Source organism: Micrococcus sp. HMSC067E09 (genome assembly GCF_001812555.1).
Lineage (GTDB): Bacteria > Actinomycetota > Actinomycetes > Actinomycetales > Micrococcaceae > Micrococcus > Micrococcus lylae.
On sequence record NZ_KV809446.1, the window covers coordinates 1 to 47,519 of the forward strand.

The window sequence follows — 47,519 nt, forward strand, 5'->3', positions numbered from 1 at the left end:
CCCGTCTACACCCTCGATTGTGAAGAGCCGCTTATCGGATGACTATCAGTGTTGGGCTGTCCCTCGAACACGTCACGGCTGTGGTGCTGGAGCGCAAATTCGAGTCAGAAGTGAATGAATGCGATCCAGTTAAGGATAAGGGGCTCGCTCGGATCGCCTGGGCTGATTGCGCTCGGTAGCCTTGTTCTTCTGGTGAAGCGCCCTGGGTTTTGTTCCGTAGTCCGGATGCAACGGGCGCTACGTCTTGGTCGTGAGTGTAGGCCGCCTCGACCTCCGCAGGAGTGCGGTAGCCGAGTCCCTAGTGGAGGCGGGCCGGGTTCTACCACTGGCCCCAGCCCACCGTGGCCAGTTCGACCGCCTCAACGGATTCCCCGATCCACTTGGCATGGACGAGCTCGGCCTTCTAGAGGCCGTTCACGGTCTCGGCCAGGGCATTGTCGTAGGAGTCGCCCACGGGGCCCACCGAAGCGTTCACCCCGGCGGTGATCAGCTCGTCCAAGTGCGCCAAGCTGACGTACTGGGCGGCCCTGCTACTGTGGTGGGCAAGGGCCGGCCGGCCATGGCTGGCCCCTCTTGCTCAACAGCGCGTGCTCAAGGGCGTGGAGTGGCAGGCCCGCGGTGTGCAGGCTGGCCGAGACCGCCCATCCCACGATGCGCTGGGAGTAGACATCGGTGATGAACGCGACGTAGCAGACCCCGGCGATCGTGCGCACGTAGGTGATGTTAGCGGCCCACAGCCCGTTTGGGTGTTCCGCAGTGAAGCGGCGTTCGATAAGATCCGGCTGGGTTTCGGGCGCCTCGGCAGGACGCGTGGCGGCGGGCTTGCGGCCACGACGAATTTTATACAGACCGACGGCAAATATGAGCCGCGCGGTCTGGCCACGGCCGATCTCCCACTCGACCCGGGCCATCGCCTGGTGCATCTTCCTGACCCTGTAGGCGGAGTAGTTCTCCGCGTGGATTCGCTCGAGTTCCTCGATGAGGAGCGTGGCCCTGCAGAGGCCCTCCCCGACGGAGCGGCCGACCTCGTCCGAGTCTCCGTCCTCGCCCGCAGCACCGTCTCTGCCCGCGCGCCCGGCCCGCGTGCGCACGGGGCGGCCCAACGCGTTCGAGGCCGCCGGGAGCGAGTACCACGCGGTGCGCCCGTCCTACCCGGAGGCGTGGGTGGACTGGGTGCTGGAGGCCCTGCCTGCCCGCCCGGACGTGGTGGAGATCGGGGTCGGCACGGGCCTGTTCACCGCGCAGCTGGCCGAGCGTCGGCCGGCGTCCATGCGCGTCGTGCTCGCCCGGGACGTGGCGGACCGCGCCCGGCGCATCCGCGCCCTGCCGGGCACCGGGGAGGCGACGGGCCTGGCGGAGGCGAGTGCCGGCGTCGTGGTGAAGGCCCATGCCTGGCACTGGCTGGACGTGCCGGCGGCGAGCGCCGAGGCGGCGCGTGTGCTGCGGCCGGGCGGAAGGCTGGCGGCCGTGTGGAACCAGCTGGACACCACCGTGCCGTGGGTCCACCGGCTCACGCGCATCATGCACGCCGGGGACGTGCACGCCGCCGCCCCGGAGCAGCGCCGGTTCGCCGCCCCGTTCGGCGTCGAGGAGCACGCGCGCTGGAGCTGGTCCATGGAGCTGACGCCGGCGCAGCTGCACGGGCTGATGGCGTCGCGGTCCTACTGGCTGCGGGCGGGGGAGAGGACGCGGGAGAGGATGACCGCGAACCTGGACTGGTACCTGCACGAGCACCTCGGCCATGCTGAGGACGCGGTGCTGACGGTGCCGTACCTGACCGTGGCGTGGCGGGCCCGGCGACCGCGGCGCCGCTGAGGCAGGCTGGGCGCAGGGCCGCTGCGACGGCCGGAGCCGCTGAGGCGGAGACCGTGAGACGAGGAGGACGGACATGGCACGGGTGCGGGTGATCGGTGCGGGCGTGATCGGACTGAGCTGCGCGGTGCGCCTGTTCGAGGCCGGGCACGAGGTGACCGTGCTGACGGAGCAGGACCCGCAGCAGACGACCTCCCGGGTGGCCGGCGCCCTCTGGTACCCGTACCTGGCCGCGCCCGTGGACCGGGTGACCGCCTGGGGCGTGCAGACGCTGCGCGAGCTGGTCCGGCTGTCCGAGGCCGAGCCCGAGTCCGGCGTGCACCTCGTGGACGGCACGGAGGTCGGCGTGGGGGAGCTGCCGGACCCTGCGTGGGCGGCGGACGTGCTGGACTTCCGTCGCGTGGCCGGGCGGGACGGCGAGCCCGGGGGAGGCTGGGCCTTCGCCGCGCCCCTGGCGGACATGAGCGTCTACCTGGGCTGGCTGGTGCGGAGGGTCGAGGCACTCGGCGGGCGGATCGAACGGCGGCGGCTGGAAGCCGTCCCGGACGACGGCGTGCCCACCCTGGTGGCCGCCGGGCTGGGCGCGCGCGAGCTGCTGCCGGATCCGAGCATGTCCACCGCCCGTGGGCAGATCCTGCTGCTGCGGCAGTTCGGGCTGACCCGCTGGGCGCTGGACCAGACCGGCGAGCAGCCGGTCTACGTGTTTCCGCGGGAGAGGGACATCGTGGTGGGCGGCACCTCGGATCCGGCGGACACCCGGATCGACCCGGACCCGTCGATCGGGGCGGCCGTCCTGGACCGCGCCGTGAAGCTGGTGCCGGAGCTGGCCGGGGCGCAGGTCCGAGAGCACCGGGTGGGACTGCGGCCGGTGCGCCCGGCGGTGCGGCTGGCGGCCGAGACGCTGGGGGCCACGCCGGTGGTGCACTGCTACGGCCACGGTGGCGCCGGCGTCACCCTGTCCTGGGGTTGCGCGGACGAGGCGGCGGCCCTGCTCGAAGCGTCCCTCTGAGGCCCTGACCCGCCTCCCGTTCCACGAGCGAAAGTGCCTCAGGGGCGGGCGCCGACCTCCGCCGGGACGGTCCGCTGGATGCCGGCGCGCGAGGCCTGCCAGCCCAGCAGCGCCGCGCAGCCGAGCGAGAACACCGCGGAGACCAGCGCGGTCACCGGGTCGCCGGCGGTGGACGGGTCCACGTAGGAGTCGGTCACGGTGCCGATCAGCGTGCCGACGGCGATCACCACCACGTTGTTCACCACGTGCAGGGCGATCGCCGCCTCGAGCCCGCCGGTGCGCCACGTCAGCCAGACGGCGGCCGCGGCGAACGCGCCCAGGTCCAGCAGGATCCAGACGTCGAGGGACCCGTGCGCGAGGGCGAAGATCGCCGTGGAGACGAGACCGCCGACGATCCAGCCGACGATCGGGTGGCGGAACCAGGAGCCCACGGAGGCCAGCACCCAGCCGCGGAACAGGTACTCCTCGCCGGCGGCCTGGAACGGGGTGAGCACGAACGCCATCACGAGCATCCACCCCCAGTCCTCGGAGCGCGGCAGGGCCACCGCCCCGGTCAGCGCCCAGGCACCCACCACGTAGACGAGGTAGATCGGCAGCAGCACCAGCGTGCAGCGCAGCATCCAGGCCCAGCGCACCCGTCCGGTCACCGAGTGCAGGAACCGGGCCGCCACCGGATGGCCCCAGCGCACTGCGAGCAGGGCCACCGGGATCAGCGCGGCGAGCATCAGGTTGTTGATCGCCATGATCGGCGCGGACTCGAAGGCGGCGTCGTAGACCGCATCCGGGGCGTCGAGCACGTCCGGGCCGGCCGAGGCGAACAGCGCGGGGAGCATGGCGAGGGTGCCCACCACCATCACCACGATCGTCAGGCCCAGGGCGATGCCGGACGAGCCCAGCGGATGCCACCAGCGGTGCCGTGGCGTGCGCAGCACCTGGGAGTAGTCGGCGCCGATCAGCGGCAGGTCCAGGGGCTTCGCCGGCACCGGCATCGGCGGGAACGGAGGAGCGGCCGGAGGAGCCCCGCCCGGCCCGGACCCGCCCTGCGGGGCGACGCCGTACGGCGCCTGCTGCGGAGGCATGCCCTGCGGCGGCACCCCGGAGGGCGCCTGCTCGGGGGAGGCCGGCCGGCGCGGCGGCTCGTCCGGGAAGAGGGCGGGGTTGTACGGCGGCTGACTCATGCGGACGACGCTAGCAACGGACCCGGACGCTGCGGAGCCGCCCTGAGGCGGAGGCGCACCCGCGACGAAAGGGCGAGGCGCCGTCGTCGTGTAGGCTGGAGGGTCGGTGCCCGCTGCAGTCCGCGGTGGCGGGCATCCCGGACGCCCGGCGTCCGGCTCACTGTTCGCGGCACAACTCTCAAGGAGTTCACCATGGCCCTGGATCCGGCTGTCAAGCAGCAGATCATCAAGGAGTACGCCACCCACGAGGGCGACACCGGTTCGCCGGAGGTGCAGATCGCGGTCCTGTCGCGTCGCATCAAGGACCTGACCGAGCACCTCAAGGAGCACAAGCACGACCACCACACCCGCCGCGGCCTGATGGCCATGGTCGGTCGCCGTCGTCGCATGCTCGGCTACCTCAAGGACACCGACATCGAGCGCTACCGCTCGCTGATCGAGCGCCTCGGCCTGCGCAAGTGACGCAGGGCTGAACAGGCGATGACGAGGCGGCACCGGACCGGCGTGGGACTCCCGCCCGGTGCGGTGCCGCCTCTAGTCTGTTCTTCGACGACGGCCGCACACCTGACGCGGTCGCGTCACCACGACCGAAGTACCCGACGCCCCTGCCGGCACCCTTCGCGGTCCTCGACAGTGGCTCCCGGACCCGCCCCCTTCACGGGGCAGGCGGACGCCGAGGGCCTCGATCGAAGACCAGGACGGTGCCTCCGGATGTGCAGGGACGTCGTCTCTGAAAGGAGGGACCATGGAAGGTCCTGAGATCACGTTCGCCGAAGCCGTCATCGACAACGGCTCCTACGGAAAGCGCACCGTCCGCTTCGAGACCGGCCGCCTCGCCCAGCAGGCCGCCGGCGCCGCGATGGTGTACATCGACGAGGAGACGTCGATGCTGTCCGCCACCACCGTCGGCAAGTCCCCGCGCGAGGGCTTCGACTTCTTCCCGCTCACCGTAGACGTCGAGGAGCGCATGTACGCCGCGGGCCGCATCCCCGGCTCGTTCTTCCGCCGCGAGGGCCGCCCGACCACCGACGCGATCCTCACCTGCCGCCTGATCGACCGTCCGCTGCGCCCCGCCTTCGTCAAGGGCATCCGCAACGAGGTCCAGGTCGTGGTGACCGTCACCTCCATCGCCCCGGACGAGATCTACGACACCGTGGCCATCAACGCCGCGTCCATGTCCACCCAGCTCTCCGGCCTGCCGTTCTCCGGCCCGATCGGCGGCGTGCGCATGGCCCTGCTGGACAACGGCATGGGCGAGCGTCAGTGGGTGGCGTTCCCGAAGCACTCCCAGCTGAAGGACGCCGTCTTCAACATGGCCGTGGCCGGCCGCATCGCCGGTGACGACATCGCCGTGATGATGGTCGAGGCCGAGGCCACCCCGGACGCCTGGACCCTCATCAAGGATCAGGGCGCCGGTGCCCCGACCGAGGAGGTCGTGGCCGAGGGCCTCGAGGCCGCCAAGCCGTTCATCCGCACCCTGTGCGAGGCCCAGGCCGACCTGGCCGCCCGCGCCGGCAAGGAGCCGGTGGACGTGCCGGTCTTCAAGGACTACGAGGACGACGCCTACGCCGCCGTGGAGAAGCTCGCCTCCGAGCGCCTGACCGAGATCTTCTCGATCGGCGACAAGCAGGAGCGCGAGGCCGCCTCCGACGCCTACCACGCCGAGGTCATCGAGGAGCTCGCCGGAGAGGGGAAGGAGTTCGAGGAGCGCCGCAGCGAGATCGCCAAGGCGTTCGGCTCGGTCACCAAGGAGATCGTGCGCCAGCGCATCCTGCGCGAGCAGGTCCGCATCGACGGCCGCGGCCTCACCGACATCCGCAAGCTCACCGCCGAGGTCGAGGTCCTGCCGCGCGTGCACGGCTCCGCGATCTTCGAGCGCGGCGAGACGCAGATCATGGGCGTCACCACGCTGAACATGCTCAAGATGGAGCAGCAGATCGACTCCCTGGCGCCGGAGACCTCCAAGCGCTACATCCACCACTACAACTTCCCGCCGTACTCCACCGGCGAGACCGGCCGCGTGGGCTCTCCCAAGCGCCGCGAGATCGGCCACGGCGCCCTCGCCGAGCGCGCCGTGGTGCCGGTGCTGCCCTCCCGTGAGGAGTTCCCGTACGCGATCCGTCAGGTCTCCGAGGCCCTCGGCTCCAACGGCTCCACCTCCATGGGTTCGGTCTGCGCCTCCACCCTGTCCCTGCTGAACGCCGGTGTGCCGCTGCGCGCCCCGGTCGCCGGCATCGCCATGGGCCTGGTCTCCGCCGAGGTGGACGGCCAGACCCAGTACGCCGCCCTCACCGACATCCTCGGCGCCGAGGACGCGTTCGGGGACATGGACTTCAAGGTGGCCGGAACCTCTGAGTTCGTCACCGCGATCCAGCTGGACACCAAGCTCGACGGCATCCCGGCCTCCGTGCTCGCCGCCGCGCTGACCCAGGCCCGGGAGGCCCGCCTGCACATCCTGTCCGTGCTGAACGCCGCGATCGACGGCCCGGACGAGATGGCCCCGACCGCGCCGCGCATCATCGCGGTGCGCATCCCGGAGGACAAGATCGGTGCGGTCATCGGCCCCAAGGGCGCCATGATCAACCAGATCCAGGACGACACCGGCGCGGAGATCACCATCGAGGACGACGGCACTGTGCTGATCGGCGCGACCGACGGCGCCTCCGCCGAGGCCGCCCGCTCCGCCGTGAACGCGATCGCCAACCCGCAGGTCCCCGAGGTCGGCGAGCGCTACCTCGGCACCGTGGTGAAGCTGACCACCTTCGGCGCCTTCGTGTCCCTGACCCCGGGCAAGGACGGCCTGCTGCACATCTCCGAGCTGCGCAAGCTCAACGACGGCAAGCGCGTGGATGACGTCGAGGACGTCGTGGGCGTGGGCCAGAAGGTCCAGGTCGAGATCACCAAGATCGACGACCGCGGCAAGCTCTCGCTCGCCCCGGTGGTCGTCGAGGACGGCGCCGAGGCGGAGACCGCCGACGCCGTCGAGTCCTCGGAGTCGACCGAGGCCTGATCGGCCCGCCCCGGTGAGGGCGGGGTTGCACGGCCCCTCGGCCTGATCGGCCCGCCCCGGTGAGGGGACGGGCCGCACGGTCCCTCGGCCTGATCGGCCCTGACGCACGGCCCCGTGCCGGCGAGCGGACAGCTCGTCGGTGCGGGGCCGACGTCGTGCTCGGAGGAGGGTGCGCTTCGGGCAGCGCGTCCGCTGGCCACCCCGCGCGCCACGCCGAGCCAGAAGGTTTGGCCCCTTCGCGCGCTCGGGAAGTGCCCACTTCCTCTGGCTCGGCGAGCCAGAAGGTTTGGCCGGTTGACGGCCCGCTGAAGTAGCCGTTTGTTCTGGTTCGCCGCGGGGTGGCGCAGGGGTGATCGCCGAGCCAGAAGGTTTGGCCCCTTCGCGCATCCGGGAAGTGCCCACTTCCTCTGGTTCGGCGAGCCAGAGGGTTTGGCCCCTTCGCGCATCCGGGAAGTGCCCACTTCTTCTGGTTCGGCGCGGGGTGGGGCCGGGGTGATCGCCGAGCCAGAAGGTTCGGCCCCTTCGTGCATTCGGGAAGTGCCCACTTCCTCTGGTTCGGCGAGCCAGAGGGTTCGGCACCGGGTCACCCGGTTCGCACCCTCGCGCCGGGTCCGGAACAATGGGGCCGGTGACGTCCATCCAGCAGATCCCCCTCGACTACACCGGCACGCTCGCGGACGACGGCGCCGGTGAGATCCGCCGCTCCGTGCTGCCCGGCGGCGTGCGCGTGCTGACCGAGGCGATGCCGAACCAGCGCTCGGTGACGATCGGCTACTGGGTGGCGGTCGGCTCCCGCGACGAGTCCCCGCAGGGGTTCGGCTCCACCCACTTCCTTGAACACCTGCTGTTCAAGGGCACCCCCACCCGCAGCGCGATGGACATCGCGGCGGCCTTCGACCGCGTCGGCGGGGAGTCCAACGCCGGCACGGCGAAGGAGTCCACGGTCTACCACGCCCGCGTGCTGGACGAGGACCTGCCGATGGCGATTGAGGTCCTCACGGACATGCTGGCCTCCTCGGTGATCGACCCGGCCGAGATGGAGACCGAGCGCGGCGTGATCCTCGAAGAGCTCGCCATGGACGCGGACGACCCCGTGGACTACGCCCACGAGCGCCTCGCGGAGGTCCTGCTCGGGGCGCACCCGCTGGCCCGCCCGATCGGCGGCACCCCGGACACCATCCGCGGCGTCACCCGCGATCACGTGTGGGACCACTACGCGCACTGGTACCGCCCGGACGAGATCGTGGTGACCGCCGCCGGCGGCCTGGACCACGACGAGGTCTGCCGCCTGGTCCTCGAGGCCCTGTCCCGGTCCGGCTGGGACCTGCCCGAGGCAGCCTCCCCGGCCCCGCGCCGCGCCGTGGACACCACCGCTGCCGCGGCCGCGTCGATCGTCCCCGGCATGCACCGCTTCGCCAAGCAGGTGGAGCAGGCCAACGTGCTGGTGGGCGGCCGCTCGCTGTCCACCACGGACGAGGACCGCTTCGCCCTGGGCGTGATGAACGCGATCCTCGGCGGCGGCATGTCCTCCCGACTGTTCCAGCAGATCCGTGAGCGTCGCGGGCTGGCGTACTCCACCTACTCGTTCTCCGCGGGCTACTCGGACCTGGGCTACTACGGCCTCTATGCGGGCTGCCAGCCCTCCCGCGTCAGCGAGGTCGCAGACCTCATGGTGGCCGAGCTGGAGAGGATGGCCGCCGAGCACGTCACCGCGGAGGAGCTGGACCGCGCCCACGGCCAGATCTGCGGCGGCACCGTGCTCGGCATGGAGTCCACCGGTGCCCGCATGTCCCGCCTCGGCCGGTCCGAGCTGGTGCTCGGCGAGTTCGTGGACCTCACCGGCTCCCTGGACCGTGTCCGTGCCGTCGGCGCCGAGGACGTCCGAGCCGTCGCCGCCCGCCTGGTGGAGGGGGAGCGGGCGTCCGTCGTCGTCGGCCCGGAGGCCTGATCCGGCGCGTAGGCTGGTACGCATGAGTGCCGAGTACACCCCCGCAGCCGAGAACGCCCGGATCCGCGTCGCCCTGCTGGGTGCCTCCGGGAAGATGGGCCGCCGTGCCGTGGAGGCGGTCACCGCCGCCGAGGACATGGAGCTGGTCGCCGAGCTGACCTCCACGGACCCCCTCGAGCGCGTCCTCGAGGCCGGCGCCACGCACGTGGTGGACCTCACGGTCCCGGACGCCTCCCCGGACAACGTGGCGTTCGCGGTGGAGCACGGCCTGCACACCGTGGTGGGCACCTCGGGCTGGGTCCAGCAGCGCCGTGAGCGCCTGCAGGCCCAGCTTGCTCAGCACCCGCAGGTCGGCGTGCTCATCGCCCCGAACTTCTCGGTCGGCTCCGTGCTGGCCTCCGCCTTCGCCGCGAAGGCGTCCCGGTTCTTCGAGTCGGTGGAGGTCGTCGAGCTGCACCACCCGGCGAAGCTGGACGCCCCCTCGGGCACCGCGGTGCGCACCGCGGAGATGATCGCCGCCTCCCGCGCGGAGGCGGGCGTGGCCCCGAGCCCGGACGCCACCGAGCGTGACCCGGACGGCGCCCGCGGCGCGGAGGTGGACGGCGTGCGTGTGCACGCGGTGCGCCTGCGCGGGCTGGAGGCGCACCAGGAGGTGCTCATGGGCGGCCCCGGCGAGCAGCTCACCGTCCGCCACGACGCCTTCGACCGCGGCGCCTACATGCCCGGCGTGCTGCTGGGCCTGCGCCGGGTGGCCGCGCACCCGGGCCTGACGTACGGACTGGACGGATACCTCGACCTTGACTGACCCGCACACCCCGCACGAGCCGGCCGACGCTCCCGACCGCCGGGACGCCGCCGCCACCGGCGGCGAGCCCCGGCCGCAGCGTCCCCTGCTGACCAAGGTGGGGGTGGCCGCGGTCACCCTGCTGCTGCTGTTCTTCGCCGGCGTGGCCGTGTACTCGGCGATCGGCTTCGTCATGGCCCCGCAGCCGGTGGCGAAGCTGATCGGCGTGGCCGTGCTCGGCATCGTGGCGGTCGGTCTGTGGGCCCTGTGGCGCGAGATCCGCTTCGGCCTGCTCTCCGAGCGCATGGCCGCGATCCTCGCCGCCGAGGGCAACCTGCCGGTGGACGACCTGCCGCGCTCGCCCGGCGGCCGCATCGACCGCGCCTCGGCGGACGCCGAGTTCGAGACCTACCGCATCGAGGCCGAGGCCGCCCCGCAGTCCTGGCGTGCCTGGTACCGGCTCGGCCTGGCCTACGACGCCTCCGGGGACCGTCGCCGCGCTCGCGGCGCGATCCAGACCGCCGGCCGCCTCTTCACCGAGGATGCCCGCACCGCCCGCCGCTGACCGCTCAGCCTCCGCGCCCCGTTCGGGTCCGTCCGGGGCGTCCGCCTGTGGGGCGGGCGCTGCCGGCCAGCCTCAGCGTGGTCCGGGGCCCCGCTTCCCGACGACGGCACTCGCCGCCGCCTGCAGGCCCGCCTCGAGCGGTCCCCTGCTCCGGCACAGGCGGAAGGCCAGCGCCACGGCGAGGCAGCCGGCCCACGCCACGAGCACGGCCACGTCCGTGTTCCAGCACCAGCCGGGGTCTGCGCAGACGGTGGACGGGCCCCGCAGCCCCGCGTCGGCCAGGGGCGCGAGCACCATCAGGTGTCCGACGTAGAGGGTGAGCGGGATCCGTCCCACCGCCTCGAGCGGCGCGGTCAGGACCCGCAGCGGCACCCGCCCCGACGCCCGTTCCCGCAGCGGCACCCGCCCCGATGCCCGCTCCCGCAGCGGCCCGGAGGCCACGGCTGAGGGGACGACGGCCGCGGTCCGGTCGGCGAGCAGCACGGCCAGACCGAGCAGGGCCGTGGCCGCCCCGGCGACGCGCACCGCCTCGCCCATGCCGCCGCCGTGGGGCACGGCCAGCGCCAGCCACAGCGGGTCCGGGATGAGCCAGACCAGGGAGTGCTCTCCGGTCAGCAGGGTGGCCCGCAGCGTCTGAAGGTCCACGCCCGTGGCCGTGGAGATCCGCGCCCGCAGGGACTCGTCGCGGGGGAGGGCCAGCCACACGGCGGCACCGGCTCCCCAGGCCGCCGCGCCGGCCGCCAGCATCCGTCCCGCGGCACGCGGCAGCTCTCCCCGGTCCCGGGCGGCCTCGACGGCGCGGCCAAGGCCGATGCCCAGCATCAGGAAGCCGCCCCAGGCCAGCACCGGGTAGTAGCCGGTGAGCAGCAGGTCCGAGAGCAGCACGCCGGGCCGGAGCAGGTCGGCGGGAGCCGGCGAGGTCCAGAGCCGGCCGTCCACGGACACGGCGGTCCGGCCGAGGAAGGACCAGCCCAGTGTGGTCAGGGCGAACACGGCCACGGGTCCGAGCAGGGTCCAGGCCACGCCGGCGGCCAGCGCAGTCCGGACCCGCAGCCGCAGCAGGGCAGGAGCCAGCGCGAACAGCACGCCGTAGTGGCACAGGATGACCGCCACGGGGGACTCGAGCAGGCCCAGCAGCAGCCCGAGCAGGAACAGCAGCCCCGCGCGGACCAGGAGGCGGGTGGTCCGCCGGGGGTGAGGGTCCGTCGTCGGCAGGCCGGCGGAGCCGGGAGAGGGCCAGCTGAGTGCGAGGGAGACGCCGGCAACCACCACGAACACCGCCGAGGCGAGCCCGGCGAACGCCAGGTGCTCCCAGGAGGACGAGCCGTCCGCTGCGGTCGGGTTCCCCACATGCACGGCCACCATGCCCAGCACCGCCAGCCCGCGGACGGCGTCCACGCCCCGCACACGACGGGCCGGTCGATCCGACGCGGGGCCGCGCCGGGAGGCGGGGGAGGAGGCAGAGGTCACGGCAGGCTCCCGAGACGGCGGCGGACGGCGGGCGGTGCGTCTCCGCATGGCGGAACAGCCTCATTCTCCCAGGTGGCGGGCGGTAGGCTGGGCCCATGAGTGAGATCCGCGCCAGCCTCGCACCCGTCGACCCCGTGTTCGGCACCGTCGTGCCCGCCATGGTCACGCCCATGCGGCCAGACGGCTCCGTGGACCTGGACGCCGCCCAGGCGCTCGCAGAGCACCTGGTGGACAACGGCGCCGACGGTCTCGTGGTCACCGGCACCACCGGCGAGACCTCGACCCTCACGGACGAAGAGAACGTCGCCATGTTCCGCGCCGTCGTGGAGGCGGTCGGCGGGCGCGCGAAGGTCGTCGCCGGCACCGGCACGAATGACACGAACCACTCGCTGCACCTGAGCCAGGCGGCCGCCGAGACCGGCGTGGACGGCCTGCTCCTGGTGACCCCGTACTACAACAAGCCCCCGCAGGCCGGCATCGCGGCGCACTTCCGTGCGGTCGCGGACAAGGTCGACCTGCCCATCATGCTCTACGACATCCCGGGCCGCTCCGTGATGCCGATCCAGGCCGAGACGCTCCTGTCCCTGGCCGAGCACCCGAACATCGTGGCTCTCAAGGACGCCAAGGGCGACCTGCAGTCCACGACCACCGTCCTGGCCGAGACCGACCTGGTGGTCTACTCCGGCGACGACGGCGCCACCCTGCCGCTGATGTCCCTGGGCGCCGTGGGCGTCGTCTCCGTGTCCGCCCACGTGGCCCCCGCGAAGTACCGCGAGCTCGTGGACGCCGCCAACGCCGGCGATATCGCCGCCGCCCGGAAGGCCCACTTCGAGCTGGACCCGGTCCAGCGCGCAATCATGACCCACGTCCAGGGCGCGGTCGCCGCCAAGGCCGTCCTCGCCGCCCAGGGCGTCATCCCGGCCGCCACCGTGCGGCTGCCGCTCGTCGAGGCCACCTCGGACGAGCTCTCGATCATCCGCGCCGACCTCGCGGAGGCCGGCATCACCTTCTAGAAGGGAAACCCACACCATGCCCTCAGGCGCACGCCTGCAGACCCCGCCCAAGCTCAAGAAGGGCGCACTTAGGATCGTGCAGCTCGGAGGTCTCGAAGAGGTCGGCCGCAACATGGTCACCTTCGAGATCGACGGCAAGATCCTCGTCGTCGACTGCGGCGTCCTCTTCCCCGAGGACACCCAGCCCGGCGTCGACCTGATCCTCCCGGACTTCTCCTACCTGAAGGACCGGCTGGAGGACATCGTGGGCATCGTGCTCACCCACGGCCACGAGGACCACATCGGTGCCGTGCCGTACCTGCTGCGGCTCAAGTCCGACATCCCGCTGATCGGCTCCCAGCTCACCCTCGCCCTGATCGAGGCCAAGCTCGAGGAGCACCGCATTAAGCCGCTCACCCTCGCCGTGAAGGAGGGGGACACCGAGCGGTTCGGCCCCTTCGAGTGCGAGTTCGTGGCCGTCAACCACTCCATCCCGGACGCGCTCGCCGTGTTCGTCCGCACCGCCGCGGGCACCATCCTGCACACCGGCGACTTCAAGATGGACCAGCTGCCGCTCGACGGCCGCATCACGGACCTGCGCGCCTTCGCCCGGCTGGGCGAGGAGGGCGTGGACCTGTTCATGACGGACTCCACCAACGCGGAGGTCCCGGGCTTCACCATGACCGAGAAGGAGATCGGCCCGACCATCGAGCGCTACTTCGCGGACGCGCGGCAGCGGATCGTGGTGGCCTCCTTCTCCTCGCACGTGCACCGTGTGCAGCAGGTCCTGGACGCGGCCGCGAAGCACGGCCGCAAGGTCGCCTTCGTCGGCCGCTCGATGATCCGCAACATGGGCATCGCCTCGAAGCTCGGCTACCTGGACGTGCCCGAGGGCCTGCTCATCGACGCCCGCAAGGTGGACAAGTACCGGGACGACGAGGTCGTGCTGATGTGCACCGGCTCCCAGGGCGAGCCGATGGCCGCCCTGTCCCGCATGGCCAACGGCGACCACCAGGTCCAGCTGGAGGAGGGCGACCTCGTGGTCCTCGCCTCCTCGCTGATCCCGGGCAACGAGAACTCCGTCTTCCGCATCATCAACGCCCTCATGAAGCTGGGCGTGCAGGTGGTGCACAAGGGCATGGCCAAGGTGCACGTCTCCGGCCACGCCTCCGAGGGCGAGCTGCTCTACAGCTACAACATCGTCAAGCCGCGCCACGTCATGCCGGTGCACGGCGAGACCCGCCACCTGATCGCCAACGGCCGCATCGCGCAGAAGACCGGCGTGCCGGAGGAGAACATCGTCCTGGCCGCCAACGGCACCGTGGTGGACATGGCGGACGGCCGCGTCCGCGCCGTCGGCGAGATCGACTGCGGCTACGTCTACGTGGACGGCTCCTCGATCGGCGAGATCTCGGACGCGGACCTGAAGGACCGCATGGTGCTCGGCGAGGAGGGCTTCGTCTCCGTCATCACCGTGGTGAACCGCCAGTCCGGCAAGATCATCTCCGGCCCGGACATCCACGTCCGCGGCGTGGCCGAGGACGCCAAGGTGTTCGAAGGCATCAAGCCCAAGATCGCCCGCGCGCTCGAGGAGGCCGTGCAGTCCGAGAAGACGCACACCACCCACCAGCTGCAGCAGGTCGTCCGCCGCACCATCGGCACCTGGATCAACCGCAAGCTGCGCCGCCGCCCGATGATCGTCCCGGTGGTCATCGAGGCCTGACCGGGGCGCAGCCGGCCGCGCGTCGCCCGCACGCCTGTCGCGTGCGGGCAGCGCCGGCCGCGCGTCGCCCGCCACACGGGCCGCGCGTCGGCAGCGCCGCCCGGGCCCGCCGGCCGCTCGTCGCCTGCAGGCCGGCCGCCCGAAGCCCCGCGGTGTCCTCCTGGGACGCCGCGGGGCTTCGCGGTACCGTAGGAGTGATATGGCGACTCGTACTTCCCCCGCGCGCTCGTCGTCCTCCTCCACCCGTTCCCGCTCCGGCTCCGGCCGGTCCGGGGGCTCCACGCGAGGCAAGGGCGCGACCACCAAGACCACCGTCGACCTGGACCGGCCGCCGCTGCCGGTCCGGGTCCTCCACGCGATCTGGATGGCCCTGGCCACCCCGGTCGGCGCCGTCGTGCGCAAGCTCGGCCCGGACGTGCGCATCCCGCGCGAGGACCGCCGGGACGGCACCGGCTTCCTGCTCGTGCTCCTGGCGGCGCTCGTCGCCGCCGTCGAGTGGTGGGGCCTGCGGGACGTCACCGAGTTCGGCCGCATCGTCAACGCGGTGGTGGCCGGCACCGTCGGCTGGTTCGCCTTCCTCGTCCCCTTCGTCCTGGTGATCGTCGCCGTACGCTGCTTCCGCACGCCCACCGAGCACCGGACCAACGGACGCATCATCATCGGACTGCTGGTCGCCACGGTCGCAGGCTCCGGCATCGCCCATCTCGCCGGGGGACTGCCCTCGGCGGCCGAGTCCTTCGAGGACATGCTGCGCGCCGGCGGCATGGTCGGCTACCTCGCCACCAGCCCCCTGGCCTCCCTGCTGACGGCCGTCCCCGTGTGGGCGGTCATGATCGCTCTCGCGTTCTTCTCCATCCTCATCATCACGGCCACCCCGCTCGGGGCCATCGGCGAGCGTCTCCGCGCCGGCTACGCCTGGCTCACCGGGCAGGACCCGCAGGCCGCCGCCGAGGCCGCCCGCGAGCGCAAGGCCGCCCGTCGGGCCCGCCGCGAGGGCCACGCGGACGAGGACGGCACCGAGGGCTCTGAGGGTCGCACGCACCCGGACCACGACCAGTCCTACCTGGACTCCACCTCCCGCGCCGCCGACGCGCCGGCCCCGGCCCGGCGCCCCGGTCTGTTCGCCCGCCTGTTCGGCCGCGGCCGCCGGGCCGAGGAGCCCGTGGAGCCGGAGTACACGCAGACCCGCGCCTACGACTCGGCCCTCGTGGACGAGGAGGAGACCGCCGCCGTGCCCGCGGACGAGCAGCCCACCCAGGCGCTGTCCCGTCCGCTCGACGACACCGGCCGCCGCTCCGGCTCCCACGTCTTCGACGCCGCCGCGGACTTCCCTGAGGCCGAGGACGAGACCGCCGGCCCGGACACCGAGGAGCTGCCGGCCGTCCCGGCGGGCGTGAAGCGCCCGACCGCCGCGGACCGCGCCCTCGAGCAGGTCCGCGAGCACGCCCGTGCCCAGCAGGCTTCCCGCCCCGCGGAGGCGGACGCCTCCGCCCGCCCGGTGGCGAAGCATGCCGGCGAGGACTGGACCGACGCGCCCGGCGAGGCGGACGCGGACGGCAGGGGGCCGTCGTCGTCCGCGGATGCCGCCGGCGCCCCGGCCGTGCAGTCCGTCTCCACCCCGGAGCCGGTGCCGGCCGTGCCGTCCGTCCCGGCCAAGACCGAGCAGCTCGAGCTCGGCGGGGACGTGTCCTACACACTGCCCGAGTCCTCCCTGCTGCCGGCCGGACCGGCGCCGAAGGAGCGCTCGGAGTCCAACGACCGGATCGTGGAGGCGCTGACCACCTGCTTCCAGGAGTTCAAGGTGGACGCGAAGGTCACCGGGTTCTCCCGCGGCCCCACCGTGACCCGCTACGAGGTGCACGTCGCCCCGGGCACCAAGGTGGAGAAGGTCACCGCCCTGGAGAAGAACATCGCCTACGCGGTGGCGTCCTCTGATGTGCGCATCCTCAGCCCCATCCCGGGCAAGTCGGCGATCGGCATCGAGATCCCGAACACGGACAAGGAGGTCGTCGTCCTCGGCGACGTCCTGCGCTCGCAGGCCGCCCAGCGCAACGAGCACCCGATGATCATGGGCGTCGGCAAGGACGTGGAGGGCGGCTACGTGGTGGCCAACCTGGCGAAGATGCCGCACATGCTCGTCGCCGGCGCCACCGGTGCAGGCAAGTCCTCCTTCGTGAACTCGATGATCACCTCGATCCTCATGCGTGCCACCCCGGACGACGTCCGCATGGTCATGGTGGACCCGAAGCGCGTGGAGCTCACCGCCTACGAGGGCGTCCCGCACCTGGTGACCCCGATCATCACCAACCCGAAGAAGGCCGCCGAGGCCCTGCAGTGGGTGGTGAAGGAGATGGACACCCGCTACGACGACCTCGCCGCGTTCGGTTTCAAGCACATCGACGACTTCAACAAGGCCGTCCGCGCCGGGAAGGTCCAGTTGCCGCCGGACTCCAAGCGTCAGCTGCGCCCGTACCCGTATCTGCTGGTGATCGTGGACGAGCTCGCGGACCTGATGATGGTCGCCCCGCGTGACGTGGAGGACGCGATCGTGCGCATCACCCAGTTGGCCCGTGCCGCCGGCATCCATCTGGTGCTGGCCACCCAGCGGCCGTCCGTGGACGTGGTCACCGGCCTGATCAAGGCCAACGTGCCCTCCCGCATGGCGTTCGCCACCTCCTCGGTGACCGACTCCCGCGTGGTCCTGGACCAGCCCGGTGCCGAGAAGCTCCTCGGCCAGGGCGACGCCCTGTTCCTGCCCATGGGCAAGTCCAAGCCGATGCGTGTGCAGGGCGCCTGGGTCAACGAGTCCGAGATCCACGCCGTGGTGGAGCACGTGAAGTCCCAGATGCAGGTCCAGTACCGCGACGACGTGGTGCCGGAGAAGGCCGAGAAGGTCATCGACGAGGACATCGGAGACGACCTGGACCTGCTGCTGCAGGCGGTGGAGCTGGTGGTCACCACCCAGTTCGGCTCCACCTCCATGCTGCAGCGCAAGCTCCGCGTGGGCTTCGCCAAGGCAGGCCGCCTCATGGACCTCATGGAGTCCCGCGGCGTGGTGGGCCCGTCCGAGGGCTCCAAGGCCCGCGACGTGCTGGTCAAGCCGGACGAGTTGGCCGGTGTGCTCGCCACCATCAGCGGCGACGCCCCGCCGGAGCCTGCCCCCGCGCCGGCCGGCGAGGCCTCGTCCGGCGGTGCCGGCGCGGGTGCCGGAGCCGCCGGGGGCGACGGCGCCCGTGACCTGGTGGCCGAGGACCTGGACAATCGTCCTCAAGCCCAGCAGTGGCACGATGAGGACGACGCGGAGGGGTCTGAGGACGCATGGCAGCTGACCGGCCGATGAGCGGCTCTGTGAACGGTGCCGATGCGCCGACCCCGTCGGACGCCTCCGAGCAGGCGGCGGCCTCGCAGACCCCGCCTCAGCACTCCAACTGGAACCTGCCGAACGTGCTCACCGCGGTGCGCATCGTCATGGTCCCGTTCTTCGTGTGGGCGCTCTGGGCCGGCGGCCCGTGGGGCGAGAACTCCACCGCCGCCCGCTGGATCGCGTTCGTGCTCTTCGCCGCGGCGATGTACACGGACAAGCTGGACGGGGACATCGCCCGGGCCCGCGGGATCGTGACGGACTTCGGCAAGATCGCCGACCCCATCGCGGACAAGCTGCTCACCGGCGCCGCCCTGGTGGTCTTCTCCCTGCTCGGCGAGCTGTGGTGGTGGGTCACCGTCCTGTTCCTCGTGCGCGAATGGGGGATCACCCTGCTGCGCCTGGTGGTGATCAGGTACGGCGTCATGCCGGCCTCCAGGGGCGGAAAGCTCAAGACGGTGCTGCAGACCGCGGGCATCGGCTTCCTGTCCATGCCCCTGTTCGAGGTCCTCGGTTTCTGGTGGGCCTATGTCGGCTGGTTCTTCCTCGGCGCCGCGCTCGTGGTGACCGTGGTGACCGGCGTCGACTACGTCCGCCAGGCGGTGCTGCTGCGCCGCGAGGCCCTCGCCTCCGGGCGCGTGAACGGCTGAGTCCGGTGCCGGTGCCCTGAGGAGATCCACATGACGACGACGGCACAGCCCTCCGCCTTTCTCCTCGCCCTGGTCCGGGGGCTGAGGGAGCGGGGCCTGACCCTGGCCTGCGCCGAGTCCCTCACCGCCGGCCGCGTGGCGGCCGCCGTGGCCGACATTCCCGGGGCCTCGACCGTGCTGCAGGGCGGGGTGGTCGCCTACCAGAACCGCGTGAAGCACGAGGTGCTCGGCGTGGACGCGCAGGTGCTGGACACCCGCGGCGCCGTGGACCCGGAGACCGCCCGCCAGATGGCCGCCGGCGCGCGCCGCCTCGTCGGCGCGGACATCGGGGTCTCCACCACCGGCGTCGCCGGTCCGGAACCGCACCAGGGCAAGGCCGTGGGGACGGTCTGGGTGGGCCTGGCCGTCGGTGAGGAGCTGGCGGATCAGGCGGCCGTCGTCGTGGGCGAGGGCGGTGAGCCGCAGGCGGACGGGACGGTCACGGCGGCCCGGCTCCTCCAGCTGGACGGGGACCGCGAGGCGATCCGGGCCCAGTCCACGCAGGCCGCCCTGGCCATGGTGGCCGAGCTGCTCGGCCGCTGACGTGCGCGGACCCACGCCTGCCGCGCCGCCGGTTCGCCGCGGGCGGCCGGACACTCACAGCGGACCGACAGGCCCCGGTCCCTCGACGGGCCCGCCCCCACCGGCCGTACGGTGCTCCAGTGACCCCACGCGACACCGAGATCCCCTTGCACTGCCCGTCTGAGTCCGCTCCCGACGGCGGCGGCCGCCACGTGGTCGGGCTCGTCGCCGACCCAGGTCTGCCGTTGCGGCTGGCCGAGGACATGGCGCAGACCCTGCCGGAGGTGCTCTCCGCCCGGCTCGGGGACACGACCGACTGGGAGGTGCGCGTTGTGGAACGGGCGCTGCCGGTCTCGGCCGACGGCGGCATGATCCTGCCGGAGGCCATCCACGAGCTGGCCGATCAGCAGGGGTGGGACACCGTGGTGGCCGTCGTGGACCTGCCCCGCTTCGAGGATGGCCGTGGCGTGGTCGCGGACGTGGTGCCGGCCGAGCGCTGGGCCGTGGTCTGCGTGCCGGCGCTGGGTGTGCTTCGCACCCGCCATCGTCTGCGCGAGACCCTCGCGCGAGTGGTGGGCCACGTCCTGGGCGAGGAGCACGTCGGCGCGGCCGAGGACCTCGAGTTCGACGCGGACTCCGGCCGCGCCCGCACGGACCTCAGCGCGGGGCTGACCCCGCTGCCGCACACCGAGACGCGTGCCGAGACGGAGGGCCTGCTGCCGGACGGCACACGGTCAGGGACGGTGTTCGCCCGCGGGCTGCGCGGTCGACTGCGGCTGCTGTCGGGCATGGTCGCCGCCAACCGACCGCTGCAGATGCCGCGGTCGATGAGCTGGACACTGGCCTCGGCCGGGGCGGTCGGCGCCTACGGCATCTTCTTCGGCTCGATCTGGGTGCTGTCCAACGAGATGTCCATTGCCCGGCTGACCGCCGTCATGCTGGTCTCCCTCGCGCTGCTGGTGGTCTGGCTGATCACCGCGAACGGGATGTGGGCGCCCTCGGCGGGCAACAGGGGGCGGGCGGGCCTGGACAATGCGGCCACGCTGGTTACCGTGGGGGCCGCCGTTTGTGTGCTCTACGCGGGGCTGTTCCTCGGCCTGGCACTCGTGGCAGGGCTGATCATCCCGCAGGGCTACCTGGCGGCCGAGCTCGACGGCTCCGCCGGGGTGGGGGACTACGTGGCCCTGGCGTGGCTGGCCACGTCGATGGGCATGATCGCCGGCGCCGTGGGCTCCAGCTTCGACGATTCCGAGGCGATCCGCACGGCCACCTACTCCCGCCGTGAGCGGCGCCGCCGGGAGGCGGCCGAGGAACGCGCTCGAGCGGACTGAAGGTCACGGAACGGAAAAGTTCGCCCCGGCGGGAATGAACACCGAACCGGTGCGGTTGTCCTGAACGAGTCAAGAACAGAGGGCGCGATCGGACCGGGCGACCTCAGCGCTGTGGTCCAGGGAACGTCCAGGAGGTACCGATAGACATGATGAGGCACCCCATCCACGCCAACGGCATCACCCGCTGGGTCCAGGACGGACCGCAGGCTGAGGCCCACCAGACCCCCGCCGCCCCCGAGATCAAGGAGCGCTCCATGCCCACCCTCCGTCACGAGATCGGCGACGTCCTCCGCGACGTCCGCCAGCGCCAGGGCCGCACGCTCCGCGAGGTGTCGCACGACGCGCGCGTCTCCCTCGGCTACCTGTCCGAGGTGGAGCGCGGCCAGAAGGAGGCCTCCTCCGAGCTGCTGGCCTCGATCTGCGACGCACTCGACGTGCCGCTGTCCGCCATGCTCCGCGAGGTCTCGGACCGCATCGCCGAGCAGGAGGGCGTCATCGTCCCGGACACCGTGCCGGACGAGCTGACCGCAGACCTCGGCGGCTCCGGCCGTGTGGGCACCCTCGCCCACTGATCGTCGGATCCGCTGCTCCACGACGACGGGCGGTCGCCTTCACACGAAGGCGACCGCCCGTCGTCGCGTCACGGCGGCACGCCGCCGTGACATCATCGACACCGCACGCCCGGGCAGGGCGCGCTCCCGTGGCTCCGCGCCGCGGACCGAGAGACGATCCGAGAGGACCTGCATGCGCCGCAGCGAGTTCACCCGCCTCGTGGTCGAGGAGTTCGGCCCCGCCCGGGGGCCGGTGATCGTGGACACCTTGAACCTGCCCGGGCTCGACTGCACGGGCGCCGAGGCGTTGGCGAAGGGGGTGGACCCGCGGGACGTCTGGCGGGCGATCTGCGACCTGCAGGACGTGCCGGAGGAGCGCCGGCTCGGCCGGGACATCCCGCCGAAGGGGTGAGCGCCGGACACGCCGCACCGTATCGAACACATGTTCGAAGATGTGCGGTAGTGTCCTCCACAGCAGACCGAACGCGGGCTGCCGTCCACAGATCCGCCGGCGCGCCCTATCGTGTCGGCGCCCGTCCGTAGTGTCGTCCACGAGCGGATCGGACGGACCCGCGCCGGGCCCCGCGGCCCGGACCGAAGACCACACATCCAGAGGTGAAAGATGAGCACCGACACCGGCAACGACCGTCAGAAGGCCCTCGACGCCGCCCTGGCCCAGATCGACAAGCAGTTCGGCAAGGGCTCCGTGATGCGTCTGGGCGAGCAGTCCCAGACCCCGGTCGAGACCATCTCCACCGGCTCCGTCGCCCTGGACGTGGCCCTCGGCACCGGCGGCCTGCCCCGCGGCCGCGTCGTGGAGATCTACGGCCCGGAGTCCTCGGGCAAGACCACGGTCGCCCTGCATGCGGTGGCCAACGCCCAGCGCAACGGCGGCATCGCCGCGTTCATCGACGCCGAGCATGCGCTCGACCCGGTCTACGCCCGCAAGCTCGGCGTGGACACGGACGCCCTGCTGGTCTCCCAGCCGGACACCGGCGAGCAGGCCCTCGAGATCATGGACATGCTCGTCTCCTCGGGCTCCCTGGACATCATCGTCGTCGACTCCGTGGCCGCGCTCGTGCCGCGCGCCGAGATCGAGGGAGAGATGGGCGACTCCCACGTCGGCCTGCAGGCCCGCCTCATGTCCCAGGCGCTGCGCAAGATCACCGGCCGCCTGGCCCAATCCAAGACCACCGCGATCTTCATCAACCAGCTGCGCGAGAAGATCGGCGTGTTCTTCGGCTCGCCGGAGACCACCACCGGCGGCAAGGCCCTGAAGTTCTACGCCTCGGTCCGCATCGACGTGCGCCGCATCGAGACCCTCAAGGAGGCCGGCAACCCGGTCGGCAACCGCACCCGCGCCAAGATCGTGAAGAACAAGATGGCCCCGCCTTTCAAGCAGGCCGAGTTCGACATCCTCTACGGCGAGGGCATCTCCAAGGAGGGCGGCCTGATCGACATGGGCGTCGAGGAGGGCATCGTGCGCAAGTCTGGTGCCTGGTTCACCTATGACGGGGACCAGCTCGGCCAGGGCAAGGAGAATGCGCGCCGCTTCCTCAAGGACAACCCGGACCTGGCCCTCGAGATCGAGACCCGGATCCTCCAGAAGCTCGGCATTGTGCCGGACGAGGACGCCGAGGCGGAGGGCGAGGAGCCCGCGCTGACGGCCGTCCCGGACGCCGGCTGATCCGCCGCACCGCACGGATCAGCGCATGAGTGAGCGGCGAGGCCGCGGCAAGCCCCAGGGAGATCCTTCGTGGGGTGACGCCATCTGGATCGAGGCCCCTTCCGTGAAGGCCGCCCGAGAACGGGACGCCCGCCGCGGGGAAACCGGTGACGAGACGACGGCCGCGGACACCGAGTGCCTCGGGGAGGATCTGCCGGACGGCGTCGACCCCGATCGCCTCGCCGCGGCCCGCGCCCGCAGCGCTGCCCGGCGCGCCCGTGCGCAGGCCGAACGCGAGCACGTGGTGGGCTCTGGGTTGCCCGAGCCGCGCCGCAGCCGCCGCAGGACGAGCGCCGAGGCCGGCGGTGGCCCCCGCGGTCGCGGCAGCGGCAGACGCCGGGAGCCGGCGCCGCTGCCGTCCGACCCGGACGAGCTGCGCGAGCTGGCCCGGAACATCGCGCTGCGCCACCTCACGGGTGCGCCCCGTTCCCGCCACCAGCTCGAGGAGCGCCTGGCGGACCGCGGCATCCCGGAGGAGGTCGGCGCCGAGGTCCTGGACCGCATGGAGGCCGTCCGTCTGGTGGACGACGCCGCCTTCGCCGAGACCCTGGTGCGCTCCCGCCACCGCGGCCGCGGCCTGGCCCGCAGCGCCCTGCGCCGCGAGCTCAAGGAGAAGGGCGTGGACGGCGAGACCGCCGAGGAGGCCCTGGAGGCCGTCACCGGGGAGGACGAGCGCGCCGCTGCCGCGGAGCTCGTCGCCAAGAAGATCCGCACCCGTCCCGTGCCCACCGGCCCGGACCCGGAGTCCCGGGCCGAGCGGGACAGGCATGTGCGGCGGCTCGTCGCCATGCTCGGCCGCAAGGGCTACGCGCCCGGCCTGGCATTCTCGGTCGTCCGCGACGCCATCGACGCCCAGGACGGCTGAGGCCGGCCCTCTGAGGACCGCCGGCCGCGCACCCACGGTGCCGGGCCGCCGTCGGGAAGCCACGCGCCACTAGAATGACCTGCGATGACCACCACCGCTGACGCCCCGCAGACCCCCGCCGCGACCGCACCCATCGTGCCGGACAACACCGGCCGCACCTACGAGGTGCGCACCTTCGGCTGCCAGATGAACGTCCACGACTCCGAGCGCATCTCCGGCCTGCTCGAGTCCACCGGCTACAGGCCCGTCGCCGAGGGTGACCAGGCCGACCTGGTCGTCTTCAACACCTGCGCCGTGCGTGAGAACGCGGACAACCGTCTCTACGGCAACCTCGGCAACCTGCGGAACGTGAAGCAGGCCCACGAGGGCATGCAGATCGCCGTCGGCGGCTGCCTGGCCCAGAAGGACCAGGACGTGATCGTTCAGAAGGCGCCGTGGGTGGACGTGGTGTTCGGCACCCACAACATCGGCTCGCTGCCGACCCTGCTCGAGCGCGCCCGCCACAACCACCGTGCCGAGGTCGAGCTGCTCGAGGCCCTCGAGGTCTTCCCCTCCACGCTACCGACCAAGCGCGAGTCCACCCATTCGGCGTGGGTGTCCATCTCCGTGGGCTGCAACAACACGTGCACCTTCTGCATCGTCCCGTCCCTGCGCGGCAAGGAGAAGGACCGCCGTCCGGGCGAGATCCTGCAGGAGATCAAGGCGCTGGTGGCCGAGGGCATCGTGGAGGTGACCCTGCTCGGGCAGAACGTGAACACCTACGGCGTGGAGTTCGGAGACCGCGGAGCCTTCGCCAAGCTGCTGCGCGCCTGCGGCGAGATCGAGGGGCTGGAGCGGGTGCGCTTCACCTCCCCGCATCCGGCGTCCTTCACGGACGACGTCATCGACGCCATGGCCGAGACCCCCAACGTGATGCCGCAGCTGCACATGCCGCTGCAGTCCGGCTCGGACAAGGTCCTCAAGGACATGCGCCGGTCCTACCGGTCGAAGAAGTTCCTGGGGATCTTGGAGAAGGTCCGTGAGCGCATGCCGCACGCGGCCATCACCACGGACATCATCGTGGGCTTCCCCGGCGAGACCGACGAGGACTTCGAGGACACCCTGCGCGTGGTGGAGGCCTCCCGCTTCTCCTCGGCGTTCACCTTCCAGTACTCCATCCGCCCCGGCACCCCCGCCGGCGAGATGGAGGACCAGGTGCCCAAGCAGAAGGTGCAGGAGCGCTTCGAGCGCCTCGTGAAGCTGCAGGACCGCATCTCCGCCGAGGAGATGAAGACCCTCGTGGGCACCCGCCAGGAGCTGATGGTCACCGAGCAGTCCGGCTCCAAGGCCGGGGAGACCGGCCGCCTGGCCGGCCGTGCCCCGGACCACCGGCTGGTGCACTTCTCGGTGCCCGCCGGCTGTGAGACCCCGCGCCCGGGCGACTTCGTGACCGTCACCGTCACGGACGCCGCCGCGTTCTTCGCCATCGCGGACCCGACCGCCGAGGACTACCAGGTCCGCCGCAGCCGGGCCGGCGATGCCTGGGACCGCGCGCAGGCCGAGTCCTGCGGCGTGCCCACCCCGGGCGCCGGCGGCGCCACCAGCCTCGGCATGCCGTCGCTGCGTCCGCGCTCCTGATGTCCTCCGGCACCCAGGCGAGCCGGCAGCGCCCGGTGATCGCCGTCGTCGGGGCCACGGCCACCGGCAAGTCGGCACTGGCCGTGACGCTGGCACAGCGCCTGGACGGGGAGGTCGTCAACGCGGACGCCCTGCAGTTCTACCGGGGCATGGACATCGGCACCGCCAAGACCATGCCGGCCGAGCAGCAGGGGGTGCCGCACCACCTGCTGGACGTCCTGGACGTCACCGAGGAGGCCTCCGTGGCCGCGTTCCAGAGGCAGGCACGGGAGCTGTTCGCGCAGATCCGCCGGCGGGACAGGACCCCGATCCTCGTGGGCGGTTCGGGCCTCTACGTCCGCGCCGCCCTGGACGTGCTGGAGTTCCCGCCCACCGATCCCGCGGTGCGTGCCGAGGTGGAGGCCGAGCTGGCCGAGCGCGGCGCCGCCGCCCTGCGGGCCGAGCTCGCCGCGGTGGATGCGGCCTCCGCGCAGAACGTGAGGGACGAGCGGCGCCTGGTGCGCGCCCTGGAGGTCCACCGCATCACCGGCCGCCCCTTCAGTGCGTTCATGCCACAGCGGCAGACCCGCCCGGACGTCGCGCCGGCGGTGCAGATCGGCCTGCGGATCGACCGGGCCGTGCTGCACGAGCGCATCGCCGCCCGCGTCCACGCCATGGTGGACGCCGGGCTCGCCGAGGAGGTCCGCCGCCTGGAGGCCGCCGGGCTGCGGGAGGGCAAGACGGCGTCGCGGGCCATCGGCTACGCCCCGTTCCTGGCCGTCCAGGACGGGGAGTTCACCGAGGCCGAGGCGATCGAGCAGACCATCGTGGCCACCCGCCGCTTCGCCCGCCGCCAGGAGACCTGGTTCCGCGCCGACCCGCGCGTGCACTGGGTGGAGGCGCTGGCCGAGGACGTGGTGGAGCAGGCGCTGGCGGTGCTCTGACTCGTCGCGGGACTGAGCTCGTGCCCCGGGCGTCCTCTCCTGCACAGCCGCCCTTCGCTCTGAGCGCATCCCCGGAGCGCTCCCTGCGGTGGCGCCGCTCACACAGGCGCCGCTACGGTGCTGGAAAGCAGAGGGAAGGAGCGGAAGCGTCATGGCCTTCAGCACACCGAAGCCCGGCAGCGCCCCCAGCGCATGGCACCGCGGCCTGGTGACGACGCTCGGCACGGTCGCCTTCGGCCGGCCCCGGATCCTGGGAGAGGTCCGCCCTGCCCGTGCCCTGCGCCGCGGCCCGCGCGGCTCGCGCCGCTCGCGCAGCACCCGGCCCACCGACGACGGCCACCGTCCCCGCCTCTACCTCGCCAGCCACCGCAATGGCGCCATCGACGGCTGCGCCCTGGCCTCCGCCGCCCCCGGCGCGCAGTTCCTCGTCTCGGCCCAGCTGCTGCGCCATCCGCTGCTGCGCCTGCTGTTCACCGGCATCCCCGTGGTGCGACCGAAGGACGTGGAGCGCTACGGCATGGACCCGGCCGAGGTCGCGGACCCGGTGACCGCCGGGGTGCGCCACCTGGCCGCCGGGGGAGACCTCGTGGTCCTGCCCGAGGGCACCTCCGAGTGGTCGCACGCCCCGCAGCCGTACCGGAAGGGCGCCGCCCGGATCCTCGCCGCCTGCCGCGCCCAGGGCGTGGACGTGGAGGTCGTCCCGGTGGGCCTGTTCTACTCCGCCCCGGACCGCTACCGCTCCCGCGTGGAGGTCCTCCTCGGGGACCCTGTCCCGCTTCCCGACGACGGCACCTCGGCGTCCGATGCCGCCTCACCTGGGCCGTCGCGCGCCCCGGTGCCCGGCGCCGGCGGAGCGCCTGACCCCGCCGAGGTCGACCGCATCCACCAGGTGCTGTCCACAGCCTTGGACGCGGTGTCCGTGGACTGCCCGGACGATCAGTCCTTCCACGCCGTCCTCACGGCCGCCGGCGCCGACGCCCGCGCCGCAGAGGGCTTCACCGAGTCCTTCCTGCACCATCAGCGTCAGGCTCGCGCCGGCCGCCCGCCGCTGCCCGGAGCCCCGGCGCCGCGCTGGCCGCGGCTGCTCGGCCTGACCCTGCAGGCTCCGATCGCCCCGGTCCTGCTCACCGCCTGGGCGGTGGGGAAGAAGGCGGACGCCGTGAACACCGTCAGCTTCTTCCGTGTGCTCGGCGGCACGGCCGCCGCCCTGCTGTGGGCCCCCGTGCTCGCCGGGCTCACCGTGGCCAAGCCCGCCGCAGGTGCCGCGGCGCTGGCCTCGAGCGCCGCCGGGTGGGCACTGCTCGGTGTGAACCGCTGGCGGCTGTAGCCCCGGGTCTGCCCGCCACCTCGTCCCGACCGTTCCTCAACCAGACGCCCGACCCGCCACCAGGAGAGACGCCATGGCCCTGATCATCGACTTCCACCACGAGGACGCCGCCGAGCTGGCCGTGTCCGGAGGCAAGGGCGCGTCCCTGGCCCGGACGGCCCGTGCGCTGCCGGTGCCGCCGGGGCTGATTGTCACCGCCGAGGCCTACCGGGACCTGGTGAAGGACATCGCACCGGACCTGCGGGCGGTCCTGGCCCGCCTGGACGCCGGCGAGACCGACGTGGACACCGCCGCCGCCGAAGCCCAGGAGCTGATCCTGGCCGCCGAGGTCCCGGAGGCCTGGCGCAGCCGGCTCGCCGCGCTGATGGAGCAGTCGGGGCTGGCGGACCACGCGGTGGCGGTGCGGTCCTCCGGCACCATGGAGGACCTGCCCGGCGCCGCCTTCGCCGGCCAGCACGACACCCACCTGGGCGTGCGCGGCGTGGAGGACGTGCTGGCGAAGGTGCTGGCCTGCCACGCCTCGCTCTGGAACGCCCATGCCATGCGGTACCGGCAGCGGCTCGGGGTGGACCATCTCGAGGCGGCCATGGCCGTCGTCGTGCAGCAGATGGTGGAGGTGGGCGCCGAGGAGGCGGCCGGCGTCGCCTTCTCCGTGGATCCGGTGCGCGGGCAGATGGGACACGTGCTGATCAACGCGGCCTTCGGCCTGGGCGAGACGGTCGTCGGGGGAGAAGAGCCGGTGGACGAGTACATCGTCGCCCGCCACGGGCACGAGCAGGTGGCCGAGACGATCGCGGAGAAGCCCCACGCCCTCGTCTCCCTGCCCGGCGGCGGCACGAAGGAGGTGGACCTCTTCGCCGAACACGGGGCCCGCCCGGCCCTCACCGAGGACCAGCGTGCCGAGGTCGCGGACCTGGCCGTGGCCGCCGAGGTGCACGCCGGGTTCCCGCAGGACATCGAATGGGCGTACTCGCAGGGGCGGCTGTTCCTGCTGCAGTCCCGCCCCGTCACCCGCGTGGCCGCCCGGCTCACCCGGGACGAGTCCGCGGAGCGGTTCCCCACGCCGATCGCCCCGCTGACCTGGGACCTGGTGGAGGACGGCTTCCACCGCTCCCTGAACCACTCCTTCGACCTCATGGGCCTGCCGCCGTTCGACGACAAGTGGTTCGTGATGAAGGACTCCTGGATCTACGGCAACCAGACCGCCGTGGAGCTCTACGCGGACCGGCTGCCGCTGCGCATGCTCACGGACGCCGAGTCCCTCGAGGCCGCCATCCCGGAGATCATCCGCGACTACTCCTGGGTGCAGCAGCTGCCCCTGCAGTGGGCCCGGGACCTGGACACCTACCTGCTCGCCCTCGGCCGGCTCGACGCCGTGGACCCGGACGCACTGGACCTGCCGGCCCGCTGGGAGCACGTCAAGGCCATCGCCGCCGCCGGCAACGCCTACTTCCTGCCGAACATCGCCATCTCCCTGACCCAGCGCACCCTCTACGGCGCCCTGCAGCGCATGCTGTCCATGGCGCTGAGCACGGAGCAGGCGCAGCAGGTGTTCGAGCAGCTCCTCTCCGCCACGGACACCAAGACCGGTCAGGTCAACGCCGAGCTGTGGGAGCTCTCCCGCACCCTGCGCGCCACCCCGGAGCTGCTGGACGCGCTCGCCGTTGACGGTGCGGCCGCCGTGGTGGACCGCCTCGAGACGTGGCCGGAGTTCGCCGCTGCCTTCACGCGGTTCCTGCAGCGGCACGGCCACCGTGAGCTCGACTTCGACGCCTACCACCCCACCTGGGTGGAGGCCCCGCACATCGTCCTGGACCAGATCCGCCTCATGGCCGACCGCGAGGACGAGGACCACGCCGCCGCGGACCGGCGGGCGAAGGTCACCGCCATGGAGACCGAGCTGGCCGTGCTGGCCGAGGTCCCGGACCCGCTGCGCTACCTGGTGCAGGAGGTCATCCGCCTGGCCCGTGAGTACACCGCCCTGGACGACCTCGAGCACTACCAGACCACCCGCATGAGTCCGATCCTGCGCCGCGCCGTCCGCTCCCTCGGCGCCGGCCTGGTGGACGAGGGCGTGCTCAGCGACCCCATGGACGCGTTCTTCCTGCCGGTCGCGGACCTGGACGCCGCCTTCGGCGTCACCGGCGAGGGGCACGACGACGGCCACACGCCCTCGGACGGCGAGGGCGCCGCCGTCGGGAAGCAGGATCTGGCGCCGCTGACGGCGGTGGCCGCCGAACACAAGGCGGCCTACGAGGCCGCGTGCGCGGGCACCCCGGACTGGGTGTGGGGCGAGTCGGAGGCCGAGCAGGTCGACGGCGACGCGCTGGTGGGCGCCGCGGGCAGCCCGGGCTCGGTGGAGGGGGAGGTGTTCCTGGTGCACGGGCCGGAGGACTTCGCGTCCTTCCTGTCCGGGGCGATCCTCGTGGCCCGCACGACCAACCCGGCCTGGACCGCGCTGTTCTACCAGGCCTCCGGGGTGATCACGGAGTCCGGCGGCGCCCTCTCCCACGGCGCGGTGACCGCGCGCGAGCTCGGGCTGCCGGCCGTCATGGCGATCCGCGGCGTGATGCAGCGGCTGGAGAACGGGCAGAAGGTGCGCGTGGACGGCTCCGCCGGGACGGTCTCGCTGCTTCAGGAGTGAGGGCCGGGACCAGGGCCGGCGGCGGGCGGGGACATCCCGAGCCGACGGCCGACGGGGACATCCCGAGCCGGCGGCCGTCCCGGGCCGGCTGCGGCCCCTAGACTGGGCGGCATGAGCAAGCACCGTGCCGCCCTCGACGCCCTGTCCGGACTGACCTTCGCCAAGGGGCACGGCACCGGGAACGACTTCGTCCTGATCGCCGACCCGGACGGCACCGTGGCCCTTGAGGCCGAGAAGGTGGCCGCGCTGGCCGACCGCCACCACGGCATCGGCGGCGACGGCGTCATCCGTGCGGTGCCCTCGAAGCACCTCGCCGAGGGGCAGGCTCTGCTGGCCGAGCATCCGGACGCCGAGTGGTTCATGGACTACCGCAACGCGGACGGCTCCGTGTCCGAGATGTGCGGCAACGGGGTGCGCGTGTTCGTGCACTTCCTGGTGTCCGAGCAGCTCGTGCCCCTCGAGCCGGGGCAGACCCTGGCGATCGGCACCCGCGCCGGCGTCAAGCACGTGACCCGCCTGGACCACGGCTACGCCATCGACATGGGTCCGTGGAGCTACATCGACCCGGAGCTGGCGCAGGAAGCGGCGTCGGACTCCGTGGTGGAGGCCGCGGGCCTGCAGGATCCCCGTCCGGCGCTGAGCATCTCCATGGGCAATCCGCACACCGTGGTGCCCGTGCAGTCCTTCGAGGACCTGGCCGAGCTGGACCTGACCCGTGCCCCGCACGTGGAGCCGGCCCCGGAGAACGGCACCAACGTGGAGTTCGTGGCCGCCTTCGAGCCGATGATCCGCGACGGCGTCGGCCGGGTGAAGATGCGTGTGCACGAGCGCGGAGTGGGGGAGACCCGGTCCTGCGGCACGGGCGCCTGCGCCGCCGCCACCGCGATGCGCGCCTGGGCCGGCACCGAAGGCTGCGACTCCTGGCTCGTGGAGGTCCCCGGCGGCCTGCTGGCCGTCGACTTCCTCGCCCACGCCGACGGCACCGAGCACGTGGTCCTCGCCGGCCCGGCCGAACTGGTCTTCCGCGGCACCCTCGGCTGAACCCCTGGCACTTTCGTTCGGGAAACGGTCGAGTTCCAGGGTGCTTTCGTTCGTGAAACCGTCGCGTTCCGGGGCACTTTCGTTCGGAAGAACGTCGGGTTCGTCGTGCAGCCAACCCGACGCTCCTGCGACCGCCCGGCTGTGGGGCAGCGGGGCCGTCGCGCAGACGGGGAAGGTTTTCCACACCCGACCCATCCATGACGCGGAGCGTTATACTCTGAGTGCATGATCAGATCGTTCGGAAGCAAGGACACCGAGCGCATCTGGCACGGGGCCTACGTGAAGCGCATCGATCGAACGGTGCAGCGCGCGACCCTGAGGAAGTTGGAGATGATCAACGCCGCTCATGTGGTGGACGACCTTCGAATTCCACCGGGGAATCGCCTGGAACAGCTCGTCGGCGACCGACGTGGTCAGTACAGCGTCCGTGTCAATGCGCAGTGGCGGCTCTGCTTCGTCTGGACTGAAGGAGGAGCGGAGGATGTCGAACTCGTCGACTGCCACTGACCGGGACCTGCTCGAGCCCGTCCATCCGGGCGAGATCCTCCTGGTGGACTTCATCCAGGGCTTCGACCTGTCGCAGAACCGTGTGGCAGTCGCCCTGGGCGTCCCGCCGCGCCGCATCAACGAGATCGTCCTCGGCAAGCGCGGCATCACCGCCGACACCGCCATTCGACTGGCGCGCTACTTCGGTACGTCGGAGGAGTTCTGGATGAACCTTCAGGCCAATTACGAGCTGCGCATGCAGCACCGGGTGCTCGAGGGGAAGCTCGAGGAGATCCAGCCCCTGCAGGTCGCTTGAACCCTCGGCGCCTCCCGCCCCGTCGGTGCTCGGTCTCTTCGTCGAGTGCAGGTGTTCCGAGACTCGACGCTCTCCCGAACGAAAGCGCTCTGGAACTCGACCGTTTCCCGAACGAAAACGGTCCGGGCGGGGATCAGCTCTGCCGGGCGACCTTCAGGATCCGGAAGCCCTTCACGGTGTCCGCGCGCTCGGCGGTGAACTCGCTGGGCGCCCGCTGCTGGAGCATCGTGCGAATCCACGGCAGCAGCGAGTCCGCCCCGAGGTTCTTCTGCACCACCAGCCACGCCTCGCCGCTCGGGTTCAGCGCCGGCAGCCACCGCTGCAGCAGCGCGTGCAGGGCCGGCTTGCCGATGCGGATCGGCGGGTTGGACCAGATCAGGTCGAACCCGGCGTCCTCGGGCACCTCCTCCGGGCGCACCGCGGTCACGTTCGCCGCGCCCACGGCCTCGGCGTTGTCCCGGCACAGGGCGATCGAGCGCTCGTTGACCTCCACCGCGGTCACCTGCGCGCCCGGGGACTGCATCGCCATGGTCAGCGCGATCGGGCCCCAGCCGGCACCCACGTCCAGGAACGCGCCCTCGGCCGGCGGCTCCGGCACCACGGCGAGCAGCGCGCGGGTGCCCTTGTCGATCCCCTCGGGGGAGAAGATCCCGTTGGCGGTCTGTACGCACACCTCGCGTCCGGCCAGCTCGACGCTGATCGTGCGGCGGCGTTCCGGGGTGTCCGGCTCGGAGGAGAAGTAGTGGGCGCTGTCGGTCACGGCCACGATCGTACCGGCGCCCGTCCCGCCGCCTCCTTCCCACCCCGGTTCCGCCCGCGGCGGACGCCCCGTGCACATCCGCCGCTCGGTTCTGTAGGCTGTCCCGCATGTTCCTGATGTACATCTGAGCCCACCGGCTCGAGCACCGCTCGCCGACAGCTCCGCCTCCGCCCGCACCGTGAGTGCCCCTGTGGCGCGCCCCGCGCGCCCGAATCCGGAGGCGACCAGGAACCCGCCCTGCCGTGGCAGACCCACCCGACAGTCCGTCGTCGTGGATCCCCTCCTGCACAGGGTGCGCCCGTCCCCAGCATGTCGCCCACGCGGTCCACCGCAGAGACCACCCACTACGCTTGAGACCCGGGCCCGCCGGCGCCCGCGCGGCACCGATGCCGCCGCCCCGGCCGGCCCAGAGGAGACCATGACCCAAAAGAACAGCCACACCCCGGACGTCGACCCCCAGCAGCCGGGGGATGACGACATCCAGGCCGTCATCGACCGCATCCTCGCCACCCACGGCGGCGCTCAGGACCAGACCCACGACGACGGCCGCTCGCCGGCGGCCGCCGACCTCGCCGCCGAGGACGGCCCGGCAGAGCGTGGCTCCGCCCTGTCCGGCCGGGCGCTCGCGCTCGACGACGGCGGCCATGGGCACACCGGCTACGACGGCGACCAGGACGAGCTCGCCGAGCGCAACGCCCTGCGCCGCGTCGCCGGGCTGTCCACCGAGCTCGAGGACATGTCCGAGGTCGAGTACCGCCAGCTCCGCCTGGAACGGGTGGTGCTCGCCGGCGTCTGGAGCGAGGGCACCGCCGAGGACGCCGAGAACTCGCTGCGCGAGCTCGCCGCGCTCGCCGAGACCGCCGGCTCCGAGGTCCTGGACGGCGTCATCCAGCGCCGCCACACCCCGGACCCGGCCACCTACCTCGGCAAGGGCAAGGCCCAGGAGCTGCGGGAGATCGTCGCCATGACCGGCGCGGACACCGTGGTGGTGGACTCCGAGATCGCCCCGTCCCAGCGCCGTGCCCTCGAGGACCTGGTGCGCGTGAAGGTCATCGACCGCACCGCCCTGATCCTGGACATCTTCGCCCAGCACGCGAAGTCGCGCGAGGGCCGCGCCCAGGTGGAGCTGGCCCAGCTCGAGTACCTGCTGCCGCGCCTGCGCGGCTGGGGAGAGTCCATGTCCCGCCAGGCCGGCGGCCGCGCCGCCGGCGGCGAGGGCATCGGCTCCCGCGGCCCCGGAGAGACCAAGATCGAGCTGGACCGCCGCCGCATCCGCACCCGGATGGCCAAGCTGAAGAAGGACATCGCGGGCATGAAGCCGGCCCGCGAGGCCAAGCGCGCCAACCGCCGCCGCAACAGGGTGCCCTCCGTGGCGATCGCCGGCTACACCAACGCCGGCAAGTCCTCCCTGCTCAACCGCCTCACCAAGGCGGGCGTGCTCGTGGAGAACGCCTTGTTCGCCACCCTGGACCCGACCGTCCGCAAGGCGGTCACCCCGGACGGGATCGGCTACACCCTCTCGGACACCGTGGGCTTCGTGCGCAACCTGCCCACCCAGCTGGTGGAGGCCTTCCGCTCCACCCTGGAGGAGGTCACGGACTCGGACGTGATCCTCCATGTGGTGGACGCCGCCCACCCGGACCCGGAAGGGCAGATCGCCGCCGTGCGCGGGGTGCTCGCCGAGGTGGACGCGCAGAAGATCCCGGAGATCATCGTCCTGAACAAGGCGGACGCGGCAGATCCGGCCGTGATCGCCCGCATCCGCGCCAAGGAGCCGCACACCGCGGTGGTCTCCGCACGCACCGGCGAGGGCATCGAGGCGCTGGAGCAGCTGATCGCGGACACCATCCCGCGGCCGAACGTGCCCATGGAGGTGCTCATCCCCTTCACCCACGGCGAGCTCGTCTCCCGCCTGCACTCCCCGGACGCGGAGATCCTCTCCGAGACCTATGAGGAGGGCGGCACCCGCATGCACGTGCTCGTCCGGCCGGATGTGGCCGGGGAGATCGAGGCCTACCGCGTGGACCGGCAGGACTGATGGGGACGCAGCAGAGCACCCCGCGCACGGACCGCGAGCGCGAGGCCCTCGCGCTGCTGGACGCCGCCGTGGAGGCCACCGGCGGCCAGCACCGCGAGGGCCAGCGGGAGATGGTCCTGCAGGTCGCCCGGTCCCTGGAGTCCCGGCGGCACCTGCTGGTGCAGGCCGGCACCGGCACCGGCAAGTCCCTGGCCTACCTCATCCCGGCGCTGCAGCACGCCATGGAGCAGGAGGACCCCGTGGTGGTGGCCACCGCGACCCTCGCCCTCCAGGCGCAGATCATGCGCCGGGACGCGCCCCGGCTGATCGAGGCCCTCAGGGACGAGCTCCCGCGCGAGCCGGTGGTGGCCCTGGTGAAGGGCCGCTCCAACTACCTGTGCCGACACAAGGTGGACGGCGGCTACCCCGGGGACGAGGACGCCGAGACCCTCTTCACCGTGGCGGACGACGGCGGCATGCTCTCCACCGAGGCGGACGACGAGTCCGGTCCCACCACCTCCCTCGGGCGCGAGGTCGTGTACCTGCGCACGTGGGCCGAGCAGACGGAGACCGGTGACCGGGACGACCTCGAGGTCCCCGTCACGGACCGCGCCTGGCGGCAGGTCTCGGTCTCCGCGACCGACTGCCTCGGCGCCTCCAAGTGCCCCGTGGCCGAAGAATGCTTCTCCGAGCGCGCCCGCGCCAACGCCGCCGACGCGGACGTGGTGGTCACCAACCACGCGATGCTCGCGATCTCCGCTTTCGAGGGCCTGGCCGTGCTGCCGGAGTACTCGGCGGTGATCGTGGACGAGGCCCATGAGCTGCAGGACCGGGTCACCGGCGCGGTCACCGGGCAGCTGTCCGGCTCGATCGTGCTGGGAGCGGCCACGTCGTTGCGCCGCCACGGCACCGTGGCCGTGGAGGACCTCGTCTCCGCCGCAGCGAGCCTGGACGCCGCCTTCACCCCCTGCCCCTCCGGGCTGCTGGCCACCGGCCTGGACGACGCGCAGGAGACCGCGCTCAACGCCGTGCTCGCCGCCGTCCGGCAGTGCCTGTCCGACCTCGGCACCGGCAAGGAGACCGAGACCGACGGCGGCCGTCAGATGGCCCGGGCCCGCGCTCTGGACGTGCTCGAGGTGACCGAGCGGATGCTCGCCGCACGGCCCGAGGCCGACTTCCCGGAGGTCGTCTGGGCCACCCGTCCCGGCCACTTCGAGCCCGGAGTCGGCTGGCAGCCCGGCAACGAGGAGGACCCGCCCCAGCTCTACGTGGCCCCGCTCTCGGTGGCCGGCAAGCTGCGCGAGGGGCTGTTCGGCGCCGCCACCACTGTGCTCACCTCCGCCACCCTGACCGTGGGCACGGGCGAGCGCCGCTTCGACTCCGTGGCCGGGGACGTGGGCCTGGCCGGACCAGACGCGCCGAGGTTCACGGTCGCGGACGTCGGCAGTCCCTTCGACTATCCGCGGCAGGGGGTGCTCTACGTGGCTCGCCACCTTCCTAAGCCGGGCCGCTTCGCCTCCGAGGAGTCCCTGGACGAGCTCGAGCGGCTCATCACCGCCTCCCGCGGCGGGGCGCTGGGCCTGTTCTCCTCCCGCCGGGCCGCCGAGGACGCCGCCGAGGCCATGCGCCGCCGGTGCGGGAAGGACATCGAGATCCTCTGCCAGGGCGACGCCACCCTCTCCGCGCTGGTCAAGCAGTTCGCCGAGGAGCCGGATACCTGCCTGTTCGGCACCATGAGCCTCTGGCAGGGCGTGGACGTCCCGGGCCCCTCGCTGCGCCTGGTGGTGATCGACCGCATCCCGTTCCCACGTCCGGACGACCCGCTCTCCCTGGCCCGCACCCGTGCGATCAGCAGCCACGGCGGCAACGGGTTCATGGCGGTCTCCGCCACCCACGCCGCCATCCGCCTGGCCCAGGGCGCCGGCCGTCTCATCCGCTCCGTGCAAGACAGGGGCGTGGTGGCCGTGCTCGACTCCCGTCTGGCCACCGCCCGCTACGGCGGCTTCCTCGCCTCGGCCCTGCCGGACTTCTGGCGCACCACGGACCCGACGGTGGTGGAAGGCGTCCTCGGCCGCCTCGCCGCGTCCGTGGATCAGGACGGCTGACGCCGCCTTCCCGACGACGGCTCCTCACCTGCACGAAGCCCCTCACCCGGATTCCGGGTGAGAGGCTTCGTGGCGCCGGGCGGTGCGGCTCAGAGGGCGCGGAGCACGGTGACGACGCGGCCCATGATCGTGGCGTGGTCTCCCAGGATCGGCTCGTAGGCGGTGTTCTGCGGCAGCAGCCAGGTGTGGCCGTCGCGCTGGCGGAAGGTCTTCACGGTGGCCTCGTCGTCCAGCAGGGCGGCGACGATGTCCCCGTTCACGGCGGTGTTCTGGCGGCGGACCACCACCCAGTCGCCGTCGCAGATGGCGGCGTCCACCATCGAGTCGCCGGAGACCTTGAGCATGAACAGCTCGCCCTCGCCGGTGAGGCGGCGGGGCAGTGCCATGACGTCCTCGACCTGCTGGTCGGCGAGGATCGGCCCACCGGCGGCGATGCGGCCGACCCACGGCACGGGGACGGAGTCTCCCTCCTCCGTGCCGGTGTGCCACGTGGGCAGCGCCGAGACCACGGCGTCGCCGTCGGCGGACGTCGCGCCGGCTGCGGCCTCACCGGCGGCCTCGCCGGAGGCGGCCAGGAGTGTCCCGTCCTCGTCCCGCAGCACCTCGAGGGCACGGGGGCGGCCCGGGTGGCGGCGCAGGTAGCCGAACTGTTCGAGGCGGGTGAGCTGGTGCTTCACGGAGGAGAGTGAGCCCAGGCCGGCGGCGTCGCCGATCTCGCGCATGGACGGCGGGTAGCCGTGCTCGGCGATGGACGCGCGGATCGTCTCCACGATCGCGCGCTGGCGCGGCGTGAGGGTCTGCGGCGTCCCGGTGGGGTGCTCAGGGGGCTGAGGAGTGGCCATGGCGGTCCGTTCCTGCTCGGCGGCGTCGGCGGTGTTCCCTATCGTGTCCGCCCCTCGTGGTCTGCTGTCCGGCGTCACCTGGAGAGGGTCGTCCACGGGCGGAACCCGTGGCTCGACCGTAGCCCAGGAGACCGACCGGTTCAAAGATATGTTCGAACTCGGCATGGCGCGTCTCGAAGACGTGTGCTAGAAAAGTGTTCGAACAGATCGAACGGATGTTCGAACAGCCTGCTCCGGCAGGTGGAAAGGCAAGGCAGCACCATGAACGCTCGCACCCGCTCCGTCACCCGCACCGGCACCGTCCAGGCTGCCGACTGGCGGCTGAACCGCCGCGGCCGCTTCGTCCTGCGCGGCCTGCCCGTGATGGTGCTCGCGGCCGTGCTCACCGCTCTGGCGGCCACGGCCCTGTCCATCACCCTGTCCCCGGCGGCCGTGTCCTCCAATCAGGCCGGCGCGGAGCTGGAGAAGGTCACCGTGATGCCCGGTGACAACCTGTGGGACATCGCCGGCCGTGTGGATCCGGCGGCCGACCGCTTCGCCACCATGGAACGCATCACCGAGCTCAACGGCCTCGAGGGCCGCACCCTCGAGACCGGCGACGACCTCTTCGTGCCGGCCATGGCCGACTGACCCGTTCGTGCCGGCCATGGCCGACTGACCCGCCCGTGCCGGCCATGGCCGACTGCACCGGCTGGATCCCTGCACGTCGTGCCCCCCGATCCCTTCATGTCCTCCTCTTGCGCAGGAACGATCCCGCGGCTCCCGGCTGATCACAGGCCTGCTCCAGACCCCGCCGCCGCCCGGCGTGCTTCCCCCTCTGTCGCTGCCCGCGCCCTCGGGCGTCACGCGGCGGCCGCCGGCGGCGGCGGTTCCTAGACTGATCGCCATGACCGATCTGGACGCCCTCCCGCTCCGCGAGTCCCTGAAGGGGCAGAGTCCCTACGGTGCGCCCCAGCTGGACGTCACCGTCGCGCTGAACACCAACGAGAACACGCATCCGGTGCCTCCGATCGTGGCCGACGCCATCGTGCAGTCGGTCGCCCGGGTCGCCGGCGGTCTCAACCGCTACCCGGACCGTGAGTTCGTGGAGCTGCGCGAGCGTCTGGCGGACTACCTCGGCCACGGCCTCACCCCGGAGCACCTCTGGGCGGCCAACGGCTCCAATGAGGTCCTCCAGCAGATCCTGCAGGCCTTCGGCGGCCCGGGCCGCTCCGTGCTGAGCTTCCTGCCCTCCTACTCCATGTATCCGCTGCTGGCCTCCGGCACGGACACCGAGTTCATCGACGGCGGCCGCGCCGCGGACTACGCGCTCTCCGCCGAGCACGCCGCGGCCTGCATCCGCGGCCACCGCCCGAACCTCGTGTTCCTGGCGTCCCCGAACAACCCGACCGGCACCGCGCTGTCCCTGGACACCATCCGCGCCGTCTACGACGCCACGGAGGAGGTCGCGGCCGCGGGCGGCCCGGCCGCCATGGTCGTGGTGGACGAGGCCTACGCCGAGTTCGCCCTCGCCGGCACCGAGCCGGCCCTCACCCTGCTCGAGGGCCGCCCGCGCCTGGTCGTCACCCGCACCATGTCCAAGGCCTTCGCCCTCGCCGGCGTCCGCCTCGGCTACATGGCCGCGGACCCGGCGGTCTGCGACGCGCTTCGCCTTGTGCGCCTGCCCTACCACCTCTCCGCCGTGAACCAGGCGACCGCCAACGCGGCCCTGCAGCACGTGGACGCACTCCTGGAGACCGTGGAGGAGATCAAGGTGCAGCGCGACCGGATCGTGGACACCCTCCGCGACTACGGCCTCACCCCGGCCGTCTCGGACTCGAACTTCGTGTTCTTCGGCGGCCTCGAGGACGCGCACGCCGTCTGGCAGGGCCTGCTGGAGCGCGGCGTGCTCGTCCGGGACGTGGGCATCCCGCACCATCTGCGCGTCACCGCCGGCACCGAGGAGGAGACCACCGCGTTCCTCACTGCACTGGCCGAGGTGCTCGGCCGCTGAGACCGAGGCGGCACCGCACCGCCCGCCTCCGTACGATGGGAGGCGATTCCCCGAACCGCCCGATCGCCCGGCCCGTCGCCGGCGACCGCACCCAGAGAGGACCGCCGTGGCAGCAGAGCTCGTCTCCGGACGCCGCGCCCGCATGCAGCGCACCACCAGCGAGTCGGACGTGTACGTCGAGATGGACCTCGACGGCACCGGCACCGCCGAGATCTCCACCACCGTGCCGTTCTACGACCACATGCTCACGGCGCTGTGCAAGCACTCGCAGATGGACCTGACCGTCCGGGCCACGGGCGACACTCACATCGACGTGCACCACACGGTCGAGGACGTCGCCATCACCCTCGGAGAGGTCCTCAAGGCCGCCCTCGGGGACAAGCGCGGCATCCGTCGGTTCGGCGAGGCGTCGGTGCCGCTGGACGAGGCGCTGGCGCGCGCCGTCGTCGACGTCTCCGGCAGGCCGTACCTGGTGCACGAGGGCGAGCCGGAGGGGCAGCAGTACCACCTGATCGGCGGCCACTTCACCGGCTCCATGACCCGTCACGTGTTCGAGTCGATCACCTACCACGCCTCCATCTGTCTGCACATGGACGTGGTGCGCGGCCGGGACCCGCACCACATCGTGGAGGCCCAGTTCAAGGCCTTCGCCCGCGCCCTGCGCGCCGCCGTGGAGGACGACCCGCGCGTGAACGACATCCCGTCCACGAAGGGCGCCCTCTGATGGCGAGCCCGACCTCCGTCCCCGGCGTGAGGCCGACCGTCGCCGTCCTGGACTACGGCTCCGGCAACGTCCACTCCGCCGTCCGTGCGGTCGAACGCGCCGGCGCGACCGTGGAGCTGACCGACGACGCGGACACCGTGCTCAACGCGGACGGCCTGCTCGTCCCCGGCGTCGGCGCCTTCTCCGCCGTGATGGAGGCGCTCGCGGCCTCCGGAGGCACCCGCTGGATCGGCCGCCGCGTGGCCGGAGGCCGCCCCGTGCTCGGCATCTGCGTGGGCCACCAGGTCCTCTTCGACGAGGGCGTGGAGCACGGCGTGCGCACCGAGGGCATGGGGGAGTGGCCCGGTCTCGTCGAGGAGCTGCAGGCGGACGTGCTGCCGCACATGGGCTGGAACACCGTCCGCCCGCCCGAGGACACCGTGCTCTTCCGCGGCGTCGAGGACGAGCGGTTCTACTTCGTCCACTCCTACGGCGTGCTGAGGTGGCAGTTCGACCAGTCCATCTCCGCCATGAAGCCGCCGCAGGTCACATGGGCCCACCACGGCACGGACTTCGTGGCGGCCGTGGAGAACGGGCCGCTCTCGGCCACGCAGTTCCACCCGGAGAAGTCCGGGGACGCCGGCCTGCAGCTGCTGGCCAACTGGCTGGGGTCCCTCTGATGCCGTACTGGTCCATCCTCTACCTCGGCCTCGGCGGCATCCTGCTCGGCGCCGCCTGGTCGCTGCGTTCCCAGCGCGCCCCATGGTGGGCCGTCGCGATCGCGCTGGTGCTCGCCGTGATGGCGATCGCCGCGGCGTTCCTCACCGTCCCCTGACGGGTCTGCGGGCTGTGGGCCCGCCTCATGAACCACGACGACGGCCGCCCACCTGTGGTGTCCGTCCCACCCCCTGAACCCCCGAAGAAGGGATCACCCCCATGACCTCCTCCTGCAAGGCCCTCGAGCTGCTCCCGGCCGTGGACGTCCAGGACGGCCAGGCGGTCCGCCTCGTCCAGGGCGAGGCCGGCTCCGCCACCGGCTACGGCGACCCGCTGGCCGCCGCCCTGGACTGGCAGAACGCCGGCGCCGAGTGGATCCACCTGGTGGACCTGGACGCCGCCTTCGGCCGCGGCGACAACCGGGACGTGATGAAGCGCGTCGTCGAGGAGCTGGGCGTGAAGATCGAGCTCTCCGGCGGCATCCGGGACGACGCCTCCCTGGAGAACGCCCTGGCCATGGGCGCCACCCGCGTGAACCTCGGCACCGCGGCGCTGGAGGACCCGGAGTGGACCGCCCGCGTCATCGAGCAGTACGGCGAGCAGATCGCCGTCGGCCTGGACGTGCGCGGCACGGTGCTGGCCGCCCGCGGCTGGACCAAGGAGGGCGGGGACCTCTGGGAGGTCCTCGAGCGCCTCGAGCAGGCCGGGTGCTCCCGCTACGTGGTCACCGACGTGACCAAGGACGGCACCCTCAAGGGCCCGAACACGGAGCTGCTCGCCCAGATGTGTGCCGCGACCACCAAACCGGTGGTGGCCTCCGGCGGGATCTCCTCGCTGGAGGACGTCGCCGCCCTGGCCGCCATGGTGGACCAGGGCGTGGAGGGGGCCATCATGGGCAAGGCCCTCTACGCCGGCCGCTTCTCCCTGGAGCAGGCGCTGGCCGTGGCCGCCGGGGCCACCGTGGACGAGGCCCGTGCCGCGCACCCGTTCGAGGCTGCCGAGTGACCGGCGGGGACACCGAGCACACCGTCGACGTCCCGCAGCCGGGCAGCCGCGAGCTGCCGGGACACATCCGCGCCGCTCTGGACCGGATGCGGGAGAAGACCGCGGGGGAGAACACCGCGGACACCGCCGGCGTCCCCTGGCAGGGGCGGGACCTCTCCGGGCCCGGCCTCGAGGGGTCGAAGAACCCGTTGCACGTCTTCGACGAGGACGACGGCACCAGCCCGGCCGAGTGGACCGAGGTCATGGCTCGGCTGGAGACCAGCGAGGCGGACGAGACGCACGTGACGAAGGTCCTCTCCGGGATCCGCGTCTTCGCCGCCGTGGTGCCGACCCTGGCCGTGGACGAGTCCGACGTGCACGACCATGCGGACCACTCCGGCCACGAGCACGACCTGTCCGAGGGGGACAAGGCCGCCGACGTCGCCCTGGTGACCATGCGCGCCGCCGACGGCCGGCAGGCGCTGCCCGTCTTCACCTCCGTCCCGGCGCTGACGGCCTGGAATCCGCAGGCCCGCCCGGTGGCGGTGTGGATGCCGCGCGCCTGCCTGTCCGCCGTGGACGAAGGCTGTGAGCTCGTGGTGGTGGACGCCGGTGCCGAGCACACCTATGTGGTGCGCCGCCCCGCCGTGTGGGCGCTGGCCCAGCAGAAGGACTGGACCCCGTCCTACTGGGACCAACAGATCGCCCAGGAGATCGGTTCCGTCGCGGACCTTGTTCCCGGTCTGCTGAACCTGGGCCTGGCACCGGGCACCGGAGTGGCCACCGAGTCCGCCTCCGGCACGGTCATGAACGGCGGCGGCTCCGGCCCGGAGCTGCAGGTCGTCGCGATGCCGGAGAAGGGGGCGGACGAGACCGCCGTGCGCCTGATGACCACCACCCTGCGGATGCTGCTGGCCGACCTGCCGCTGCTGGCCGAGCGGGCGGACTCCGTGCAGATCACCGTGCGCCGCTGAGCTACACCGGGCGCGGGGCCGGAACGGGTGTCTGTCCACCGCCAGGGCATGGCCGTCGCGAAGGCTGCCCGCGCGCCGGGACCTCGTACGGTCAGGACAGGTGCCGGCCGAGGCGGGCGAACACCCGTGCCAGGACGGCCAGGTCCTGCTCGGACAGAGCGTCGAGGAAGAGCTCGTCCACGTCGCAGGCGTGCAGGACGGCCGCGCGCCGGAAGGCCTGGGCGCCGGCATCGGTGAGGGACGCCTCCTTGCCGCGGCCGTCGTCCACGGCGTCCTGCCGGACGACCAGCCCGCGCCGGGCCAGTGACCCGATCAGATAGGTCAGCCGGGACGGTGAGAACACGAGCTTCCGGGCGAGTTCGCCCATCCGGAGCCGGCGCTCCGGGGCCTCGGTGAGCAGGAGCAGGACGTTGTAGTCCGCCAGGGACAGGCCCGTCTCGGCACGCAGCGACTGCTCGAGGCGCTGTGTCAGCATGGCACTGGACTCGAAGTAGGAGCGCCACACGTCGCGGCGGCCCGACGGCCACGGGGCATCGACGGAATCCATGGTCCTCCTCCCGGCTCTGACGGTTCCGTGCCCTGCCGGTGTCAGGGCCTTCCCAGTATGGCCGCGAACGGTGTCTCGGTGGGGGAGGGTGCCTGTGCCGTGGGCATGTCCGCAGTCGGCAGCCTCACGGAGGCCTCGGGCGGTCGGGGTGCGGCCCGCTCCCGCAGCACCGCATGGGCCAGGTCTGCTCCGGCGCCTGCGATGCGCACGTCGAGGGCCCCGGCGCCGTCCGCCGCGGCCGGTCCACCGCCCCAGTCGTCCGTCGCGGCAAAGACTCCGCGCGGCAGGGCCGTTGCCCCCAGCTGGGCGAACAGCGGCCGCAGGGAGGTGTCCAGCACGAGGCTGTGGCGGGCCGTGCCGCCGGTCGCGGCCAGCAGGACGGGCACGCCCCGGAGCGCCCCGTCCTCCACGAGCTCCCAGAACGCCCGGGCCATCCCGGCCATGGAGGCCTTGTAGGTGGGGGCGACCACCACGAGGGCGTCGGAGGCGAGCACCGTGTCCAGCGCCCTGTCCAGGTGGGGTTCGCGGACCGTGCCCAGATGGGCCTGTGCCACCGCCGTGGCGAGCGGGCGCAGGGGCACCTGGGCCGTCTCCACATCGAGGCCGTGGGCCTCCAGCTCCCGCCGGGCGGCGTCGTGAAGGCGCGTGGACAGGCGGGTGGTGAGGGACGGCTCGCCCATGCCGCCGGACACGGCGGTCAGCCGGACGGGCGCGTCGGAGGCGTGGGACGCCGTCGGGAAGGAAGGGGTGTGCATGCTCATGCCTCCGCCGCCGCGGCGCGCTCGCGACCGGCGGGGGAGTCCGCTGCCCCGCCGGGCACCGGAGCCTGCCCGCGGCGGGCCCGCTCCACGAGGAAGGCATGGGTGGGTGCCTCGGGGACATCCGTCGGCTTCCGGGCGGCGAACTCCCGGCGCAGTGTCGGCAGCACGTGTTCGCCGAACAGGTCGATCTGCTCCAGCACCACGTCCGTGGGCAGGCCGGCGTGGTCGATCAGGAACATCTGGCGCTGGTAGTCGCCCACCCATTCGCGGAACTCGAGGGTCCGCTCGATCACCTGCTGCGGGGAACCCACGGTGAGCGGGGTCAGGCGGCTGAACTCCTCCAGGGACGGCCCGTGGCCGTAGACCGGGGCGTTGTCGAAGTAGGGGCGGAAGCGACGCACGGCCTCCTGGGAGTCCCGGTGCATGAAGGCCTGCCCGCCCAGGGCCACGAAGGCCTGGTGGGCGGCGCCGTGGCCGTAGTGCTCGTACCGCTGGCGGTACAGGCGGACCATGCGGATCACGTGCTCCTTGTTCCAGAAGATGTTGTTGTGGAAGAAGCCGTCGCCGTAGTAGGCGGCCTGCTCGGCGATCTCGGGGGAGCGGATGGAGCCGTGCCAGACGAACGGGGCCACGCCGTCCAGGGGCTGCGGGGTGAGGGTGACGTCCTGCAGCGGCGTGCGGTGGCGGCCGGACCAGGTGACGGACTCCTCATGCCAGAGCCGGTGCAGCAGGTGGTAGTTCTCCACGGCCAGCTCGATGCCCTGCCGGATGTCCTTGCCGAACCACGGGTACACGGGGCCGGTGTTGCCCCGGCCCAGCGTGAGGTCCACCCGGCCGTCCGCAAGGTGCTGCAGGTAGGAGTAGTCCTCTGCCAGGCGCACCGGGTCCATGGTGGTGATCAGGGTCGTGGCGGTAGACAGGATGATCCGCTGCGTGGCCGCGGCCAGGTAGGACAGCAGGGTCGGCGGGTTGCCGGGCGCCACGAACGGTGGATTGTGGTGCTGGCCCGTGGCGAAGACGTCGAAGCCGGCCTGTTCAGCGTGACGGGCGATCCTGACGGTGTCCTTGATGCGCTGATGCTCGGTGGGAGTGGTGCCGGTGGTGGGGTCGGTGGTGATGTCGCCGATGGTGAAGACGCCGAACTGCATGGTGCTCACGCTCTCCTTGGGGCCGGGCGGAACTTGTCCAAAACTGAACTATGCGGTCCAACGAGGCGGAGGGGCGGGGTATTCCCTGGTATCGGGCGGGGAAGGGCATAATGATGGGCATGGCCTCCCGTGTCTTCGACCCCGCAGGCGGACGCCCCCGGCCGCGGGCCTCGGATGCCTGGGTGATGGAGGGCACCGCCGAGGGGCAGACCCAGCGGACCCTGGTGCTGCCCCGTCTGGCCCTGGACGTCTCGGGCGAGGTCCCTGTGCAGGACGTCGAGGGGCGCGTGATGGGCCGGGTCCGCATCCAGGACACCCCCGGCACCGAGAGGCTGTCCTGCGCTCGCGACCTCACCATGTGGGAGGCCGACGGCACCTTCGCCTTCACTGCCCGGGACGTGCTGGGCCTGGACCGCTGCGTGGTGGAGCTCATGGACGCCGGGGGCCGCCCGCTGGCCGTGGTCCGGCGCTCCCGTACCCTGGCCGGGGTGGAGGTCGTCACCGAGGTCCGCGACGGCACTCGCCTGGTGCTGCACGGCGACGCCCTGGAGGGCTCCTACCACCTCGCTGCGGGCCCCGGCGTGGCCGCCGCCGTGCGCACCACGGCTCCGAGCCACCCTGAGTGGACCGAGGAGGTCACCCAGGTGGTCGTCGCGATCGACCCGGTCGCCCCGCGCATCGTGCGCCTGGCCATCCTGGGCACCATCCTGGCCCTGGACCTCACCCGTACCGCGGCGCAGATGCGCGTCTGAGCCGCCCCGGCCCCCCGCGGGAGCCCCAGGGTGCGTTGCCCGGGACGGCGGGCGGCGTCGTCGTGCTCGGCGGTCCGCCGGTCGTCCGGCGCAGGTGTGAGAGCGCCCCCACGCCCTAGGATGGTCCGGTGGATTTCACCGCCTACCGCCGTCTGCTGCTGGACCCGCGCATCCGCAGCCTGCTGGCCGTGGGATTCGTGGCCCGCTTCCCGAACACCGCCGCCGGCGTGGTGTTGACCCTGCACGTGGCCACCACCCTGGGGCTGGGCTACGGCATGGCGGGCATCGCCACCGCGGTGATGACCCTGGGCATCGCCATCGGCTCGCCCTGGCGCGGAAGGGTGCTGGACCGGCGCGGCGTGCGCCGGGCCCTGCTGCCCTCGGTGATCGCGGTGGTCGTGCTCTGGCCGGTGGTCCCGCACCTGCCCTATGCGCTGATGCTGGTGGGCGTGTTCCTGGCCGGGCTGCTGGCCCTGCCGATCTTCTCCATCGTCCGTCAGGGCCTGGGCGTGATGACCCGCGGACGGGACCGCCAGACCGCCTTCGCCCTGGACTCCATCATCACCGAGACGGTGTTCATGGTGGGTCCGGCCCTCGGGGCCGTGGTGGCCACCCTGGGCTCCACCGCCCTGGGGCTGACCGTCATCGGGCTCTCGGCGGCCGCCGGCGGGATCGTGCTCATGGTCTCGGATCCGCCCACCCGCTCCAGCCAGCTGACCGGACCCTCCGTGCCGGGTGCCTATACCGCCGCCGAGGACCAGGAGCGCGCCGTGGAGCAGGCCGGGCAGGGCGGCCCGGTCAATCCGGGCGCCGGCGCGGCCGAGCTGATGACCGGGGCGCTCCCCGTGGTCACAGGGGCGCTGCCGGCGGTCACCGGCTCCCTCCCGGTGGTCTCCGCCGACACCCAGGACCAGGCTGCTGTCCGCGCTCCACGTCAGCGGCGCCGGCTGACCGCCGGGCAGCGGATGGCCCTGCTGCGCGGCCAGTTCTCCTGGCTGACCGGGCGGGTGGCCGCTGTCTACGCGGTGGCCATGGCCGCCGGCATCCTGCTGGTGGGCACCGAGGTCTCCGCCATCGCGGAGCTGGAGCAGACCGGCCAGGAGGGGGCGGTGGGCATCGTGCTGGCCTTCTGGTGCGGGGCCTCCGCGGTGGGCGGCCTGCTCTACGGTGCGATGGCTCGGGCCGTGTCTCCGCTGGTGCTGATGGCCCTGTTCTCCGTGTCCACCCTGCCCATGGCGCTCGTGGACGGTCTCTGGGTGCTCGCGGCGGTCTCCGTGCTCTCCGGGCTGTTCACCGCCCGTTACCTTCTTCGTGGCTCCTGGATCC

At 72.4% G+C, this 47,519-nt stretch carries 43 protein-coding genes; 35 read left to right on the plus strand and 8 right to left on the minus strand.

The features are described from left to right. Positions 1 to 530 precede the first annotated feature (530 nt). On the minus strand, positions 531 to 923 hold the full coding sequence (locus HMPREF2863_RS08010) for a DDE-type integrase/transposase/recombinase (RefSeq protein WP_070639317.1): 393 nt from the start codon (positions 921 to 923) through the stop codon (positions 531 to 533). Positions 924 to 978: 55 nt separating this feature from the next. On the opposite strand from HMPREF2863_RS08010, the gene HMPREF2863_RS08015 reads away from it, so the two are divergent. Both HMPREF2863_RS08015 and HMPREF2863_RS08020 read left to right on the plus strand, forming a co-directional pair. Continuing rightward, on the plus strand, positions 979 to 1,815 hold the full coding sequence (locus HMPREF2863_RS08015) for a class I SAM-dependent methyltransferase (RefSeq protein WP_070639319.1): 837 nt from the start codon (positions 979 to 981) through the stop codon (positions 1,813 to 1,815). A 73-nt stretch (positions 1,816 to 1,888) separates the two neighbouring features. Beyond that, the gene (locus HMPREF2863_RS08020; RefSeq protein ID WP_070639321.1) at positions 1,889 to 2,821 is read left to right on the plus strand and encodes an NAD(P)/FAD-dependent oxidoreductase; all 933 of its coding nucleotides are present in this window, start codon (positions 1,889 to 1,891) and stop codon (positions 2,819 to 2,821) included. Between the two features lie 38 nt (positions 2,822 to 2,859). Here HMPREF2863_RS08020 and HMPREF2863_RS08025 read toward each other — a convergent pair whose 3' ends face one another. Continuing rightward, positions 2,860 to 3,999 (minus strand): type II CAAX endopeptidase family protein, encoded by a 1,140-nt coding sequence (locus tag HMPREF2863_RS08025; RefSeq protein ID WP_246828856.1) that lies wholly within the window; start codon positions 3,997 to 3,999, stop codon positions 2,860 to 2,862. A 192-nt stretch (positions 4,000 to 4,191) separates the two neighbouring features. On the opposite strand from HMPREF2863_RS08025, the gene rpsO reads away from it, so the two are divergent. The 5 genes from rpsO (at position 4,192) to HMPREF2863_RS08050 (ending at position 10,306) form a co-directional block, all read left to right on the plus strand. Then, positions 4,192 to 4,461, plus strand: a complete 270-nt coding sequence (gene rpsO / locus HMPREF2863_RS08030; RefSeq protein ID WP_070639323.1) for a 30S ribosomal protein S15 — start codon at positions 4,192 to 4,194, stop codon at positions 4,459 to 4,461. Positions 4,462 to 4,744: 283 nt separating this feature from the next. Next, positions 4,745 to 7,009, plus strand: coding sequence for a polyribonucleotide nucleotidyltransferase (locus tag HMPREF2863_RS08035; protein ID WP_070639325.1), 2,265 nt, complete (start codon positions 4,745 to 4,747; stop codon positions 7,007 to 7,009). A 619-nt stretch (positions 7,010 to 7,628) separates the two neighbouring features. Further along, complete coding sequence (locus HMPREF2863_RS08040) at positions 7,629 to 8,957, plus strand: M16 family metallopeptidase (RefSeq protein WP_070639327.1); 1,329 nt, start codon at positions 7,629 to 7,631, stop codon at positions 8,955 to 8,957. 22 nt (positions 8,958 to 8,979) lie between these two features. Beyond that, complete coding sequence (dapB, locus tag HMPREF2863_RS08045; RefSeq protein WP_070639329.1) at positions 8,980 to 9,762, plus strand: 4-hydroxy-tetrahydrodipicolinate reductase; 783 nt, start codon at positions 8,980 to 8,982, stop codon at positions 9,760 to 9,762. Beyond that, positions 9,755 to 10,306: a hypothetical protein gene (locus tag HMPREF2863_RS08050; RefSeq protein ID WP_369804916.1), complete on the plus strand. Its 552-nt coding sequence runs from the start codon at positions 9,755 to 9,757 to the stop codon at positions 10,304 to 10,306. The genes dapB and HMPREF2863_RS08050 overlap by 8 nt, the downstream gene beginning before the upstream one ends. 72 nt (positions 10,307 to 10,378) lie before the next feature. On the opposite strand, the gene HMPREF2863_RS08055 is transcribed toward HMPREF2863_RS08050, so the two are convergent. Then, positions 10,379 to 11,704 (minus strand): heparan-alpha-glucosaminide N-acetyltransferase domain-containing protein, encoded by a 1,326-nt coding sequence (locus HMPREF2863_RS08055; protein ID WP_246828857.1) that lies wholly within the window; start codon positions 11,702 to 11,704, stop codon positions 10,379 to 10,381. Between the two features lie 167 nt (positions 11,705 to 11,871). Between HMPREF2863_RS08055 and dapA the strand changes: the two genes are divergently transcribed. The 17 genes from dapA (at position 11,872) to HMPREF2863_RS08135 (ending at position 31,890) form a co-directional block, all read left to right on the plus strand. Next, entirely contained in the window at positions 11,872 to 12,789 is a 918-nt protein-coding gene (gene dapA, locus HMPREF2863_RS08060) for a 4-hydroxy-tetrahydrodipicolinate synthase (RefSeq protein ID WP_067189862.1), read from the plus strand. Positions 12,790 to 12,805: 16 nt separating this feature from the next. Then, on the plus strand, positions 12,806 to 14,491 hold the full coding sequence (locus HMPREF2863_RS08065) for a ribonuclease J (protein ID WP_070639334.1): 1,686 nt from the start codon (positions 12,806 to 12,808) through the stop codon (positions 14,489 to 14,491). 199 nt (positions 14,492 to 14,690) lie between these two features. Continuing rightward, the gene (locus HMPREF2863_RS08070) at positions 14,691 to 17,831 is read left to right on the plus strand and encodes an FtsK/SpoIIIE family DNA translocase (protein ID WP_070639336.1); all 3,141 of its coding nucleotides are present in this window, start codon (positions 14,691 to 14,693) and stop codon (positions 17,829 to 17,831) included. Next, positions 17,828 to 18,502 (plus strand): CDP-alcohol phosphatidyltransferase family protein, encoded by a 675-nt coding sequence (locus HMPREF2863_RS08075; RefSeq protein ID WP_088478000.1) that lies wholly within the window; start codon positions 17,828 to 17,830, stop codon positions 18,500 to 18,502. Before HMPREF2863_RS08070 ends, HMPREF2863_RS08075 begins: the two co-directional genes overlap by 4 nt. A 30-nt stretch (positions 18,503 to 18,532) precedes the next feature. Beyond that, entirely contained in the window at positions 18,533 to 19,084 is a 552-nt protein-coding gene (locus HMPREF2863_RS08080) for a CinA family protein (protein ID WP_083315317.1), read from the plus strand. A 119-nt stretch (positions 19,085 to 19,203) separates the two neighbouring features. After that, positions 19,204 to 20,394 (plus strand): UbiA prenyltransferase family protein, encoded by a 1,191-nt coding sequence (locus tag HMPREF2863_RS08085; protein WP_088478002.1) that lies wholly within the window; start codon positions 19,204 to 19,206, stop codon positions 20,392 to 20,394. Between the two features lie 146 nt (positions 20,395 to 20,540). Continuing rightward, complete coding sequence (locus tag HMPREF2863_RS08090; protein WP_070639338.1) at positions 20,541 to 20,966, plus strand: helix-turn-helix domain-containing protein; 426 nt, start codon at positions 20,541 to 20,543, stop codon at positions 20,964 to 20,966. Positions 20,967 to 21,138: 172 nt separating this feature from the next. Continuing rightward, positions 21,139 to 21,357 (plus strand): DUF3046 domain-containing protein, encoded by a 219-nt coding sequence (locus HMPREF2863_RS08095; RefSeq protein WP_070639340.1) that lies wholly within the window; start codon positions 21,139 to 21,141, stop codon positions 21,355 to 21,357. A gap of 210 nt (positions 21,358 to 21,567) precedes the next feature. Then, complete coding sequence (recA, locus tag HMPREF2863_RS08100) at positions 21,568 to 22,632, plus strand: recombinase RecA (protein WP_067189877.1); 1,065 nt, start codon at positions 21,568 to 21,570, stop codon at positions 22,630 to 22,632. Positions 22,633 to 22,657: 25 nt separating this feature from the next. Next, complete coding sequence (locus tag HMPREF2863_RS08105) at positions 22,658 to 23,536, plus strand: regulatory protein RecX (protein ID WP_083315318.1); 879 nt, start codon at positions 22,658 to 22,660, stop codon at positions 23,534 to 23,536. An 84-nt stretch (positions 23,537 to 23,620) separates the two neighbouring features. Further along, entirely contained in the window at positions 23,621 to 25,153 is a 1,533-nt protein-coding gene (miaB, locus tag HMPREF2863_RS08110; RefSeq protein ID WP_070639342.1) for a tRNA (N6-isopentenyl adenosine(37)-C2)-methylthiotransferase MiaB, read from the plus strand. Next, the gene (miaA, locus tag HMPREF2863_RS08115; RefSeq protein ID WP_070639344.1) at positions 25,153 to 26,076 is read left to right on the plus strand and encodes a tRNA (adenosine(37)-N6)-dimethylallyltransferase MiaA; all 924 of its coding nucleotides are present in this window, start codon (positions 25,153 to 25,155) and stop codon (positions 26,074 to 26,076) included. Before miaB ends, miaA begins: the two co-directional genes overlap by 1 nt. A 151-nt stretch (positions 26,077 to 26,227) precedes the next feature. Continuing rightward, positions 26,228 to 27,403: a lysophospholipid acyltransferase family protein gene (locus HMPREF2863_RS08120; protein ID WP_070639346.1), complete on the plus strand. Its 1,176-nt coding sequence runs from the start codon at positions 26,228 to 26,230 to the stop codon at positions 27,401 to 27,403. 73 nt (positions 27,404 to 27,476) lie between these two features. After that, entirely contained in the window at positions 27,477 to 30,047 is a 2,571-nt protein-coding gene (locus HMPREF2863_RS08125) for a PEP/pyruvate-binding domain-containing protein (protein WP_070639347.1), read from the plus strand. 111 nt (positions 30,048 to 30,158) lie between these two features. Next, a complete protein-coding gene (dapF, locus tag HMPREF2863_RS08130; RefSeq protein WP_070639349.1) occupies positions 30,159 to 31,088 on the plus strand; it encodes a diaminopimelate epimerase in 930 nt (309 codons plus the stop codon). Between the two features lie 225 nt (positions 31,089 to 31,313). Then, positions 31,314 to 31,595 (plus strand): type II toxin-antitoxin system RelE/ParE family toxin, encoded by a 282-nt coding sequence (locus tag HMPREF2863_RS11555; RefSeq protein WP_083315319.1) that lies wholly within the window; start codon positions 31,314 to 31,316, stop codon positions 31,593 to 31,595. Then, entirely contained in the window at positions 31,570 to 31,890 is a 321-nt protein-coding gene (locus HMPREF2863_RS08135; RefSeq protein ID WP_070639351.1) for a HigA family addiction module antitoxin, read from the plus strand. The genes HMPREF2863_RS11555 and HMPREF2863_RS08135 overlap by 26 nt, the downstream gene beginning before the upstream one ends. Before the next feature lie 133 nt (positions 31,891 to 32,023). Here HMPREF2863_RS08135 and HMPREF2863_RS08140 read toward each other — a convergent pair whose 3' ends face one another. Continuing rightward, complete coding sequence (locus HMPREF2863_RS08140; RefSeq protein WP_070639386.1) at positions 32,024 to 32,659, minus strand: class I SAM-dependent methyltransferase; 636 nt, start codon at positions 32,657 to 32,659, stop codon at positions 32,024 to 32,026. A 409-nt stretch (positions 32,660 to 33,068) separates the two neighbouring features. On the opposite strand from HMPREF2863_RS08140, the gene hflX reads away from it, so the two are divergent. Both hflX and HMPREF2863_RS08150 read left to right on the plus strand, forming a co-directional pair. Continuing rightward, positions 33,069 to 34,688 (plus strand): GTPase HflX, encoded by a 1,620-nt coding sequence (gene hflX, locus HMPREF2863_RS08145; RefSeq protein ID WP_070639353.1) that lies wholly within the window; start codon positions 33,069 to 33,071, stop codon positions 34,686 to 34,688. Further along, positions 34,688 to 36,772, plus strand: a complete 2,085-nt coding sequence (locus HMPREF2863_RS08150; protein WP_070639355.1) for an ATP-dependent DNA helicase — start codon at positions 34,688 to 34,690, stop codon at positions 36,770 to 36,772. The genes hflX and HMPREF2863_RS08150 overlap by 1 nt, the downstream gene beginning before the upstream one ends. Positions 36,773 to 36,861: 89 nt before the next feature. Here HMPREF2863_RS08150 and lexA read toward each other — a convergent pair whose 3' ends face one another. Continuing rightward, positions 36,862 to 37,614 carry a transcriptional repressor LexA gene (gene lexA, locus HMPREF2863_RS08155; protein WP_070639357.1) on the minus strand — a complete coding sequence of 251 codons (753 nt, stop codon included), beginning with the start codon at positions 37,612 to 37,614 and terminating at the stop codon, positions 36,862 to 36,864. Between the two features lie 261 nt (positions 37,615 to 37,875). On the opposite strand from lexA, the gene HMPREF2863_RS08165 reads away from it, so the two are divergent. The 7 genes from HMPREF2863_RS08165 (at position 37,876) to HMPREF2863_RS08190 (ending at position 42,985) form a co-directional block, all read left to right on the plus strand. Beyond that, positions 37,876 to 38,244, plus strand: a complete 369-nt coding sequence (locus HMPREF2863_RS08165) for a LysM peptidoglycan-binding domain-containing protein (protein ID WP_067189902.1) — start codon at positions 37,876 to 37,878, stop codon at positions 38,242 to 38,244. 256 nt (positions 38,245 to 38,500) lie between these two features. Then, positions 38,501 to 39,607: a histidinol-phosphate transaminase gene (locus tag HMPREF2863_RS08170; protein WP_070639362.1), complete on the plus strand. Its 1,107-nt coding sequence runs from the start codon at positions 38,501 to 38,503 to the stop codon at positions 39,605 to 39,607. A 142-nt stretch (positions 39,608 to 39,749) separates the two neighbouring features. Further along, complete coding sequence (gene hisB, locus HMPREF2863_RS08175) at positions 39,750 to 40,331, plus strand: imidazoleglycerol-phosphate dehydratase HisB (RefSeq protein ID WP_174520637.1); 582 nt, start codon at positions 39,750 to 39,752, stop codon at positions 40,329 to 40,331. Then, complete coding sequence (gene hisH / locus HMPREF2863_RS08180; RefSeq protein ID WP_067189907.1) at positions 40,331 to 40,990, plus strand: imidazole glycerol phosphate synthase subunit HisH; 660 nt, start codon at positions 40,331 to 40,333, stop codon at positions 40,988 to 40,990. The genes hisB and hisH overlap by 1 nt, the downstream gene beginning before the upstream one ends. Then, the gene (locus tag HMPREF2863_RS12080; RefSeq protein ID WP_167635517.1) at positions 40,990 to 41,145 is read left to right on the plus strand and encodes a hypothetical protein; all 156 of its coding nucleotides are present in this window, start codon (positions 40,990 to 40,992) and stop codon (positions 41,143 to 41,145) included. Before hisH ends, HMPREF2863_RS12080 begins: the two co-directional genes overlap by 1 nt. 101 nt (positions 41,146 to 41,246) lie before the next feature. After that, entirely contained in the window at positions 41,247 to 42,032 is a 786-nt protein-coding gene (gene priA / locus HMPREF2863_RS08185) for a bifunctional 1-(5-phosphoribosyl)-5-((5-phosphoribosylamino)methylideneamino)imidazole-4-carboxamide isomerase/phosphoribosylanthranilate isomerase PriA (RefSeq protein WP_070639364.1), read from the plus strand. Then, a complete protein-coding gene (locus HMPREF2863_RS08190) occupies positions 42,029 to 42,985 on the plus strand; it encodes an SseB family protein (protein ID WP_070639366.1) in 957 nt (318 codons plus the stop codon). Before priA ends, HMPREF2863_RS08190 begins: the two co-directional genes overlap by 4 nt. Positions 42,986 to 43,076: 91 nt before the next feature. Here HMPREF2863_RS08190 and HMPREF2863_RS08195 read toward each other — a convergent pair whose 3' ends face one another. From HMPREF2863_RS08195 to HMPREF2863_RS08205, 3 genes are read right to left on the minus strand one after another with little or no spacing between them, the layout of a single operon-like run. Then, positions 43,077 to 43,532, minus strand: coding sequence for a MarR family winged helix-turn-helix transcriptional regulator (locus HMPREF2863_RS08195; RefSeq protein WP_070639367.1), 456 nt, complete (start codon positions 43,530 to 43,532; stop codon positions 43,077 to 43,079). 41 nt (positions 43,533 to 43,573) lie between these two features. Continuing rightward, a complete protein-coding gene (locus HMPREF2863_RS08200) occupies positions 43,574 to 44,287 on the minus strand; it encodes a CE1759 family FMN reductase (RefSeq protein ID WP_070639369.1) in 714 nt (237 codons plus the stop codon). A 2-nt stretch (positions 44,288 to 44,289) separates the two neighbouring features. After that, complete coding sequence (locus HMPREF2863_RS08205) at positions 44,290 to 45,441, minus strand: LLM class flavin-dependent oxidoreductase (RefSeq protein WP_070639388.1); 1,152 nt, start codon at positions 45,439 to 45,441, stop codon at positions 44,290 to 44,292. A gap of 119 nt (positions 45,442 to 45,560) precedes the next feature. Here HMPREF2863_RS08205 and HMPREF2863_RS11855 point away from each other — a divergent pair, with 119 nt between their 5' ends. Both HMPREF2863_RS11855 and HMPREF2863_RS08215 read left to right on the plus strand, forming a co-directional pair. Next, positions 45,561 to 46,193 (plus strand): hypothetical protein, encoded by a 633-nt coding sequence (locus tag HMPREF2863_RS11855; RefSeq protein ID WP_141756395.1) that lies wholly within the window; start codon positions 45,561 to 45,563, stop codon positions 46,191 to 46,193. Positions 46,194 to 46,321: 128 nt separating this feature from the next. Continuing rightward, positions 46,322 to 47,519 (plus strand): MFS transporter (locus HMPREF2863_RS08215; protein ID WP_070639374.1); only part of this gene is annotated, 1,198 nt, incomplete at its 3' end.

Coding starts and splice junctions, on each gene's coding strand:
- HMPREF2863_RS08010 (WP_070639317.1), bottom strand. CDS start 923: ATGCACCAGGCGATGGCCCGGGTCGAGTGGGAGATCGGCCGTGGCCAG.
- HMPREF2863_RS08015 (WP_070639319.1), top strand. CDS start 979: ATGAGGAGCGTGGCCCTGCAGAGGCCCTCCCCGACGGAGCGGCCGACC.
- HMPREF2863_RS08020 (WP_070639321.1), top strand. CDS start 1,889: ATGGCACGGGTGCGGGTGATCGGTGCGGGCGTGATCGGACTGAGCTGC.
- HMPREF2863_RS08025 (WP_246828856.1), bottom strand. CDS start 3,999: ATGAGTCAGCCGCCGTACAACCCCGCCCTCTTCCCGGACGAGCCGCCG.
- rpsO (WP_070639323.1), top strand. CDS start 4,192: ATGGCCCTGGATCCGGCTGTCAAGCAGCAGATCATCAAGGAGTACGCC.
- HMPREF2863_RS08035 (WP_070639325.1), top strand. CDS start 4,745: ATGGAAGGTCCTGAGATCACGTTCGCCGAAGCCGTCATCGACAACGGC.
- HMPREF2863_RS08040 (WP_070639327.1), top strand. CDS start 7,629: ATGGGGCCGGTGACGTCCATCCAGCAGATCCCCCTCGACTACACCGGC.
- dapB (WP_070639329.1), top strand. CDS start 8,980: ATGAGTGCCGAGTACACCCCCGCAGCCGAGAACGCCCGGATCCGCGTC.
- dapA (WP_067189862.1), top strand. CDS start 11,872: ATGAGTGAGATCCGCGCCAGCCTCGCACCCGTCGACCCCGTGTTCGGC.
- HMPREF2863_RS08065 (WP_070639334.1), top strand. CDS start 12,806: ATGCCCTCAGGCGCACGCCTGCAGACCCCGCCCAAGCTCAAGAAGGGC.
- HMPREF2863_RS08070 (WP_070639336.1), top strand. CDS start 14,691: ATGGCGACTCGTACTTCCCCCGCGCGCTCGTCGTCCTCCTCCACCCGT.
- HMPREF2863_RS08075 (WP_088478000.1), top strand. CDS start 17,828: ATGAGCGGCTCTGTGAACGGTGCCGATGCGCCGACCCCGTCGGACGCC.
- HMPREF2863_RS08080 (WP_083315317.1), top strand. CDS start 18,533: ATGACGACGACGGCACAGCCCTCCGCCTTTCTCCTCGCCCTGGTCCGG.
- HMPREF2863_RS08090 (WP_070639338.1), top strand. CDS start 20,541: ATGATGAGGCACCCCATCCACGCCAACGGCATCACCCGCTGGGTCCAG.
- HMPREF2863_RS08095 (WP_070639340.1), top strand. CDS start 21,139: ATGCGCCGCAGCGAGTTCACCCGCCTCGTGGTCGAGGAGTTCGGCCCC.
- recA (WP_067189877.1), top strand. CDS start 21,568: ATGAGCACCGACACCGGCAACGACCGTCAGAAGGCCCTCGACGCCGCC.
- HMPREF2863_RS08105 (WP_083315318.1), top strand. CDS start 22,658: ATGAGTGAGCGGCGAGGCCGCGGCAAGCCCCAGGGAGATCCTTCGTGG.
- miaB (WP_070639342.1), top strand. CDS start 23,621: ATGACCACCACCGCTGACGCCCCGCAGACCCCCGCCGCGACCGCACCC.
- miaA (WP_070639344.1), top strand. CDS start 25,153: ATGTCCTCCGGCACCCAGGCGAGCCGGCAGCGCCCGGTGATCGCCGTC.
- HMPREF2863_RS08120 (WP_070639346.1), top strand. CDS start 26,228: ATGGCCTTCAGCACACCGAAGCCCGGCAGCGCCCCCAGCGCATGGCAC.
- HMPREF2863_RS08125 (WP_070639347.1), top strand. CDS start 27,477: ATGGCCCTGATCATCGACTTCCACCACGAGGACGCCGCCGAGCTGGCC.
- dapF (WP_070639349.1), top strand. CDS start 30,159: ATGAGCAAGCACCGTGCCGCCCTCGACGCCCTGTCCGGACTGACCTTC.
- HMPREF2863_RS11555 (WP_083315319.1), top strand. CDS start 31,314: ATGATCAGATCGTTCGGAAGCAAGGACACCGAGCGCATCTGGCACGGG.
- HMPREF2863_RS08135 (WP_070639351.1), top strand. CDS start 31,570: ATGTCGAACTCGTCGACTGCCACTGACCGGGACCTGCTCGAGCCCGTC.
- hflX (WP_070639353.1), top strand. CDS start 33,069: ATGACCCAAAAGAACAGCCACACCCCGGACGTCGACCCCCAGCAGCCG.
- HMPREF2863_RS08150 (WP_070639355.1), top strand. CDS start 34,688: ATGGGGACGCAGCAGAGCACCCCGCGCACGGACCGCGAGCGCGAGGCC.
- lexA (WP_070639357.1), bottom strand. CDS start 37,614: ATGGCCACTCCTCAGCCCCCTGAGCACCCCACCGGGACGCCGCAGACC.
- HMPREF2863_RS08165 (WP_067189902.1), top strand. CDS start 37,876: ATGAACGCTCGCACCCGCTCCGTCACCCGCACCGGCACCGTCCAGGCT.
- HMPREF2863_RS08170 (WP_070639362.1), top strand. CDS start 38,501: ATGACCGATCTGGACGCCCTCCCGCTCCGCGAGTCCCTGAAGGGGCAG.
- hisB (WP_174520637.1), top strand. CDS start 39,750: ATGCAGCGCACCACCAGCGAGTCGGACGTGTACGTCGAGATGGACCTC.
- hisH (WP_067189907.1), top strand. CDS start 40,331: ATGGCGAGCCCGACCTCCGTCCCCGGCGTGAGGCCGACCGTCGCCGTC.
- HMPREF2863_RS12080 (WP_167635517.1), top strand. CDS start 40,990: ATGCCGTACTGGTCCATCCTCTACCTCGGCCTCGGCGGCATCCTGCTC.
- priA (WP_070639364.1), top strand. CDS start 41,247: ATGACCTCCTCCTGCAAGGCCCTCGAGCTGCTCCCGGCCGTGGACGTC.
- HMPREF2863_RS08195 (WP_070639367.1), bottom strand. CDS start 43,532: ATGGATTCCGTCGATGCCCCGTGGCCGTCGGGCCGCCGCGACGTGTGG.
- HMPREF2863_RS08200 (WP_070639369.1), bottom strand. CDS start 44,287: ATGCACACCCCTTCCTTCCCGACGGCGTCCCACGCCTCCGACGCGCCC.
- HMPREF2863_RS08205 (WP_070639388.1), bottom strand. CDS start 45,441: ATGCAGTTCGGCGTCTTCACCATCGGCGACATCACCACCGACCCCACC.
- HMPREF2863_RS11855 (WP_141756395.1), top strand. CDS start 45,561: ATGGCCTCCCGTGTCTTCGACCCCGCAGGCGGACGCCCCCGGCCGCGG.